Source organism: Mycobacterium sp. 1423905.2, from assembly GCF_001673155.1.
Lineage (GTDB): Bacteria > Actinomycetota > Actinomycetes > Mycobacteriales > Mycobacteriaceae > Mycobacterium.
This window is the reverse complement of record NZ_LZLE01000329.1, coordinates 1-56365: the sequence shown is the minus strand read 5'-3', so window position 1 is coordinate 56365 and position 56365 is coordinate 1. Positions and strand designations below refer to the sequence as shown.

At 66.8% G+C, this 56365-nt stretch carries 55 protein-coding genes, 1 tRNA gene and 1 pseudogene (1 of these 57 cut by a window edge); 39 read left to right on the top strand and 18 right to left on the bottom strand.

Going from position 1 to position 56365, the window contains the following annotated elements; all coding sequences use genetic code 11:
* The 3 genes in view from recC to recD are tightly spaced (each overlapping or abutting the next) and all read left to right on the top strand, a layout consistent with a single transcriptional unit that may run on beyond the window.
* Positions 1-745: the final stretch of an exodeoxyribonuclease V subunit gamma gene (gene recC, locus A9W95_RS22735; protein WP_067418148.1), read on the top strand. It extends 2555 nt beyond the left edge of the window; only the last 745 of its 3300 coding nucleotides appear in the window; the start codon falls outside the window, past its left edge; its stop codon occupies positions 743-745.
* Complete coding sequence (gene recB, locus A9W95_RS22730; protein WP_067418145.1) at positions 745-4050, top strand: exodeoxyribonuclease V subunit beta; 3306 nt, start codon at positions 745-747, stop codon at positions 4048-4050. Before recC ends, recB begins: the two co-directional genes overlap by 1 nt.
* Positions 4047-5783, top strand: a complete 1737-nt coding sequence (recD, locus tag A9W95_RS22725; protein ID WP_082983273.1) for an exodeoxyribonuclease V subunit alpha — start codon at positions 4047-4049, stop codon at positions 5781-5783. Before recB ends, recD begins: the two co-directional genes overlap by 4 nt.
* 11 nt (positions 5784-5794) lie before the next feature.
* Here recD and A9W95_RS22720 read toward each other — a convergent pair whose 3' ends face one another.
* Complete coding sequence (locus A9W95_RS22720) at positions 5795-6742, bottom strand: class I SAM-dependent methyltransferase (protein ID WP_067418143.1); 948 nt, start codon at positions 6740-6742, stop codon at positions 5795-5797.
* Between the two features lie 88 nt (positions 6743-6830).
* Positions 6831-7772: a class I SAM-dependent methyltransferase gene (locus A9W95_RS22715; RefSeq protein ID WP_067418140.1), complete on the bottom strand. Its 942-nt coding sequence runs from the start codon at positions 7770-7772 to the stop codon at positions 6831-6833.
* A gap of 155 nt (positions 7773-7927) precedes the next feature.
* Here A9W95_RS22715 and A9W95_RS22710 point away from each other — a divergent pair, with 155 nt between their 5' ends.
* From A9W95_RS22710 to A9W95_RS22700, 3 genes are all read left to right on the top strand, one after another.
* Positions 7928-10303: a lysylphosphatidylglycerol synthase transmembrane domain-containing protein gene (locus A9W95_RS22710; protein ID WP_067418137.1), complete on the top strand. Its 2376-nt coding sequence runs from the start codon at positions 7928-7930 to the stop codon at positions 10301-10303.
* 99 nt (positions 10304-10402) lie between these two features.
* The gene (locus A9W95_RS22705; RefSeq protein WP_067418134.1) at positions 10403-11092 is read left to right on the top strand and encodes an LpqN/LpqT family lipoprotein; all 690 of its coding nucleotides are present in this window, start codon (positions 10403-10405) and stop codon (positions 11090-11092) included.
* 8 nt (positions 11093-11100) lie between these two features.
* Positions 11101-11583 carry a hypothetical protein gene (locus tag A9W95_RS22700; RefSeq protein ID WP_067418132.1) on the top strand — a complete coding sequence of 161 codons (483 nt, stop codon included), beginning with the start codon at positions 11101-11103 and terminating at the stop codon, positions 11581-11583.
* Positions 11584-11594: 11 nt separating this feature from the next.
* On the opposite strand, the gene A9W95_RS22695 is transcribed toward A9W95_RS22700, so the two are convergent.
* A complete protein-coding gene (locus tag A9W95_RS22695; RefSeq protein ID WP_067418130.1) occupies positions 11595-12347 on the bottom strand; it encodes a Mut7-C RNAse domain-containing protein in 753 nt (250 codons plus the stop codon).
* Positions 12348-12585: 238 nt separating this feature from the next.
* Here A9W95_RS22695 and A9W95_RS22690 point away from each other — a divergent pair, with 238 nt between their 5' ends.
* The 5 genes from A9W95_RS22690 to A9W95_RS22670 all read left to right on the top strand — a co-directional run bounded on the left by A9W95_RS22690 (position 12586) and on the right by A9W95_RS22670 (position 18238).
* Positions 12586-14760 carry an FUSC family protein gene (locus tag A9W95_RS22690; RefSeq protein ID WP_067418182.1) on the top strand — a complete coding sequence of 725 codons (2175 nt, stop codon included), beginning with the start codon at positions 12586-12588 and terminating at the stop codon, positions 14758-14760.
* Between the two features lie 41 nt (positions 14761-14801).
* The gene (locus A9W95_RS22685; RefSeq protein ID WP_067418127.1) at positions 14802-15713 is read left to right on the top strand and encodes a DMT family transporter; all 912 of its coding nucleotides are present in this window, start codon (positions 14802-14804) and stop codon (positions 15711-15713) included.
* A 103-nt stretch (positions 15714-15816) separates the two neighbouring features.
* A complete protein-coding gene (locus A9W95_RS22680) occupies positions 15817-17160 on the top strand; it encodes a hypothetical protein (protein WP_067418123.1) in 1344 nt (447 codons plus the stop codon).
* 9 nt (positions 17161-17169) lie between these two features.
* Positions 17170-17883: an SDR family NAD(P)-dependent oxidoreductase gene (locus A9W95_RS22675; protein WP_067418120.1), complete on the top strand. Its 714-nt coding sequence runs from the start codon at positions 17170-17172 to the stop codon at positions 17881-17883.
* Positions 17870-18238 carry a nuclear transport factor 2 family protein gene (locus A9W95_RS22670; protein WP_067418179.1) on the top strand — a complete coding sequence of 123 codons (369 nt, stop codon included), beginning with the start codon at positions 17870-17872 and terminating at the stop codon, positions 18236-18238. The genes A9W95_RS22675 and A9W95_RS22670 overlap by 14 nt, the downstream gene beginning before the upstream one ends.
* 30 nt (positions 18239-18268) lie before the next feature.
* Here the strand turns inward: A9W95_RS22670 and A9W95_RS22665 are convergent, their stop codons facing one another.
* A complete protein-coding gene (locus A9W95_RS22665) occupies positions 18269-18568 on the bottom strand; it encodes a hypothetical protein (protein WP_067418117.1) in 300 nt (99 codons plus the stop codon).
* A gap of 50 nt (positions 18569-18618) precedes the next feature.
* The gene (gene ligD / locus A9W95_RS22660; RefSeq protein ID WP_067418114.1) at positions 18619-19581 is read right to left on the bottom strand and encodes a non-homologous end-joining DNA ligase; all 963 of its coding nucleotides are present in this window, start codon (positions 19579-19581) and stop codon (positions 18619-18621) included.
* 355 nt (positions 19582-19936) lie between these two features.
* Here ligD and A9W95_RS22655 point away from each other — a divergent pair, with 355 nt between their 5' ends.
* The 4 genes from A9W95_RS22655 to A9W95_RS22640 all read left to right on the top strand — a co-directional run bounded on the left by A9W95_RS22655 (position 19937) and on the right by A9W95_RS22640 (position 24098).
* Positions 19937-20740, top strand: a complete 804-nt coding sequence (locus tag A9W95_RS22655; RefSeq protein ID WP_067418111.1) for a mycofactocin-coupled SDR family oxidoreductase — start codon at positions 19937-19939, stop codon at positions 20738-20740.
* A 123-nt stretch (positions 20741-20863) separates the two neighbouring features.
* A complete protein-coding gene (locus A9W95_RS22650; protein ID WP_067418109.1) occupies positions 20864-22045 on the top strand; it encodes a mechanosensitive ion channel family protein in 1182 nt (393 codons plus the stop codon).
* Between the two features lie 115 nt (positions 22046-22160).
* Positions 22161-23138 (top strand): YihY/virulence factor BrkB family protein, encoded by a 978-nt coding sequence (locus tag A9W95_RS22645; RefSeq protein WP_067418106.1) that lies wholly within the window; start codon positions 22161-22163, stop codon positions 23136-23138.
* A gap of 24 nt (positions 23139-23162) precedes the next feature.
* A complete protein-coding gene (locus A9W95_RS22640) occupies positions 23163-24098 on the top strand; it encodes an LLM class F420-dependent oxidoreductase (RefSeq protein WP_067418103.1) in 936 nt (311 codons plus the stop codon).
* Here A9W95_RS22640 and A9W95_RS22635 read toward each other — a convergent pair.
* Positions 24091-25551 carry a phospholipase D-like domain-containing protein gene (locus tag A9W95_RS22635; RefSeq protein ID WP_067418100.1) on the bottom strand — a complete coding sequence of 487 codons (1461 nt, stop codon included), beginning with the start codon at positions 25549-25551 and terminating at the stop codon, positions 24091-24093. The genes A9W95_RS22640 and A9W95_RS22635 overlap by 8 nt on opposite strands.
* 260 nt (positions 25552-25811) lie before the next feature.
* Between A9W95_RS22635 and A9W95_RS22630 the strand changes: the two genes are divergently transcribed.
* Positions 25812-26018, top strand: a complete 207-nt coding sequence (locus tag A9W95_RS22630) for a hypothetical protein (RefSeq protein WP_067418097.1) — start codon at positions 25812-25814, stop codon at positions 26016-26018.
* A gap of 28 nt (positions 26019-26046) precedes the next feature.
* Positions 26047-26334: a hypothetical protein gene (locus tag A9W95_RS22625; protein ID WP_067418095.1), complete on the top strand. Its 288-nt coding sequence runs from the start codon at positions 26047-26049 to the stop codon at positions 26332-26334.
* Positions 26335-26352: 18 nt separating this feature from the next.
* Here A9W95_RS22625 and A9W95_RS22620 read toward each other — a convergent pair whose 3' ends face one another.
* Positions 26353-27333, bottom strand: a complete 981-nt coding sequence (locus A9W95_RS22620) for a helix-turn-helix transcriptional regulator (RefSeq protein ID WP_253851735.1) — start codon at positions 27331-27333, stop codon at positions 26353-26355.
* 602 nt (positions 27334-27935) lie between these two features.
* Here A9W95_RS22620 and A9W95_RS22615 point away from each other — a divergent pair.
* Positions 27936-28328 carry a nuclear transport factor 2 family protein gene (locus A9W95_RS22615; protein ID WP_067418090.1) on the top strand — a complete coding sequence of 131 codons (393 nt, stop codon included), beginning with the start codon at positions 27936-27938 and terminating at the stop codon, positions 28326-28328.
* Between the two features lie 74 nt (positions 28329-28402).
* On the opposite strand, the gene A9W95_RS22610 is transcribed toward A9W95_RS22615, so the two are convergent.
* Positions 28403-28486 (bottom strand) — tRNA-Tyr (locus A9W95_RS22610).
* 70 nt (positions 28487-28556) lie between these two features.
* Here A9W95_RS22610 and A9W95_RS22605 point away from each other — a divergent pair.
* From A9W95_RS22605 to A9W95_RS22580, 6 genes are all read left to right on the top strand, one after another.
* Positions 28557-29048, top strand: a complete 492-nt coding sequence (locus tag A9W95_RS22605) for a YajQ family cyclic di-GMP-binding protein (RefSeq protein ID WP_067418086.1) — start codon at positions 28557-28559, stop codon at positions 29046-29048.
* Positions 29049-29090: 42 nt separating this feature from the next.
* Positions 29091-29603: a hypothetical protein gene (locus tag A9W95_RS27375; protein WP_067418083.1), complete on the top strand. Its 513-nt coding sequence runs from the start codon at positions 29091-29093 to the stop codon at positions 29601-29603.
* Positions 29600-30214: an RES family NAD+ phosphorylase gene (locus tag A9W95_RS22595; RefSeq protein WP_172826690.1), complete on the top strand. Its 615-nt coding sequence runs from the start codon at positions 29600-29602 to the stop codon at positions 30212-30214. The genes A9W95_RS27375 and A9W95_RS22595 overlap by 4 nt, the downstream gene beginning before the upstream one ends.
* Before the next feature lie 10 nt (positions 30215-30224).
* Positions 30225-31706 (top strand): flavin-containing monooxygenase, encoded by a 1482-nt coding sequence (locus tag A9W95_RS22590; protein ID WP_371328106.1) that lies wholly within the window; start codon positions 30225-30227, stop codon positions 31704-31706.
* Positions 31707-31762: 56 nt separating this feature from the next.
* A complete protein-coding gene (locus A9W95_RS22585; protein ID WP_156746349.1) occupies positions 31763-32788 on the top strand; it encodes an NAD(P)H-dependent glycerol-3-phosphate dehydrogenase in 1026 nt (341 codons plus the stop codon).
* Between the two features lie 206 nt (positions 32789-32994).
* Positions 32995-34515 (top strand): SulP family inorganic anion transporter, encoded by a 1521-nt coding sequence (locus A9W95_RS22580; protein WP_067418071.1) that lies wholly within the window; start codon positions 32995-32997, stop codon positions 34513-34515.
* A gap of 13 nt (positions 34516-34528) precedes the next feature.
* Here A9W95_RS22580 and htpX read toward each other — a convergent pair whose 3' ends face one another.
* Together htpX and grcC1 are read right to left on the bottom strand one after the other, a co-directional pair.
* Positions 34529-35389, bottom strand: coding sequence for a zinc metalloprotease HtpX (gene htpX / locus A9W95_RS22575; protein WP_067418069.1), 861 nt, complete (start codon positions 35387-35389; stop codon positions 34529-34531).
* An 80-nt stretch (positions 35390-35469) separates the two neighbouring features.
* Positions 35470-36477 (bottom strand): nonaprenyl/(2E,6E)-farnesyl/geranylgeranyl diphosphat synthase, encoded by a 1008-nt coding sequence (gene grcC1, locus A9W95_RS22570; protein ID WP_067418066.1) that lies wholly within the window; start codon positions 36475-36477, stop codon positions 35470-35472.
* A 21-nt stretch (positions 36478-36498) separates the two neighbouring features.
* Between grcC1 and menJ the strand changes: the two genes are divergently transcribed.
* Positions 36499-37728, top strand: coding sequence for a menaquinone reductase (gene menJ / locus A9W95_RS22565; RefSeq protein ID WP_067418063.1), 1230 nt, complete (start codon positions 36499-36501; stop codon positions 37726-37728).
* Here the strand turns inward: menJ and A9W95_RS22560 are convergent.
* Positions 37725-39128 carry an aldehyde dehydrogenase gene (locus tag A9W95_RS22560; protein ID WP_067418060.1) on the bottom strand — a complete coding sequence of 468 codons (1404 nt, stop codon included), beginning with the start codon at positions 39126-39128 and terminating at the stop codon, positions 37725-37727. The two genes, menJ and A9W95_RS22560, sit on opposite strands and share 4 nt — an antisense overlap.
* 93 nt (positions 39129-39221) lie before the next feature.
* Here A9W95_RS22560 and A9W95_RS22555 point away from each other — a divergent pair, with 93 nt between their 5' ends.
* From A9W95_RS22555 to A9W95_RS22500, 12 genes and pseudogenes are all read left to right on the top strand, one after another.
* The gene (locus A9W95_RS22555; protein WP_067418057.1) at positions 39222-40490 is read left to right on the top strand and encodes an aromatic ring-hydroxylating dioxygenase subunit alpha; all 1269 of its coding nucleotides are present in this window, start codon (positions 39222-39224) and stop codon (positions 40488-40490) included.
* Positions 40487-40825, top strand: a complete 339-nt coding sequence (locus A9W95_RS22550) for a hypothetical protein (protein ID WP_172826689.1) — start codon at positions 40487-40489, stop codon at positions 40823-40825. The genes A9W95_RS22555 and A9W95_RS22550 overlap by 4 nt, the downstream gene beginning before the upstream one ends.
* Positions 40822-42078, top strand: coding sequence for an amidohydrolase family protein (locus A9W95_RS22545; protein WP_067418054.1), 1257 nt, complete (start codon positions 40822-40824; stop codon positions 42076-42078). The genes A9W95_RS22550 and A9W95_RS22545 overlap by 4 nt, the downstream gene beginning before the upstream one ends.
* Before the next feature lie 2 nt (positions 42079-42080).
* Entirely contained in the window at positions 42081-42533 is a 453-nt protein-coding gene (locus A9W95_RS22540) for a MarR family winged helix-turn-helix transcriptional regulator (RefSeq protein ID WP_067418051.1), read from the top strand.
* Positions 42534-42630: 97 nt separating this feature from the next.
* Positions 42631-42912, top strand: a pseudogene (locus tag A9W95_RS22535) (2Fe-2S iron-sulfur cluster-binding protein); the annotation flags it as partial.
* Positions 42909-43655, top strand: a complete 747-nt coding sequence (locus A9W95_RS22530) for an SDR family NAD(P)-dependent oxidoreductase (RefSeq protein WP_067418046.1) — start codon at positions 42909-42911, stop codon at positions 43653-43655. The pseudogene A9W95_RS22535 and the gene A9W95_RS22530, both read left to right, overlap by 4 nt.
* Positions 43656-43668: 13 nt before the next feature.
* Positions 43669-44937, top strand: coding sequence for an aromatic ring-hydroxylating dioxygenase subunit alpha (locus tag A9W95_RS22525; RefSeq protein ID WP_067418043.1), 1269 nt, complete (start codon positions 43669-43671; stop codon positions 44935-44937).
* A gap of 1 nt (position 44938) precedes the next feature.
* Positions 44939-45274 carry a hypothetical protein gene (locus A9W95_RS22520; protein ID WP_067418040.1) on the top strand — a complete coding sequence of 112 codons (336 nt, stop codon included), beginning with the start codon at positions 44939-44941 and terminating at the stop codon, positions 45272-45274.
* A 29-nt stretch (positions 45275-45303) separates the two neighbouring features.
* Positions 45304-46149 (top strand): TauD/TfdA family dioxygenase, encoded by an 846-nt coding sequence (locus A9W95_RS22515; protein WP_067418037.1) that lies wholly within the window; start codon positions 45304-45306, stop codon positions 46147-46149.
* A 26-nt stretch (positions 46150-46175) separates the two neighbouring features.
* Positions 46176-46493 (top strand): hypothetical protein, encoded by a 318-nt coding sequence (locus A9W95_RS22510; protein ID WP_067418034.1) that lies wholly within the window; start codon positions 46176-46178, stop codon positions 46491-46493.
* Between the two features lie 53 nt (positions 46494-46546).
* Positions 46547-47227, top strand: coding sequence for a class I SAM-dependent methyltransferase (locus A9W95_RS22505; protein ID WP_067418031.1), 681 nt, complete (start codon positions 46547-46549; stop codon positions 47225-47227).
* An 8-nt stretch (positions 47228-47235) separates the two neighbouring features.
* Positions 47236-47574 (top strand): DUF732 domain-containing protein, encoded by a 339-nt coding sequence (locus tag A9W95_RS22500; protein WP_067418028.1) that lies wholly within the window; start codon positions 47236-47238, stop codon positions 47572-47574.
* Between the two features lie 7 nt (positions 47575-47581).
* Here A9W95_RS22500 and A9W95_RS22495 read toward each other — a convergent pair whose 3' ends face one another.
* The gene (locus tag A9W95_RS22495) at positions 47582-48274 is read right to left on the bottom strand and encodes a demethylmenaquinone methyltransferase (RefSeq protein WP_067418024.1); all 693 of its coding nucleotides are present in this window, start codon (positions 48272-48274) and stop codon (positions 47582-47584) included.
* A 55-nt stretch (positions 48275-48329) separates the two neighbouring features.
* Here A9W95_RS22495 and A9W95_RS22490 point away from each other — a divergent pair, with 55 nt between their 5' ends.
* Positions 48330-49157: an SDR family oxidoreductase gene (locus A9W95_RS22490; RefSeq protein WP_067418174.1), complete on the top strand. Its 828-nt coding sequence runs from the start codon at positions 48330-48332 to the stop codon at positions 49155-49157.
* Here A9W95_RS22490 and A9W95_RS22485 read toward each other — a convergent pair.
* From A9W95_RS22485 to A9W95_RS22460, 6 genes are all read right to left on the bottom strand, one after another.
* Positions 49154-50293, bottom strand: a complete 1140-nt coding sequence (locus tag A9W95_RS22485; RefSeq protein ID WP_067418021.1) for a glycosyltransferase family 1 protein — start codon at positions 50291-50293, stop codon at positions 49154-49156. The two genes, A9W95_RS22490 and A9W95_RS22485, sit on opposite strands and share 4 nt — an antisense overlap.
* Positions 50294-50354: 61 nt before the next feature.
* Positions 50355-50843 carry a DUF3592 domain-containing protein gene (locus A9W95_RS22480; RefSeq protein ID WP_156746348.1) on the bottom strand — a complete coding sequence of 163 codons (489 nt, stop codon included), beginning with the start codon at positions 50841-50843 and terminating at the stop codon, positions 50355-50357.
* Positions 50840-52489 (bottom strand): 2-succinyl-5-enolpyruvyl-6-hydroxy-3-cyclohexene-1-carboxylic-acid synthase, encoded by a 1650-nt coding sequence (gene menD / locus A9W95_RS22475; RefSeq protein ID WP_067418019.1) that lies wholly within the window; start codon positions 52487-52489, stop codon positions 50840-50842. Before menD ends, A9W95_RS22480 begins: the two co-directional genes overlap by 4 nt.
* A 45-nt stretch (positions 52490-52534) precedes the next feature.
* Positions 52535-53323, bottom strand: a complete 789-nt coding sequence (locus tag A9W95_RS22470) for an alpha/beta fold hydrolase (RefSeq protein ID WP_067418016.1) — start codon at positions 53321-53323, stop codon at positions 52535-52537.
* The gene (locus A9W95_RS22465; protein ID WP_253851736.1) at positions 53320-54240 is read right to left on the bottom strand and encodes an o-succinylbenzoate synthase; all 921 of its coding nucleotides are present in this window, start codon (positions 54238-54240) and stop codon (positions 53320-53322) included. The genes A9W95_RS22470 and A9W95_RS22465 overlap by 4 nt, the downstream gene beginning before the upstream one ends.
* 50 nt (positions 54241-54290) lie before the next feature.
* Positions 54291-55895, bottom strand: coding sequence for an amidohydrolase (locus tag A9W95_RS22460; RefSeq protein ID WP_067418011.1), 1605 nt, complete (start codon positions 55893-55895; stop codon positions 54291-54293).
* Positions 55896-55973: 78 nt separating this feature from the next.
* Between A9W95_RS22460 and A9W95_RS22455 the strand changes: the two genes are divergently transcribed.
* A partial coding sequence (locus tag A9W95_RS22455; RefSeq protein ID WP_156746347.1) for an AMP-binding protein occupies positions 55974-56365 on the top strand: 392 nt, incomplete at its 3' end.

Genomic DNA, 56365 nt, shown 5'->3' with positions numbered 1-56365 from the left:
CATCCTGGGCGGGATGGCGCCCGATGACGCCCGGCAAGCAGAGTGGCGGCGCGGTACGTTGCCACCAGGTCACCTCGGCTGGCGCAAGGTCACCGAAATTCGTGATCAGGCAGCGCTGTTGGCGACCGCGGCGCGCCGGCACCGGTGCGGCGACGCGACCGCGTACGACGTCGACATCGATCTGGGTCCCCGGCGGCTGACCGGCACGGTGCCGCAGGTGTTCGGTGATCGTCTGGTGTCGGTGACCTATTCCAAACTCGACGGCAAACATCTGCTCGAGTCGTGGATTCCGTTGCTGGCCTTGCATGCTCATGCCCCAGAACGGGACTGGTCGGCCACCGCAATCGGCCGACCCAAGAGGGGCACCACCCCAAGGGAGCGCTGCCTGGGCCCGCCGCCACAGGCGGCGGCCGACCTGCTTGCGGATTTAGTGGCGATCTACGACGCCGGACGCCGCGAACCAATCCCGTTGCCGGTCAAGACTTCCTACGCCTGGGCCGAGGCTCGCCACTGCGGCGACGACCCGGAGAAAGCGGCGCAGTACCGGTGGAGATCCAGCGACCGCTACCCCGGGGAAGACGATGCGCCCGCCCACGTGCGGGCGTGGGGCAGAGGTGCGCGGCTGACCGACCTGATGCAACCGGTGCGGCCGGGCGAGCAGTATGGCGGCGAAAGCAATCGGCTGGGCGCCTTCGCCGCGCGGCTGTGGCTGCCGATGTTGCGTGCCGAGCGGAATCCCGGCTGATGCGACCAGTCGAGCAGGTATTCGATTTGCTGGGTCCACTGCCCGCCGAACGCACCACCACGGTGCTGGAGGCTAGTGCCGGCACCGGCAAGACGTTCGCATTGGCCGGGTTGGTCACCCGATACCTCGCCGAGGGCCGGGCCAGGCTCGACGAAATGCTGCTCATCACCTTCGGCCGGGCCGCCAGTCAAGAGCTTCGGGAGCGGGTTCGCAGCCAAATGGTCGAAGCGGTGCGCGCTTTCGACGACCCGTCGGCCGTCGGTGACAACCAACTGGTCGCGCACCTGATCGACGGCACGACTGCCGAGCGGGACACACGCCGGCAACGGTTGCGCGACGCGCTGGCCGGTTTCGACGCCGCGACCATCGCGACCACACATCAGTTCTGCCAGCTGGTGCTGAAATCACTGGGTGTGGCCGGTGACACCGACTCCGGTGTCACGCTGATCGAGGATCTCGACGAGCTGGTCACCGAAATCGTCGACGACCTCTACCTTTCGCATTTCGGCCGGGACCGTGAGGACCCGGTGCTCAGTTACCGCGACGCGGCACGGATCGCGCGCACGGTGGTGGCCAACCCGTCGACGCAACTGCGCCCATCCGACCCGGAACCCGGATCCCGCGCGGCGGTCTGCATCGGATTCGCCGAAAACGTTGTCGCCGAACTCGAGACGCGCAAACGGCGCCGGGGCATTCTGGGCTACGACGACCTGCTCATCCGGTTGGCCGACGCGTTGGACAGCGAGGACTCGCCGGCCCGGACGCGGATGCATCGGCGCTGGCCCATCGTGATGGTCGACGAGTTCCAAGACACCGATCCTGTGCAATGGCAGGTGATCGACCGCGCGTTCAGCGGCCGATCCACGGTGGTGCTCATCGGTGACCCGAAGCAGGCTATCTATGCGTTCCGCGGTGGGGACATCGTCACCTACCTGCGTGCCGCCGAGACGGCCGGTGACAAGCGGACATTGGCCACCAACTGGCGCACCGACAGCGCTCTGGTCGACCGCCTTCAGGCGGTGTTGCGGGGTGCACAGCTCGGCGATCCGGCGATCGTGGTCCGCGATGTCAACGCCTACCATCGCGGGCACCGCCTGTCAGGCGCGCCGCACAACGACCCATTCCGGCTGCGGGTGGTGCGCCGAGCCACGTTCGGGCGCAAGGCGACACAGAACCTGGCGATCGATGATCTGCGGGAGCACATCGGGGCGGACCTCGCCGCCGACATCGGTCACCTCCTGGCCAGCGGCGCCACCTTCGACGGTAAACCGCTGCAAGCCCGCGACATTGCGATCATCGTGGAAAAGCACAAGGACGCCCGCGCCTGCCACCGGGCATTGACCGACGCAGGCATTCACGCCGTGTATACCGGCGACTCCGATGTGTTCGGATCAGAGGCCGCCGACGACTGGCTGTCCCTGCTGGAAGCCTTCGACCAGCCGCACCGCCCCGGGGTGGTACGCGCCGCCGCGGCGACGATGTTCTTCGGCAAGACTGCCAAAGACCTTGCCGCCGGCGGTGATGCGTTGACCGACCGCATCGCCGAGACATTGCGGGAATGGGCGGGCTATGCCCGTGAGCGGGGGGTGGCGGCCATCTTCGAGGCTGCCCAGTTGAGCGGTATGAGCGACCGCGTGCTGTCCTGGCAGGACGGCGAACGACACATGACCGACCTGGCCCACGTGACGCAGCTGCTGCAGGAGACCGCGCATCGGGAGCGGTACACCTTGCCGGCCCTGCGGGACTGGCTGCGCACCCAGCGCACCGAACGCGGTGGCGCCACCGAACGTAACCGGCGGATGGACAGTGACGCCGCGGCCGTTCAGATCATGACGGTGTGGGTGAGCAAAGGGCTGCAATACCCGGTGGTGTACCTGCCGTTCGCGTTTCACCGCACGGTCCAGGAACGTGATCTGGTGTTGTTTCACGATCAAGGGAAACGCTGCCTGCACATCGGCGGCAAGGACAGCCCCGACTTCGCCGCCGTCGAGAGACTGGGTGCGCAAGAAGCCGCCAACGACGACAGCCGCTTGACGTATGTGGCGATGACCCGCGCCCAAGCGCAGGTGGTGGCCTGGTGGTCACCGGCCTATTACGAACCCAACGGCGGTCTTTCGCGGCTGTTGCGAGGTCGCCGGCCCGGCGACTCGGTCGTACCCGACCGCTGCGTACCCGCCAAAATCACCGATGACGATGCTTGGGCTCGATTCCAGGAATGGCAAGCCGCCGGCGGACCGGTCGTGGAAGAGTCGCTGATCGAGGCGGCTGCCCCAGCGCTCCACCCCGAAGCGCCAAAGGATTTGGGGACTCGGCATTTTCACCGCAGTATCGACACCGACTGGCGACGCACGTCCTACTCCGGCCTGATCCGGGTCGCGGAGACCACCGGTGTCACCAGTGAACCGGAGATCACCGAACTCGACGACGAAGTCGCTGACATTGCATTGACCGAGGCGGCGTCCGGATCGGGGGTGCCCTCTCCGATGGCCGAGCTGCCGTCGGGCGCCAAGTTCGGGTCGCTGGTGCACGCGGTGCTGGAGACGACCGACCCGTTCGCTGCCGATCTCGCCGCCGAGCTGGAGACGCAGATCCGGCGGCACTCAGTGTGGTGGCCGGTGGACGTGCCGACCACCGACCTGGCCGCCGCGATGCTGCCGCTGCACGACACCCCGCTGGGTCCGTTGGCCGAGGGCCTGACGCTGCGCCAGATCGGGCTGCGAGACCGGTTGCGGGAGCTGGACTTCGAGTTTCCCTTGGCGGGTGGGGATGTGCGCGGTGACGCCCCCGACATTCGACTGGCCGACGTCGGGGTGCTGCTGCGGTCGCATCTGCCGCCCGGTGATCCGCTGGCGGCCTATGCCGACCGGTTGACCGGCGACACCCTGGGAGGCCAGTCGCTGCGCGGCTATCTCACCGGTTCGGTCGACGCGGTGTTGCGCACCGCCGATGGGCAGCGCTACCTGGTGGTCGACTACAAGACCAACTGGCTGGGTGACCGCGACCGTCCATTGACCGCCGCCGACTACACCCGGCCGCGCCTGGCCGAGGCGATGCTGCACTCGGATTACCCGTTGCAGGCGCTACTATACAGCGTTGTGCTGCACCGATTTCTGCGTTGGCGGCAGCCGGACTACGATCCGGCGCGCCACCTCGGTGGTGTCCTGTACTTGTTCCTGCGCGGCATGTGCGGACCGCAGACTCCGATCGTCGACGGCCATCCGTGCGGGGTGTTCAGCTGGGCGCCGCCGACTGCCCTGGTCACCGCGGTGTCCGATCTTCTCGATGCGGGCCGGGCGGCGGCGTGAGCATCGAAGTCATCGACCCCGCCGACTGGCGGCAAGCCCATAGCGCGACCGGAATCTTGCGGACCTTCGCCGAAGCCGGTGTGCTCGAGTCGGCGGAGGTGCATGTCGCACAACGGCTCGGCGCCATGGCCGCCGAGTCCGAGCCGGCGGTGCTGCTCGCGGTCGCGTTGGTGGTGCGGGCGCTGCGGGCCGGCTCGGTCTGTATCGATCTGCGGTCGGTCGACCAGCAGGTGGGCGTCGAGGGGTTGCCGTGGCCGGCACCGGAAGACTGGTTGGCGGCGGTGCGGGCCAGTCCGCTGGCGGGGTCGCCGCCGGTGCTGCGGCTGTACGCCGACAGTCTGCTGTACCTGGACCGGTATTGGCGGGAGGAGCAGCAAGTCGCAGACGACCTCGTCGCCCTGCTTCCCTCTCGTTCTATCGGCGACCCTGCCCTTGTCGACCGGTTGTTCCCACACCCTTACGAGGAGCAACGCGCGGCCGCGAAAATCGCGTTGGCGCAGGGACTGACGGTGCTCACCGGCGGGCCCGGAACCGGCAAGACCACCACGGTGGCCCGACTGCTGGCGCTGTTCGCCCACGAGGCGCAGCGCGCCGGCAAACCCCCGATACGCATCGCGTTGGCGGCACCGACCGGCAAGGCGGCCGCGAGGTTGCACGAGGCGGTGCAATTGGAGATAGAGAACCTCGATGTGGTTGACCGGCAACGTGTTTCGGGGCTGCGCGCCACCACTTTGCACCGGTTGTTGGGCAGCCGGCCGGACACGTCGTCGCGGTTTCGTCATCATCGCGGCAACCGGTTGCCGCACGACGTGATCGTGGTCGACGAGACGTCGATGGTGTCCCTGACGATGATGGCCCGACTGCTCGAGGCGGTGCGCCCGCAGACCCGACTGCTGCTGGTCGGTGATCCCGACCAATTGACCTCGGTGGAGGCCGGCGCGGTGTTGGCCGACCTGGTCGACGGCCTCGGGGCGCGCGGGGATACCCGCATCGCCGCGCTGCGGACCTCGCACCGGTTCGGCGCGTCGATCGGCGAGTTGGCCTCGTCGATCCGCGGTGGCGATGCCGACCGGGTCATCGACGTGCTGCGCACCGCTGACGACCATATCGAGTGGATCGAAACCGACGACCCGACCGATCAGTTACGCAACGTGCTTGTGCCACACGCCCTTCGCCTTCGGCAGGCGGCCGTACTCGGAGACGCGTCGGCGGCGCTGGCGACGCTCGACGAGCACCGCCTGCTGTGTGCGCACCGCCGTGGACCATACGGGATACAGCACTGGAACCGCCAGGCGGAGCGCTGGCTGAGCGAGACGACGGGTGAGCCGATCTGGTCGTCGTGGTATGCCGGGCGCCCGATCCTGGTTACCGCCAACGACTATGGACTCGGTGTGTACAACGGCGACACCGGGGTCACCGTCGTGGCTGACGGCGGCCTGCGGGCCGTCATCGCCGGCGCGGACGAACAACACTCGTTCGCGACGAGCCGACTGTCCGACGTGGAGACCGTGCACGCCATGACCATCCACAAGAGTCAGGGCAGTCAGGCCGACGACGTGACGGTGTTACTGCCGTCGGCGGAGTCGCGCTTGCTGACTCGCGAGCTGTTCTACACGGCGGTGACCCGGGCAAAGCGAAAGGTCCGAGTCGTCGGGCCGGAGGTCGATGTGCGAGCGGCGATGGCGCACCGGGCAATTCGGGCCACCGGGCTGCGACGGCGACTGCAGCCGTAGCGCCGTCGGCGCTAGGCCCTCGCCCGCTGCGCGGACACAAACAGATTGCCCGGCAGTTGGTCTTCGACCTCCTTGGCGGCCGCTCGACCGTAGCCGGCCATCAACTCGTCGGTCGGGGTCACCGTCACGTCCCAGCCATGCCGTCGGAACCAGTCGCCGACGTCTTCGCGGTCCTCGAAATACCACAGCTCGTCGATGCGTGGCACCTCCCGCTGCGGGTCCACCCGGGCCATGATCTCGCGGACGCGGTCCATCCGCGCCCGCCGCTTCGCGCGGGCCTGCGCGTCGTGGAACTTCGGGCCCAGCGCCTCGACGGCGACCCGGCTGCCGTCGGCGGTGAGTTCCTGAACACGCTCGAACAACAAATCCTGAGCCGCCGCAGGCAGATAGGGCATCAGCCCCTCGGCCGACCAGACGCTGGGCGCCGACGGGTCAAACCCGGCCTGCCGCAACGCAGTTGGCCAGTCCTGGCGCAAATCCACCGCGACCGGCACGCGCCGGCTGGCCGGCTGGAAGCCGTGCGAGCCCAACGTCTCGGCCTTGAAGTCCAGGACTCGGGTTTGGTCGAGCTCGTAGACCGTGACGCCGTCCGGCCAGGGCAGCCGCCAGGAGCGCGCGTCCAGACCGGCCGCCAGGATCACCGCCTGCTTGATGCCGCTGCGGGTGGCTTCGAGGAAGAAGTGGTCGAAGAATTTGGTCCGCGACGCCATGTAGCTGACCATTGCCTGCATCTGCAAGGGCAGCGTCGGCTCGGCTTCGATCACTTCGGGCGGCAACTGCGGCGCGGAATGCCAGTTCCACACCCCGTCACCCACCGCGTCGAGGAACACCTGGGCGAACGGATCGCTGATCAGTGGGTGATCACTGCGGGTTTCTGCCGCGCGCGCCGAGGCAACTCCCAGCGCGGTTGCCCCCACACTCTCGGTGATCTCCCAGCTGTCGTTGTCGGTCCGCACCATGTCACGTCCTCCCGTCGATCGTCCGCACCGAACATACGTGAGCTGCTTGTGAAGAGCCTGGCAGTCGCGGGCCCTCGGTTATCGCGCGCTAGGCCCGCACCGCGGCGACGAACTGCGAACGCGGCGAGGTGTCTTCGACCCCGTCGGGGACACCGCGGCCGTAAGTCGCCATCAGCGTTGCCGAGGGCGTCGTCGTCACCTCCCAGTCGTGGCGGCGCAACCAATCACCCACGTCTTCGCGTTCTTCGAAGTACCACAGTTCCTCGGTGCGCGGCACCTCGCGCTCCGGTTCTGCCTTGGCCATCAAGGCACGCATCCGTTCCATCCGCTCGCGCTGCTGGGCGCGTACGTCGGGATCCATCCAATCGGATCCGGGGGCTTCGACGGCGATTCTGCTGCCCGGTGCGCTGAGCCCTTGGATGCGTTCGAACAGCAACTCGTGGGCGGCCGCCGGCAGGTAGGGCAGCAGCCCTTCGACCGACCAGGCGCTCGGCCGGGCCGGATCGAACCCGGACTGCCGCAGAGCGGCCGGCCAGTCGTGGCGCAAATCCACCGGCACAGCGACTCGTTGACAAATTGGCTCGTGTCCCCGCTCGGCCAGCGTCGAGGACTTGAAGTCCAGCACTCTGGGCTGGTCGAGCTCGAACACCGTCGTGCCGTCCGGCCAGGGCAGCCGCCACGCCCGCGAGTCGAGTCCGGCGGCCAGGATCACCCCTTGGGTGACCCCGGCTCGTGCGGCGTCGAGGAAGAAGGTGTCGAAGAAGGCCGTCCGCGAGGCCATGTAGCCGACCATCGCTTGCATCTGCACCGGCAGGTCTGGCTCCGCTTCGAGCAGTTCCTGCGGCAGCTGCGGTGCGGCGAACCAGTTCCACACTCCGTCGCCGGCGGCATCCAGGAAGATCCGGGCGAACGGGTCGCGGATCAGTGGGTCGTCGCTCTCGGTTTCCGCGGCGCGGGCCGCCGCCACCCCGAGTGCCGTCGCCCCCACACTCTCGGTTATTTCCCAGCTGTCGTTTTCGGTCCGCGCCACGCTCCTGACCTCCCTGCTCGCCGACACACCAAGTGCCGACCATACGTGAGCCCGATATGAGCGGGTTCGGTGCCGACACGCGGGTAAGTTGTCGGTGAGCCGTCGACACAGCGGCGCGGAATTAGATCCGAAGGACCTCGGAGGATCTCTGCAATATGCAAGTTGACGGGCGCGAAATCGCCGTTGCCGGTAGCTTGCTGCAACCGCTGACCCGGCGCACCAACGACATGATCCGGCTGGCGTTGGCCGCCGCGCTCCTGGTCGCCGTCATCACCAGTTCGGTGATCACCCGCCCGCAGTGGGTGGCACTGGAGAAGTCGGTGTCGGAGATCGTCGGGGTGTTGTCGCCCGGCCAAGCCGACATCGTCTATCTGGCCTATGGCCTGGCGATTCTGGCGTTGCCGTTCATGATTTTGATCGGGTTGATCGTCTCTCGGCAGTGGAAGCTGCTCGGCGCGTACGGCGCCGCCGCGGTCCTGGCCGCGCTGCCGTTGTCGATCAGCAGCAACCGCATCGCGGCGCCGCGGTGGCATTTCGATCTGAACGAGAAGTTGACCACACTGCCGGCGCAATTCCTCGACGACCCGCGTTGGATCGCGATGCTGGCCGCTGTGTTGACCGTGTCCGGACCGTGGCTTCCCGCCCGCTGGCGCCGCTGGTGGTGGGGGTTGCTGCTGGCGTTCGTTCCGATCCACCTCGTGGTCAGCGCCATAGTTCCGGCCCGCTCGTTGGTGGGCTTGGCGGTCGGCTGGTTCGTCGGCGCCTTCGTGGTGTTGGTGGTGGGGACGCCCGCCCTCGAGGTGCCGCTGGAGGCGGCGGTGCGGGCGATGGCCAAGCGCGGTTTTCTGGTCTCCATGCTCACCGTGGTGCGGCCGGGCGGCCCAGGGCCGCTGGTCATCTCCGCGACATCGACCGACCCCGACGTTCGGGCGGCCGTCGAGTTGTACGGGCCACACCAACGCAGCGGTGGCGCGCTGCGCCAACTGTGGTGGAAGCTGCGACTGCGGGGCCCAGAAACCGCGCCGATCCAGGCCTCCATGCGCCGGGCCGTCGAGCATCGCGCCCTGATGGCCATTGCCGTCGGCGAAGCAGGTGTCGCCAACACCTCGGCCATCGCCGTCGCCACCCTCGACCGCGGCTGGACCCTGTACGCGCACAACCCGGTTCAAGGCGACCCGCTCGACGAGTGCGCCGAGCAGACGCCGGTGACCCGCGCGTGGGAATCCTTGCGGATCCTCAACGATCACCAGATCTCGCACGGTGATCTGCGCTGCAACGAGATCACCGTGCGCGACGGCACTGTGCTCTTCGGTGGATTCGGCGAAGCCGAATACGGCGCTACTGAGGCCCAACTGCAATCCGATATCGCCCAACTTCTGGTCACCACCTCGGCGCTGTATGACGCGGAGTCTGCGGTCGCCGCCGCGATCAAGGTGTTCGGCAAGGACACCGTTCTGACGGCAAGTCGGCGGTTGACGAAAACCGCTGTGCCCAAACGGATCCGACGGTCGGTGGCCAATGCCGGTGGCGTCATCTCCGCTGCCCGGGCCGAGGTGAAACGCCAAACCGGCGCCGATCAGATCAAGGCGGCCAACGTCACCCGGTTCAGCCGCAGCCAGTTCATCCAACTGGTGCTGATCGGCGCGTTGGTCTACGTCGCCTACCCGTTCATCAGCACGGTGCCGACGTTCGTCAATCAACTCAAGACCGCGGACTGGTGGTGGGCGCTGCTGGGTCTGGCGGTGTCAGCGCTGACCTATGTCGGTGCGGCGGCGGCGTTGTGGGCGTGCGCCGACGGGCTGGTCAGCTTTTGGCGGTTGTCAATTGTTCAAGTCGCCAACACGTTTGCCGCGACCACCACCCCGGCCGGAGTGGGCGGGCTGGCGCTGAGCACAAGGTTCCTGCAGAAGGCGGGTCTGCCGGCGCTGCGCGCCACCGCAGCCGTGGCGTTGCAGCAATCGGTGCAGGTGATCGTCCACGTCACGCTGCTGATCCTGTTCAGTGCGGTGGCCGGAACCTCGGCCGACTTGTCCCACTTCGTGCCGAATTCCACGGTGCTCTACCTGATCGCCGGCACCACGCTGGGCATCGTCGGAACCTTCCTCTTGGTCCCCAACTTGCGGCGTTGGCTGGCCACGGAGTTGCGCCCGAAACTCGACGAGGTCACCACCGACCTCACCGCGTTAGCCCGCGAACCGCGGCGGCTGGCGCTGATCGTATTGGGCGCTGCAGGAACAACTCTCGGCGCGGCTCTGGCGCTGTGGGCCAGTGTCGAGGCGTTCGGCGGTGGCACGACGTTCGTGACGGTCACCGTGGTCACCATGGTGGGCGGAACGCTGGCCTCCGCGGCCCCCACCCCGGGTGGCGTGGGAGCCGTCGAGGCGGCGCTGATCGGTGGGCTGGCGGCCTTCGGAGTGCCGGCGGCGGTCGGCGTGCCCTCGGTGTTGCTCTACCGCGTGCTGACTTGCTGGCTGCCGGTGTTCGTCGGGTGGCCGGTGATGCGCTGGCTCACCCAGAACGAGCTGGTCTGAGCGCGCTGGTTTGCCGCTGGCAAATCAGCGTTGTTGCACTAGTGTCAGTGCCGACGTCGCGGCGCGGGTCCGGGGCCCAGAAGTTCGGGAGTTGAGTAGATGAAGGACCTCACGGCGGCGGTCGCCGCCGCAGCGCTGAGCGTGACGCTGGTTGCCTGCGGATCCGACACCAAGAGCGACACGAAACCTGCTCCGTCGAGCAGCACGTCGACCTCCGCCTCGGCGTCCGCGACCACCGCCCCGCCGACCAGCGCCACCCCAGGTGCGAAGGCCAACTACACCATCGCCGACTACATCCGGGACAACCACATCCAGGAGACCCCGGTCCATCACGGCGACCCCGGTTCGCCGACCATCAACCTGCCGGTACCGACCGGATGGAACCTCGTTCCCGAGGGGTCCGGCGCGCCCTATGGCGGCATCGTCTACGGCCAACCCGCCGACCCCAACGATCCACCGACTATCGTCGCGATCGTTTCCAAGCTCACCGGTGACGTCGACCCAGCGAAGATCATCCAGTTTGCTCCCGGCGAGTTGAAGAACCTGCCCGGCTACGACGGCCCCGGCGATGGAAGCGCCTCCACCTTGTCGGGCTTTCAGGCCTGGCAGCTCGGCGGGTCCTACAACAAGAACGGCAAGCAGCGGACCGTCGCGCAGAAGACGGTCGTCATCACCAGTCCCAACGGCTTGTTCGTGCTGCAACTCGACGCCGACGCGCTCGACAACGAAGGCCCCACATTGATGGATGCCACCAACATCATCGATGACCAAACCACCATCACGCCCTAGGAAATTCGATGACAGAGCAGTCCTACGCCGTCGATGTCGGCCACCCGCCCTCAGCCCTCCTTCGGGTGGTCAACCCTGTCCTGGGCACCCTGCTGCGCACGCCGTTGGCGGGTCCGCTGCGTCAGCAGTTGATGGTGTTGCACTTCACCGGCCGAAAGTCGGGACGCCACTTCTCGATTCCGGTGAGCGCTCACGTGATCGACGGCGATCTCTATGCCTTGGCCGGCGCCGGTTGGAAGGCGAACTTTCGCGGCGGCGCTCCCGTCGAGGTGGTGTACGGCGGCAGAACCACCCCCATGCGTGGTGAGCTGATCGCCGACCGTACCCGCCTGCCCGAGCTGTACCTGCGGTGCGCGCAGTCGTATGGCCCCAAGCGCGCCCAGCGGATGATGGGATTGAAGTTCCGCGAAGAGCGCATACCGACTCAAGAAGAATTCGCCGAGGTGATCGAGCGGCTCAAACTCGCAGCGGTTCGCTTCACCCCGGCCTAGGCGCGCCGCGGTTACCGGTCAAGCTGGGCGCGCAGCCGTTCCACCACACCCACCATGCGCACGTAATGCGAACCGGGCCAATAGATTTGCCCGCACCCATCGCAGCGGCTGAACTGCTGGTAGTAGCGGCGAGTCAACGGTTGCAGCCGGTCACTCACCTCCGCCTTGGCTACGGCGACCAAGGTCCCGTTACACCGTAGGCACCGAGTGAAGGGCGCCAAACGATGCCGCAGGTCGAGTCGCCGGATGACTTCCAGGGTCTGCTCCTCAGCGTGCCGGGAGTGCACGTACAACCCGTGCGTGATGCACCCGCGCTTCAACAAAGCGCGGTCGCGAGTGAGCAAGATGCGCCGCTGACCCCGGCTGAGGTCGGCCAGCATCGGATCATCGGCGGCACCGCTCCACCACACGTCGAAACCGAGCACACGCAGTAGCCGCGCCAGCCGGCCCAGGTTGACGTCGGCGACGAAGCGCGGGTCGCGCAGCGGACGAGGCCGCAGGCGGGCCGTCGACCCGATGTCGAGCGCTTCGAACATGGGGTAAGCGGTGATGCGGTCACCAGATGCCGGGCGGTGGTCAAACCCGACGGGGTCACCGTTGACCAGGATCAGGTCTACTTCGGTATGGGGAATGCCCATCGCCTCCAGCACATCCTTGACCGTGTGATGGCTGCGGAAGGGGCGGCGCACCGCGACTCCCCGAGCACCCGCCTCGAGGAAGTCGTTCAGCTCGGCATACGCCCTGACCTCCACATAGCCGACCACTTCTCCCGGTTTCCCGCTTCATCGCCGGAGCGAACCCAGCCCTTCCCACCGGGTGGATTGGCCGTTACCGGCAGGCGGCGTCACCATGGATAGGCGGACTAAACACAAGAGAGGCGGTTACCCGGTGCTCGGTCGGTACGGCGTCGCTGGGCGCGACCTTCCGGCCACCGCACCCGAAGCCGGGGACACCGACGCGCCGTCGTCGCTGGTCACCGCGAGTCAGCGGGCGCGGATCTGGCTGGTCGGCTCCGATCCGGGGCTTCTCCGGTTGCGCATGGCGACCCGGACGACGGCCGCGCTGGCCTGTTCGCTGCTGGCGTTGTTCGTGTTGACGCGGGCCACCGGGCAGCCGCTGACCGTCGCCTTGCTCGGCGTCGTCATCACCATGATCGCCGCGCGGTCGGTCAACGAGCCCGACCCGCGCCAGCAACGGATCACCATGGCGCTGCTGCCGCTGCCGGCCAGCTTCTGCATCGCGGCCGCCGCGCTGCTGGCACCGCATCAGATCGCCGCCGACACGATGTTCGTGCTCATCGTGTTCGTCGCTGTCTACATCCGCCGCTTCGGTCCGCGCGGCCGGGCCCTGGGCATGGTCGCGTTTATGGCCTACTTCTTCACGTTGTATCTGCGGGCCGCTCCCTCGGAGTTGCCGTGGATGGTGGGCGCCGTGCTGGTCGGCACGTTGTGCACCTACGTCATGAGCACCTACGTGCTGCCGGATCGACCAGAACGCGTGCTGCGGGCAACCATTCGGTCGTTACGGGCCCGGATGGCAATCGTGGTGGACACCACCGCGGACGGGCTGCGAGCCGGACCGCTCGACGAACGGCGCCGCCGCCGCATGCGGGCGCGCATCGCCCGTCTGAACGAAACCGCGTTGATGGTGCAGAGCCAGATCGAGGACAAGTTCAATCCCGCGACATTGTGGCCGGGTGTGGCCGGGGACCACCTGTCGCCGTGGCTGTTCGACGCGGAACTGGCCGTTGAATGGGTCGCGATCGCCGGCCAGCGGACCGCCGCCCTGGGAGCGGAGATACCGCCGGCGATTCGGGCCGAACTTGCCCAGACGCTCAGCCAGTTGGCCCTGGCGATCCGGGTGCCGCAATCCGGCGGGCTGCAACGCACCGCCGACCGCGCCCAGCGGCTGCTCGAAACCCAGCCGCGGCCGTCGACGGACGACGAAGCCGGCCAAGCCGCCGTGCGTCGCGTCGCCCTGGCGATCATTGCCGCGGCGAAAGCCACCGCAGAAGCTCGCGCGCTGGTCGAACACGCCGCCGCCGAGCGGGCCGAGCAGAGCTCGACCGCCCCGACCCCCGAGCACGACGAGCCCGATACCGAAACGCCGGCCGAACCGTCGCGGCGCGTCCTGCTGCCCACCACTCGGCAGGCGATCCAGGTTTCGGTCGCCGCATCGCTGGCCATCATCACCGGCGAGCTGACCTCTCCGGCGCGTTGGTATTGGGCGGTGATCGCGGCTTTTGTGATCTTCGCCGGCACCAATTCCTGGGGCGAAACCCTGACCAAGGGCTGGCAACGGCTGCTGGGCACGGTGCTCGGGGTGCCCTGCGGTGTGCTGGTCGCCACTTTGTTCTCCGGCGACAAAGTCGGATCGCTCGCAATGATTTTCGTGTGCCTGTTTTGCGCCTTCTACTTCATGCAGGTCACCTACAGCATGATGACGTTCTGGATCACCACCATGCTGGCGCTGATGTACGGGCTGCTCGGTCAATTCACCTTCGGTGTGCTGATGCTGCGCATCGAAGAGACCGCGATCGGCGCTGTCATCGGCGTGGCGTGCGCGATCTTGGTGCTGCCTACCAACAGCCGCACCGTCATCCGCAAGGACACCCGCGCTTTTTTGACCACGCTGGCCGCGCTGATCGAGACGTCCATCGCGGCGATGTTCGATGACGACGACGCCGCGAGCCCCACCGAGCAGGCTCGGCAACTCGACCGGGATCTGCAGCAGTTCCGGACGACCGCCAAGCCGCTGCTGGCCGGCGTCGCCGGGATCACCGCCCGTCGCAGCATTCAGCGTGGCCTGCAATTGTTCACCGCCTGTGACCACTACGGGCGCCACCTGGCCCGCAGCAGCGAGCAGTACGAAGATCCGCAGTGCTCCCCCGAGCTGTCCGACGCCGTCACCGCCGCCGCGGAGCGCACGCGGCATAACGTCATAGCGCTGATCGCAGCCGTGGACGGCGATCGGACGGTGCGGCTCGAGTCCACGGCCGACTTACTGGACGCCGCAGAGGCTTTGGCGCGTCAGCAAGACGAGGAGTGCGAGCCGAGCGAGAACACCCGACGCATGTTGACCGCCCTGCACGCGCTGCGGCGCATCGAACGCGCCGTCGTCGCCGCCGCGGCTCAATTGGGCGTCGACACCGGACTCCCCGCCGCCAGCCACGGCTAGGCTGCAAGTTCGCGACGCCACGAAAGGGGTATGCCCGGACAATGGGGTGGGTCTTCTCGCATGCGGTGGCTATCGGCTCGGCGCTGCTGGCCGCGTTGGCCGCCGCGTTGGGCATAGTCGTTCGGCAGGCCGCTCTGCAGCGCCCCGGCGCTGACGAGTCGGCGGGCGCGGTAGTCACCGATGTCCTTCGCGACGGCTTGTGGTGGGCGGGCACGGCCGCGGCCACCGCCGGGTACGTGTTCCAGGCGATCGCGTTGGCACACGGGTCGCTGCTGCTGGTTCAACCGTTGTTGGTGTCCGCGCTGTTGTTCGTGTTGCCGCTCAGCGCGCGGCGCACCGGTGATCGCGTCACCGGTTCCGAGTGGGCGTGGGCGACGATTCTGACCGCCGCGTTGGCGGTCTTTGTCCTGGTGGGACAGCCACGTGAGGGAAACTATCGGTCTCCGGTGCCCTCGTGGACGCTGGCGCTCAGCGGTGCGGTGCCGATCGTGGTGGCGTGCGTGGTGATCGCGCGTCGCACCGCGGATCGAGTGCGCGCGGCGTCGTTGGGCGTCGCGGTGGCCGTCGGACTCGGCATGATCGCGGTGCTGACCAAAACCTGTACGCATCGGTTCTCGGTCGGTAGCTGGCACGCGCTGCTCACCGTTCCCGCCCCGTACCTGCTCATCGTGCTCGCGGTTGCGGTCATCGTCTTGCAGCAATGGGCTTTCCGGGCGGGGTCGCTGCAGGCGTCGGTACCGATCATGCTGGTCGGCGAGCCGGTCGTGGCGGTGCTGCTCGGCATGGTCGTGCTGGGTGAGCATCTGGTCGTGAGCGGCGTCGGCCTGGTAGCGCTACCGGTGGCGGTCGCGGCGATGGTAGCGGCCACCATCGCGCTCGGCCGCGACGAAGGCGCCCAGACCGAGAGGGCGGCGACGCTATCGGGCGTGTACCCGCTGACGCACGCGGACTGATTCGCCGCGATCGTAGATCGCCGCACCGGCAAACCTCGATTCGCCGTCGCCACCGAATGCCTCTACGCTCGATGCGCCACAAGACTTAGCGGGGGGAACGCTGATGAGTGCGCGTAAGGGGATATCGGTGTCCAGAATCGGACGTGCTGTCGTGCTGGCGGTCGGGTGTCTGACCCTGGCCTCCTGTGCCACTTCAGCAACCGTCGCACCGCCGGCCGCTGCACCCACCACCTCGGCCAAGCGACCCGCGCCCAGTTCTACCGCCCCGCCACCTCCACACGTGAGCCCGCTGGCCAAAGATTGGAAGAGTTACGGCGGGACCGTCTACTTCGGCTGCCCCAACGCGTTCTCGTCCAGCAAATCGGCGCTGGAGGACATCCGGCCCAAAGTGCTCGACACGAAAACCGCGGACCTGGTGGCGCCGGCAGTCCCCGCCATTGCCGCCGGGGAAACGGTCACCGGCGCCATGTGCGCCTTGTCGAACACGGTCGGTGACATCAAGGTGACCTACGTCGTCACCACCGCCGCGACAGGCGGCCCACCCGAAGTCGCCAAGACGACGGCCTACGTGTTCGACCTCAAGAACGGCCAGCCGTTAGTCAGCAAGGAAATCCAGCCGCCCACACCCGAATTGAAGCTAGGCCCGGCCAAGGAATGGCGGATTTCCCCGACGCCGGTCGGAGTGGCCTGGGTCAACGCCTTCGCCGACGCACGGGGCGCCATGTCGGCGCCGCGCACAATCACGCTGTCGAACACCGACCTGACGACCATGTGGGACGATCCGCAGCCCGGGCAGGTCTGGCAGGATGTTCTGTCGTTTCAGCGCAGCACCGTGCCCGCCAACAGCTTCGGGGCCGAGCTGCGCTTGCCGTCAGGCGAGCCGGTGTTTCAGGACAACGACATCTCCACCGTTGACGGCGAGCTGTCCGACGGTCCAGACCGGCTGGTGCAGCTCACCCGCTGGGATTCGCACACTCCCCCGGTGCTCTCGACCATGTTTTTCGACCTGAACTCGCGGTCGGTGATCAAGGTGGGCGACTCGGAGAAAGTGTCCGGCGGTGGCCTGGCCGCGACCCTGTCCGAAGGCAAACTCTTCATCGACGGCCGCGGTTCGACCACCTCCCAGTTCGGCTTCGGGGTGTGGAACCTGCGCACTGGGCAGTGGGATCTGCTGCGCGACCGCGACGAGGCCAAGAAGCTCCCAATCGCCAAATTGGCGTTCTTCGGGGACCACCTCTACGTCACCAACACCGGCAACACTTACTCGGTGATCGCCTTGCCCGCCACCAATCCCATCGCGACCAACTGGTCGGGCCGGCCGTTCGGGCGGATCTCGGGATGGACGCTGGTGTGTCGCGGGGAAACTGAGGCGTCGCAGGCCGGTGACTGCCGCGAGATCCTGTTGGTGCAAGACACGGACGGACACTATCCGGGCCCCTGGTTCTAGACTTCGCCGATGACCAATGACGACCGCGTCGCCATCATCACCGGGGCTTCACAGGGCATCGGTGAAGCGTTGGTCGCCGCCTATCGCAAGTCGGGTCACGCGGTGGTCGCCAACTCACGCCGCATTGAGCAAGGCGAAGACCCGTTGGTGCTGGCGGTCGCCGCTGACGTCGGCCAGACCGGTGCGGGCCGGCAGATCGTCGACGCGGCCATCGAACGCTTCGGTCGCGTCGACGCCGTCGTCAACAATGCCGGCATCTTCGTCCCCAAACCGTTCACCGAATACACCGACGGCGACTACGACGCGGTTACCGGCGTGAATCTACGTGGCTTCTTCGAAGTTTCGCGTGCCGCCATCGCGGCGATGTTGACTCGCGACGGCGGCGGCCATTTGGTCAACATATCCACCAGCCTGGTCGACCAGCCCAACTCCCAGGTGCCGTCGGTGTTGGCGTCCCTGACCAAGGGCGGCCTCAACGCGGCGACGCGAGCGCTGGCCATCGAGTACGCGGCCCGCGGGATACGGGTCAATGCGGTTGCCCTGGGCAACATCCCGACCCCCATGCACGACGCGTCTTCCCTTGACTTCCTGGCCAAGATGCATCCGCTGGGCCGGTTAGGCGAGATCGACGACGTCGTCGACGCGGTCCTCTACCTGGAGCACTCGTCGTTCATCACCGGTGAGATCCTGCACGTCGACGGTGGCCAAAGTGCCGGACACTGAACCCGGCGCGGTCCTGCGCGACGTTCTGGACCAATGGCAAGCCGGCATCGACGCCCACGAACCGCAGCGGGTGGCCGCACTGTTCACCGATGACGGCATCTTCCAGGGGCTGCGCCCGTATAGTGTTGGGCCGCAAGGGGTTCACGACTACTACGACGCTCAGCCGCACGGCATGACGGTGGCCTACCGCGTGTTGGAAAGCCGCGAGATCTCCGCAGATGCCGTGCTCGGTTACCTGCGTGCCGACTTCTCTTATCTCGACGGGCGGGTGACTCGGGTGCATATCGGCGTGCTGGTCAGGCAGACCGGCGCGGGCTGGCGCATCGCGTATTACCAGGCGTCACGCGCCGATTAACGTCGGTTAGTCCGACTCGGCTAATCCGACCTAGTCCGACGACGTGTAATTCAGAAAGTCCAGCCCCGAACCACGCCGGCCCTGCATGCGCTTGGCCGCCGCTACGGCCAGGCGCACATCGGCCGGGCCTTTGGTGTCGTCGCCGGTCGCCTTGGTCACGGCCAACGCGATAACGATGTCGGCGTAGGTGATGAACAGCCCGGCCCAATACGCCCATCGGACGTTCGGATCCGGTTGCGAGGCAAAGAACATCACCAGAAATATCGGGCCGACGATGCCGAAGATGAACATCATCAGCTGGATAACGAGGTAGCGCTTGAAGGTCGACACTCTTTACTCCATCACAGGGTTGCGCGACAGCAGCATATCGCGCACGCCGCTCAGCTGTTCTGGCCTGTCCGTCGCGCCCGGGCACGCCGCTTACCTTCGTGCATGGCGGCAACGCGGGCGACGGGGATGGCGCGTCCCTCTTCGACCAGATCGCTCGGCAGAGGTTGCGGCCCCACCATCGACTCCGCCCAGGGGTCGCGACCGGCAAGAGCGGCGATTGCCGTGTGTACGGTGAAGTCGGCGGGGTTCACCCGGTCGAGGTCCGACCAATCCAACGGGAACGAAACCGGGGTGCCTGGGCGTAATCGAGGGCTGTAGGCGGCGGCGACCGTCGCGCCCCCGGCGCGGGTGGAATCGACGTACACCTTGCCCGCCCGGTCCTCCACGATGAAAGCCGTTGTCGCCGCGGCGGGGTCGAGCTTTTCGGCGCGAGCGGCCAGCGCGCGGGTGGCCGCAGCCACGTCGTCCACGGGCGCGGTGTCGTCGATCGGTACGAACACGTGAATGCCTTTGGCGCCACTGGTTTTGACCGCGCCGGCCAGGCCGCACTCCGCCAGGGCCTGGCGTACCAAGTGCGCCACGTTGACCACCGCGGTGAAGTCGTCGCCGGTGGGTGGGTCGAGGTCGAGCACCAGATGCGTGGGCCGGTAGATGTCGCGGGCGAAGCCCAACGCCGGATGAAATTCGACGGCGCGCTGATTCGCCAGCCACATCAAGGTGCGCCGGTCGTCGCAGACCGGGTAATGGACCTCCCGGTGCGAGGCCTCAGCCCAAATCGCAACCGTCCGCACCCAGTCCGGGGTGTACTTGGGCACGTTCTTCTGCATGAACGGTGCGCGCCCGCGCAGCACCCGCAGCACGGTGAGCGGCCGGTCGGCCAGTCCGGGCAGCATCCTGTCGGCGACCGCGTCGAGGTATTCGACCAAGTCGCGTTTGGTGGCTTTGGCATCGGGACTCAACGGCTGATCCAGGTTGGTCAGATCGACTCCCGCGCGCTGCTCACCGGCGCTCATCTGCCCAGCCTATGCGGGAACCGGCGAACCAACGCCGAAGCGTTGCGCGCGCTATCGTTGAGGCGGCATTGCCGCTTATGCGAGGAGGCGCTCGAGTGATCGCGCTCAAGGTCCTGTGTGCCGGAGCGGTGGCGGCGTGTTCAGTGGCGCTGGTCGGGGCGCCAGCGGCACAAGCCGATCCCCCGATTCCTGACCCCTGCCAAGCCGCTGCCTGTCAGCAGCCGCCCAAAGTCGCGCCGCCGCCGCCCATTCGCGGGGTCTTGGGGTGCGTGCGTGGCGTATGCATCCCCAAGCCCAACCCTCCGCACTACCAGCGCTGAGGCGTGGATTGGGGAAGGCGCTACCGTAGCCGGCTATGGGTGCTTTGGATGGACGCGTCGCACTGATCACCGGCGGGGGCCGCGGGCAGGGACGCTCGCACGCGCTGGCATTGGACGCCGAAGGTGCTGACATCGCGGTGGCGGACGCGCCGGGGCCGATGAAGGACTTGACTTATCCGTTGGGCACTGAGGACGACTTACAACACACCGCCAAACTGGTCGAGGAGCTGGGTCGGCGCTGCCTGCCGCTGACGGTCGACGTGCGCGACCCCGCCCAAGTCGACGCGGCGGTGCAGCAGACACACCGGGAGTTGGGCAGCCTCGACATCGTGGTGGCCAACGCCGGCATCGTCAGCACCGGGTTGCTCGAAGAAGTCAGCGACCATGTCTGGCAACAGTTGATCGACACCAATCTCAGCGGCGCCTTCCACACGCTGCGCGCGGCACTTCCGGTGATGCGAAAGCAACGCTTCGGCCGCATCGTGGTGACCTCCTCGATGGGCGGTCGAATGGGCATTCCCGAACTCGCGGCCTACAACGCCACCAAGTGGGGGGTCATCGGGCTGGCCAAGTCCGCGGCCCTGGAGGTCGCCAAGGAAGGCATCACCATCAACGTCGTCTGCCCGACGACGACACAGACGCCGATGGTGCAACCGGCTGGCGGTGACGACATCCCCGACGACTTGGTACGCCGCATGATGAAGGCCAATCCGATTCCGCAGCCGTGGCTGCAACCCGAAGACGTCAGCCGGGGAGTCGTGTACCTGGTCACCGATCCCGGTGTGATTACCGGCAGCGTGCTCGAAATCGGGTTGGGCGGAAGCGCCCGAATTCACTGACGCCCCGCGTTGTGACGTCAGTCTCAAATCGAAATAGCTTGCCGTATCGGTTTTTTCGCCCGTCGTCGGGGGAAGGCATAGAGACGACGTTCTTGCCCCCGATCTTGAGGAGCAAACTCCTTTATGGCTTCAGCGATTTCGCTCGAACCCGCAACCCACGCCGTACTCAATGTCGCCTGGGTGGTTATCGCCGTGTTGATCGCCTACCTGTTCGGTGTGGCGCTGTCCTGGCTGCTGCAGCGGATGAAGCGCCGTAGCGCGATCCTCGACGACATCGAAGTGCTCACTCGCGGCGCGGTGCGCGCGACTTTGATGGTGATCGCGGCCAGTACCGCCGTGCACCACACGTCCAACTCGGATGCTCCATGGCGCGGCTGGGTGGACCATGTACTGGTCATCGCGGGGATGGCCACCAGCACCTGGCTGGTCGCCAGCCTGGTGTCGGTCGCCGAACGGCGCGCCATCGCGCACTTCGCCGGCACGGAGATGACCGACGCCGACCGGCACCGCCGCAAGATCCGCACCCAGATCACCCTGGTCCGCCGCCTGGTGGTGGCCGTCGTGGTGGTGTTCGGTTTGGCCGCGATCCTGATGACCTTCCCGGCGTTCAGCAACGTCGGCAAGACCCTGTTCGCCTCGGCCGGTGTGCTGTCGGTCGTGGCCGGTCTGGCCGCCCAGACCTCGCTCGGCGCGGTATTCGCCGGCATCCAGATCGCCTTCTCCGACGCCATCCGCGTTGGCGACGTCGTCGTCGTGGAAGACGAATGGGGCCGCATCGAGGAGATCACGCTGACCTACGTCGTCGTGCATCTGTGGGACGAACGGCGGCTGGTGCTGCCCTGCACATACTTCACCAAGACGCCGTTCCAGAACTGGACACGCAACGCCACCGCCCTGCTGGGAACCGTCGAGCTCGACGTCGACTTCACAGTGTCGTTGGATGGCATGCGCGACGAGTTGAATCGACTACTGCAGACCAACGAGCTCTGGGACGGCCGCGTCGGCGTGCTGCAGGTAACGGACGCGGTCAGCGGCTATGTGCGGGTGCGCATGTTGGTCAGCGCCTCGAACGCCGGCGCCCTGTTCGACCTACGCTGCGACGTGCGCGAAGGCATGGTCGAGTGGCTGCAGAGCACCCAAGCCGGCGCCTTGCCGCGGCGCCGGATCGAACCCGCCCTGACCGACCCGGCCAACGGTGCCCACCGGCCCGATGACGGGCAACGACGTGCGGATTCCGGGCTGTTCAGCGGCAGTCCCGGCGCCGAACAGCGCGGGCGAGAGTTCGCCCGCACCTCCGGACGGTAGGTCCCAACCCGCGGCAGCGCATCTACCAGCAAGGTTGGCCGTCGACGATTTCGGGTAGACCGTCGGCAGCCCTTGACTAGGGTGTCGGCTTCTGGTGGGGATGAAGTGATCGGCAATGGTCGGCTGGCTGGACAGGCTGCAGCGACGTAACCGCGCCGTGGGCCTGGTAATCGCTGTCATCTACAAGTACCTCGATGACCAGGGCGGTTATCTGGCCGCACTGATCACCTATTACGCGTTCGTCTCCCTGTTTCCGCTATTGCTGTTGCTGACCACGGGCCTCGGGGTGCTGTTGGCCGGACGGCCCGATCTGCAGGCCCAGGTGATGCAGAGCACGCTGAGCCAATTCCCGGTCATCGGCAGCCAGCTTCATCAGCCCGAGGGGCTCAGCGGCGGGACGGGTGCGGTCATCATCGGTGTTCTCGGCGCCCTCTACGGCGGACTGGGCGTCGGGCAGGCGGTGCAGAACGCGATGAACTCGGTTTGGGACGTACCGCGAAACAACCGTCCCGATCCATTTCGGTCCCGCAGGCGCAGCTTGATGCTGCTGTTGGTACTCGGTTCGGCCGCCATCACGGCCACCGTCTTGTCCGCGGTTGGTCACGTGACCGGAGCACTAGGACCGTTCGGCAAGATCGGTGTCTCCCTGGTCGCGGTGGGCATCAACGCGTTGATCTGTCTGGTCGCCTTCCGCGTCACCACCACCCGGGAGCTGACCTACCGGCAGGTGTTGCCGGGAGCCCTTGCCGCGGCGTTCATTTGGCAGATCCTGCAATGGTTCGGCGCCGGCTACATAGGCCACGTGGTCAAGTCGGCCAGCGCCACCAACAGTGTCTTCGCGCTGGTGCTGGGCATGCTCGCGTTTCTTTTCCTAGTGTCCTCGACGCTGGTGTTGTGCGCCGAGATCAACGTCGTCTTGGTCGAGCAGCTGTACCCGCGAGCATTGCTCACCCCATTCACCGACGAAGCGGAATTGACAACGGCGGATCGCAAGACGTACACCAGGAAGGCCAAAGCCGAACGCGTCAAGCGCTTTCAGCGGGTCAGCGTCAAGTTCAACGATCTGGACCGCAAGACCACCAACGTGCCCTGACCGGGCCGTGTCCCGGAAGGAACTATGGACTTTCGCGCCTTCGTCGAGCCGCAGCAAGGAGCTACTTACGCCACCCAGCTCGCCGTCGCCCAGGCCGCCGAAGAGTGTGGCTTCTCGGCCTTCTTCAGGTCCGATCACTATTTGGCGATGAGCGGCGACGGCGCCCCGGGGCCCACCGATTCCTGGGTGACGCTGGGGGCGATCGCTCGCGAGACGTCGCATATCCGGCTGGGCACTCTGGTGACGTCGGCGACGTTCCGCTACCCGGGGCCGCTGGCCATCACCGTCGCGCAGGTGGACGAAATGAGCGGCGGCAGAGTCGAATTCGGATTGGGTAGCGGCTGGTTTGAAGCCGAGCACCAGGCCTACGGGATTGCGTTTCCCTCGGTGCGGGAGCGGTTCGACCGGCTCACCGAACAGCTGGCCGTGATCACCGGACTGTGGACCACGCCGCCCGGCGAGACGTTCGACTACCGCGGTGAGTACTACACCATCTCCGAGTCACCGGCGCTGCCCAAACCGACCCAGAGCCCGCACCCGCCGATCGTCATCGGCGGCACGGGCGCCAAGCGGACTCCCGCGTTGGCGGCTCAGTACGCTACGGAATTCAATGTTCCGTTCGCATCGATGGACGTGACCAAGACGCAGTTCGCGCGCGTGGCCGACGCGGTGTCCGCGGCCGATCGGCCGGCCGAATCCATGGTCTACTCCTGCGCTTTCGTGCTCTGCGCCGGCCGCGACGACGCTGAGGTGGCGCGCCGCGCAGCGGCGATCGGTCGCGAGGTCGACGAGTTGCGTTCCAACAGTCCGCTGGTCGGCACGCCGGGTGAGATCGTCGACAAGCTGGGACCGTGGGGTGAGCTGGGCGTGCAGCGGGTGTACGCCCAGCTGCTGGACATGTCCGATGTGGCGCACTTGGAGCTGTTCGCCGGCGAGGTCATGCCACAACTGATCAGTTAGGCCACCGCCTGAGGCCCGTCAGGAACCGCTGCACGCTTCGGGTCAGCGATGGCGGGACATGGTCGGGATCCATGAGATCGTTCTCGGCCAGCGGACCGGCCTCATCCGATACCTCCCGCTCGGTCAACGGCTGCAACGTCTTGCCGTGCCCGCGCAGTTCCTCGATCGCTCGCAGCAACGATTGACGTTGCGCCATTACGTTTGTGAATTGTTCGACGGAGACGCCGAGGTGTTCGGCTACCAGTTGAGCCCGAACGGATGTCACCTGGTCGCGAATGTGGTCGTGTTGCGAGTTGTCGCCTTCGATCGCCACGTCACACTCGCTGTCGAAGCCCATCGACCTGTTGTTGAGATTCGAGGACCCGACCCGCAGCAGCCGGTCGTCGATGACCATGACCTTGGAGTGGATGTAGATCGGTGTGCCACCGTCGGTCACTGGAAAGTAGACGCCCAGTCGCTGGTGATCGTCTGCTGCCCAAAGCAATTGGAGAAGCCGGTGGCGCGCGCTGTCCATCGCTTCGCGCTCCAAGCGATTGTTGCCTCGACGCGGCAGGACGACGACGACTTCGGGGCCGTCGTCTTCGGCGAGCCGCGCGGCCAGCGCCTCGGCGATGCGGCGCGCAGCCAGGTATTGGTTCTCCAGATAAATGCTGTGGCGTGCCGCCGCGATCGCCGCCAGGTTGAGTTCCTCCACCTCGCGAACCTCGCGTTGCTTGTCCAACTCGGGCAAGGTGCGCGCGATGGCGACGTCGACCTCGCGCAGCGTCGGCGTCAGGCCGCTCGGCCAGGCGACGTGTCTGGCCGTGACGGGAGCCAGCGATTGTCCCGTTGCGCCTTCCCAACGCGCGCGGGCCAGTTCGCCGAGCGCGCGGGCCGCCGCGCCGTCCACCGCTACCGCCACGTCGTGGCGCGGGCCGTAGCTGCGTCCGACCGACCGGCGGCGACGACTTTCGTGCCGATGGGCGCGGGTGTCCCATCGTTCGATGGTCAGGTCCATCCCACCGCAGAACGCCACCGCGTCGTCGACCACCACGATCTTCTGGTGATGCACCGCACCGGTGGGATGGGCGCCGTCCACGGCGAAATGCATTCGTCTGCTGCTGATTTGATTGACCACCGCCACCGGGGTGAGACCGAACCAGATGTCGTCGAAGACCGGGAGCAGGCGCAGATTTGACCTGAGCAGATAAACCTGCAGTCGCGTTCGTTTCCACAGCAGCCAATACAGAAAGGCGCCAAGCTGATTCGGGCCAGGCAGCGTCTTGGCACCCCGCTCGAAGGTCATCCGGGCGTCGATATCCCAACCGATCAGCATGATCCGGTGCTGGGCGCGCAGCATCGCCGCCTTGACATGCCTGAAGTAGTCGGCCCCATCGATGATGCAGGTGAACTGGTCGGCGCCCTCCACCCGCCAGCACGTCTGGCCGGGAGTCAGCAGGCGATCGTCGGACATGACGGGTCGCTATTGACGTCGAGTGCTCAGCGCGGGCATAGCGCTGTATCTACCACAGTGCGAGGCGGGCCGCCGCTGGCCATACCGATCGCAGATACTTACTGGTATCTTGCCTACGGGTGAGTTAACTTGTAGTCGAAGGAGACGCTGGTGAGCAGTCCGTCGAGCAAGCTGCACACGCCGTCCGTCGACGAGCCGCTCGGCGCAACCGGTGAACTAGGCGTGCCAGCTCAGCCATCGGTGCGGCGCAATGGTTCGGGATGCATGCCGACCCCTGGCCGGACGACGTGGCGCGGCGGTCCTATTTCATCGGTGGCATCTGCGGGGAGGGAGCCGAACAACCGTGTCCCACTCCTGTTCTGCCGCTTCCCACCAAGAGATCCGGCTACGTCGACGTGCACGGTCATCTGGTCCTGCCCAAGGGCGTGCAACTGCCGCAGCCGGTGCCGCTCGAGCGAGGCAAGTGAAGCGGTGGCCAGCGCGTTAGCGTGAACTATGACCAGAACCGGATTCTGGCTGAATGTCGCGCTTGCCACGCTGGGCGTCGTCGCCTTCGCCGCACTGGCCGGTTTGTTCGGTTACAAGTGGTTGGCGCACGACGAACCGGACCGCTCGCATGCGTGCGGCACCGGCAGTAGGGGCGGCGTGTGTTTGGAGGGAGAGACGACCAACATGGTGCTCACCTTCGTGTTCGGGGGCGTTGCGTTGACTGGAATTGTGTTGTGCGCCAGGGTCGCTCGATCGGCCAGAACCGCTGATCGCGTGACGCGTGGTAGCCGGTAGCGCCGCCGCACGCGGTGCTCAAGGACAAAGCACCAGGAGGAGCCGGACGAGCTCGGCCTGGCGGTGGGTGTCGGTTTTGTCGAAGACGCGTTGCAAGTGGGTACGCACCGTGGGCAACGAGACTGACAACTCTTCCGAAATTTGCCTCAGGTCCGCGCCCTGCAATACGTGCAGCGCGACCTCGGCTTCGGCTTTGGTGAGGTGATAGAGCCGCCGCAGCAACGCCGGGCCGGGTACCGGTTCGTCCTCAGGGTCGATGATGAGCACGAGTGCCATTGCGTGACTGCGTGTCTCATCGGCATCCGGGCGGCAGGAGGGCAGGACGTGGAGGACATAGGGCCGCTTGCCCGAAGGGCGTGCGCAGATGAGTGACCATCCGCTGCGAACACAGCTGCGTTCGCCGGTGATGGCATTGTCGATGGCGCAACACAACTCTTGTTCGACGTGCGTGCTGATTGCGGCCATGCGTCCGGACCGCAGGCACAGTCCATCGTTGGCGCGAAAGATCCGTTCGGCAGCGGAATTGGCGTTGATCAGTCGGTTTCCTCTTGAGACGATGACCACTCCATGCGAGACGACCTCCAGCGCGCCGGCCATCTCGACGGCGCTGTTGCCTAATCCCGCGAGTTTGTCCTGGGTGCGCAGCGCCTGTTGCAAATGAGAGACCAAACCACTCATCAGCTTCACCCGCTCGGAGGTGTCGAACGACTCGGACCGTTTCGGCGCCGCGACGAGAAAACAGGTGGGCATGGTGCCGTCGGTTAGCCGCACGAAAAGTCCGTCGTCAATCCGATGGGGCCGCATCCAGTCTGCGTCGAATTCCGAATTCGCTTTCAGGGCCACGAGTTCCGATCCGCTGCGCACCAGTCCTACTGGTCCGGTCTCGACCGCGGCGAGTACGTAGTCGATATGGCGGTAGTACTCGACATAGCTGGCAGTGACCTCAGCCGGAACCGTGGCATTGATCACCGAGCGAGTGGTTCCGTCGGCGAGCAGCATTCCGCCGCCCGTGGCACCGATGGCGTGGCTGACTTCGGCGATTGCCACTAGCCAATGCGCTGGGTCGGTCGCCGAGGTGTAGATGGCAGCGACTAGGCGCGAGAAATCCTCGAGCGTGACCATCTCGCCTGGGCCTTCGTTGCACAGGTTGGTACCCGCATCGGAAATTTCCTCGCTGTGAGCCCCTGGAAACTTCTGAAGATTCTATCCGGATCTCATCCATATGGATGACGTTGTGCCTACCTCAAGAGTGCTTGTCTTTGTGTGTTCGCAAGCCTGACTCCCGACTGGAGCCACCAAGATGGGAAGGCATTCGCACATGTTGCACTTACATTCCAGACCCGCGGTACCCGATCTCAGCGTCCCGGCGGCTGTATCGGTTCCGCCCGCTCCCCACCACTGGTCGGACGCCGCGTTGGTGCGGGCCGTCGGCCATATGCACCTGCATCTTCCCGAGCCGCGACCCAGTTACCCCCGGCGTGAAGGCAGCTACTTCGACAGCGGACGGATGTCTCGGGCGATGGAGCACCTATAACGCGCGTCCCTGATCCCGCGGCCTGAACGGCCCGAAATGAATGGCCACTCACGAAAGGAACCGGACAATGTCAGTGCAACAGGAGAACGTGGAACTCATCAAGAAGGGTTACCAAGCCTTCAACGCCGGTGATGTCGACACGGTGATGAGTCTCTTCGACGAAGATATCGAGTGGACCCAACCGGGCGAGAGCGCCATCAGTGGCGTCTACCACGGCAAACGGGAAATCGCAGAACTCATGGCCAAGATGGCCGAGAAGCAGACCTCGGTCACCGGCGACCACATCCTCGCCGACGGCGACCTGGTGGTCATGCTGGGCCAGACCACCGTTGCCGGCGAAACGACCGATGCGGCAACCGTTTTCACGGTCCGCGACGGCAAGACGGTGCGAGTGCAGGCATACGGCGACACAGCCTCGCTGGAGCGCATCTTCGGCAAGAAGGAGGCTGTCGCCCACTAGGCGGCGAAGTTACCAAGCACCTGACGACACAGTCGGCCCGCGCTGGCGGCGGGCCGACTGTGGTATTTGGCGTGTGGTGGCAGGTACAGGATTCGAACCTGTGAAGCTTTCGCGACGGATTTACAGTCCGCTCCCATTGGCCGCTCGGGCAACCTGCCGCCTAGCAGGGTACAACGACCGGGTAGACAGTTCACAAACGGCTATCACCGATCGGGAAGGACGGATCGAATGGCGGACTCATCGTTCGACATCGTCAGCAAAGTGGACCGGCAGGAAGTCGACAACGCGCTGAACCAAGCCGCCAAGGAGCTGTCCACGCGCTTCGACTTCCGCGGCACCGACACCACAATCGCCTGGAAGGGCGAGGAAGCCATCGAGTTAACCTCCTCCACCGAGGAACGCGTCAAGGCCGCCGTGGACGTGTTCAAGGAGAAGTTGATCCGCCGCGACATCTCGATGAAGGCCTTCGACGCCGGTGACCCGCAGGCCTCCGGCAAGACCTACAAGGTCAACGGCACCCTCAAACAGGGCATCAGCAGCGAGAACGCCAAAAAGATCACCAAGCTCATCCGCGACGAGGGACCCAAGACCGTCAAGACCCAGATCCAGGGTGACGAGATCCGCGTCACCAGCAAGAAGCGCGACGACCTGCAAGCCGTCCAAGCGCTGCTGAAAAACGCCGACCTGGACGTGGCGGTGCAGTTTGTGAACTACCGCTGAGCCACCTCAGCGTGCACTTCGTGCAGTAAACTGGACTGCACGATGACTCCGACCAATGTTGCCGAACTGGCCGCGGCGCACGAACGCCTGCGCGAGAGCGCGCGCGCCGTCGGTGCAGCGCTGGCCTCGGTCGAGGTCTACACCGAACCCGCCGTAGCGCGCGCAGTGCAGGCCGAACACAACCTGTATGCCCGCATCGACGCCGAGTTCGGCCTGCTGACCAGCAGTGAAGCCGGCACGCGGATGGGCTCGCGGTCCAGCGCACCCCGCAACCTGGCCACCACCGCCCACCGCAACGGCGCCCTAGTCGCCATCCGCCAAGGCAACTATCCCGCCTATCCCGGATTCCAATTCGGCGCCGACGGCAAGCCGCTGGCCGTCATTGCCCGGCTGCGCGAGTTGGCCGACGCCAACGGCTGGTCGGAAGCGGGCCTGGTGCAGTGGTTGTGCTCGCCCACCACCTATCTCGACGGCGATCGGCCGGTAGACCACCTCCGTACCGACCCCGAGCGCGTCGTCGCGGTGGCAGCGGAGGCCATGGCCATTTCGTGGTGAAGCCCCCTCCGTCCCCCTTCGACCCGGCAACCGCGACGCTGCCGACGGGACACCTGCTTTACCGAGTGCTCACCGCCACCCGCACCGCCACCGATTTCAATCCGGGTTTCGGCGCTCCGACCCGGTTCGGCTTCTTCGGTGATCCCGTCGTTCCGATCCTGTACGCCGCCGAAACTGAAGACGCCGCGATCGCCGAGACGCTGTTGCACGACATCCCGGTGGAGGGCGGCACCCTGCCCTACGACCAGTACGCCAACAAGGTGCTGGTGCGGCTGACGGTGACCCGCAAGGTGCGCGTGGCGGTGCTGCACGGCACCGGCTTGCGCCGCCTCAGGGTCAGCGCGGCCGACCTCACCGGGGGCCCCGCGTCCAGCTATCGCAGCACCGTCCGGTGGGCCGAGGCCGCACACCACGCGGGGCTGGACGGTTTGGTGTGGATGTCGCGAATGTGCAACGACGCCAAGGCCTACGTCTTCTTCGGCGACCGTTGCGCTGACTCGTTCGCCCAGGACCCGAGCCACGCGCGCATCTTCGCCAGCCCGGCCGACCAGATCTGGCTCATCGACCGATGCGCGCCCCTGCACGTCGACGTGCTTATCGAGCCTGCCTAATCTGGTGACCGTGACTTCCCATGCGGCCGATTACGTCGACGTCGTCATCGTCGGCGCCGGCATCTCCGGCCTGGGCGCGGCCTACCGGCTCACCGAGCGCAACCCGCACTTGACCTACGCGATCTTGGAGCGCCGCGCACAGATCGGCGGCACCTGGGACCTGTTCCGCTACCCCGGGGTGCGCTCCGACAGCAGCATCTTCACGCTGAGCTTCCCGTTCGAGCCGTGGACCCGCGCGGAGGGTGTGGCCGACGGCGCCCACATCCGCGAGTACCTAGAAAACACCGCCCGCAAGTACGGCATCGACCGGCACATCCGGTTCAACAGCCAGGTGCGGAGCGCGGATTGGGATTCGTCCACCGACACCTGGACCGTCACGGTCGACCACCAGGGTGACGTGCAGCGGTACCGCAGCCGGTTCCTGTTCTTCGGCACCGGCTACTACAACTACGACGCCGGTTACACCCCGGACATCCCCGGCCTCGAGCAGTTCGCCGGCACCGTCATCCACCCGCAGCACTGGCCGGAAGACCTCGACTACACCGGCAAGACGATCGTGGTGATCGGCAGCGGTGCCACGGCCATCACCCTGATCCCGTCCCTGGCGCAGCGAGCCGGGAAAGTCGTCATGCTGCAGCGCTCGCCGACGTACGTCGTCTCCGCCTCCAAGTACGGCAAGGTCGCGGCGGTGGCCCGGAAAACGTTGCCGCGCAAGCCTGCTCATCTGGCCGTCCGGACCTACAGCGCGCTGACCGAGGCGGTGCTGTGGTTTTTCGCCCGCAAGACACCGGGTTTCATCAAGTGGATACTGCGGCGCAAGGCGATCCAGAGCCTGCCCGCAGGCTACGACGTCGACACCCACTTCAAGCCGTACTACCAGCCGTGGGACCAGCGGCTGTGCCTGATTCCCGACGCCGATCTGTTCAACGCGATCGCCGACGGCCGCGCTCAGGTGGTCACCGACCACATCGACCACGTCGACGCCACCGGAATCGCACTCAGATCCGGCGCACACCTCGAGGCGGACATCATCGTCACCGCCACCGGGCTGCAATTGCAGGCCCTGGGTGGAACGGCGCTGAGCCTCGACGGCACCCCGATCAACCACCGCGACCGCTTCGTCTACAAAGCGCACATGCTCGAAGACGTGCCCAACCTGTTCTGGTGCGTGGGCTATACCAACGCCTCGTGGACGCTGCGCGCCGACATGACCGCGCGTGCCACCGCGAAACTGTTGGCGTACATGGCTTCTCACGGCTACACCCGAGCGTGCCCGCATCGCGGCGACGAGCCGATGGCTGAGAAGCCGTCCTGGGACATCCAAGCCGGCTATGTGCGGCGGTCGGTCCACGAGTTGCCCAAATCCGGCACCAAGCGGCCCTGGAACGTTCGGCAGAACTACTTGGCCGACGCCATCGACTACCGGTTCGACCGCATCGAGGAAGCCATGGTCTTCGGGCGCGCCGGAGACCGGGCCGCCTTGGCCGGCTAGGTGTCGCCGCGTCAAACACCTACTAAATGGCCGGCGACGGCAATAATCTAATGCTCATGGCAGCCGAGAAGCGCGAACCGAATGTCGTTGTCCTGGGTGGGGGTTCCTGGGGAACCACCGTGGCGTCCATCTGCGCGCGCCGCGCCCCGACACTGCAGTGGGTGCGCTCGGAGGACACCGCCAACGACATCAACGAACAGCACCGCAACAGCCGCTACCTCGGCAACGACGTGGTGCTCAGCGAGACGCTGCGTGCCACCACAGACTTCACCGAGGCCGCCCACAGCGCCGACGTGGTGGTCATGGGCGTCCCCTCGCACGGCTTCCGGGGCGTGCTGACCGAGCTGAGCAAAGAATTGCGGCCCTGGGTGCCGGTGGTATCTCTGGTCAAGGGCCTCGAGCAGGGCACCAACATGCGGATGTCGCAGATCATCGAGGAGATCCTGCCGGGCCATCCGGCGGGCATCCTGGCCGGCCCCAACATCGCCCGCGAGGTCGCCGAGGGCTACGCCGCCGCGGCGGTGCTGGCGATGCCCGACCAGCACCTGTCGACTCGGCTGGCCGCACTGTTTCGCACCCGGCGCTTCCGCGTCTACACCACCGACGACGTCATCGGCGTGGAGATGGCCGGCGCGCTGAAGAACGTCTTCGCGATCGCCGTCGGCATGGGTTATTCGCTGGGTATCGGCGAGAACACACGTGCCCTGGTGATCGCTCGCGCGTTGCGCGAGATGACCAAACTCGGCGTGGCCGTGGGCGGAAAGAGCGAGACCTTCCCGGGCCTGGCCGGCCTGGGCGACCTGATCGTCACGTGCACCAGCCAGCGCAGCCGCAACCGCCACGTCGGTGAGCAACTCGGCGCGGGTAAGCCCATCGACGAGATCATCGCGTCGATGAACCAGGTCGCCGAGGGAGTCAAGGCGGCCAGCGTCATCATGGAGTTCGCCAACGAGTTCGGACTGAACATGCCGATCGCCCGCGAGGTCGACGCCGTCATCAATCACGGTTCCAGCGTCGAGCAGGCCTACAGCGGCCTGATCGCCGAAACCCCAGGACACGAGGTGCACGGATCGGGGTTCTAGTCCCGGTTTCGCCGCGCAATTCGGTAACACACTGAACATTTGTCTTCGCTATGCACCTGGCGCGTCAGGTTGCCCCCAAATGGCCGCGCACCTACCGTCGGACGCAGTCGTCAGGCGTCTGCGTCCGTAACGTCGGGGTTCGGGGTGAGCGGATTCGCTTGTGTACCAGTCGGTTACGACTAAGTCACAATACGAGGGAGCCTCCGATGCAACATGTGCAGCAGGCCGAATCGGCGTCACGGACTCAGCGAATCATCCGTCATGACCTGCCGGCCTCACTGGTGGTTTTCCTAGTCGCACTGCCGCTTTCGCTGGGCATCGCCATCGCCTCGGACGCGCCCGTGCTGGCCGGGTTGATCGCGGCGATCGTAGGCGGCATCGTCGCGGGGGCCGTCGGCGGATCACCGCTGCAGGTCAGCGGACCCGCGGCCGGACTGACCGTCGTCGTCGCCGAGCTGATCGCGCAATTTGGCTGGGGATTGACGTGTTTCATCACCGCGGTCGCGGGCGTGATGCAGGTTCTGTTGGGGCTCAGCCGCGTTGCGCGTGCCGCGCTCGCGATTTCGCCGGTGGTGGTGCACGCCATGCTCGCCGGCATCGGCATCACGATCGCGTTGCAACAAACGCACGTGTTGCTCGGCGGTCAGTCCAACAGCTCGGCCTGGGACAACGTCGTCGAGCTGCCCGCTCAGATCGTCGGCGCGCACCGGCCGGGGGTGCTGCTGGGGGTGCTGGTCATCGCGATCATGGTGGCGTGGCGATGGGTGCCGCCCAAGGTGGCCGCCGTCCCCGGTCCGCTCGTCGCCATCGTGGTGGTGACGGTTCTCTCGGTGGCGTTTCCGTTCCACGTCTCACGGATCACGCTCGAGGGGTCGGTCATCGACGCCTTGCAGCTGCCCACGCTGCCCGACGGCAACTGGGGCGCGGTCGTGGTCGGGGTGATCACCGTCACGCTCATCACCAGCGTGCAGAGCCTGCTGACCGCGGTGGCGACCGACCGGATGCACACCGGCCCGCGCACCGACCTGGACCGGGAGCTGATCGGGCAGGGCGCGGCCAACATCGTCTCGGGAGGCATCGGCGGCCTGCCCATCGCCGGCGTGATCGTGCGCAGCTCGGCGAACATCAAGGCGGGCGCCAAGACCAGCGCCTCGACCATCCTGCACGGCTTCTGGGTGCTGCTGTTCGCCCTGCCCTTCGCCGGGTTGATCGAGCAAATCCCCAGCGCTGCCCTGGCCGGCCTGCTCATCGTAATCGGGATTCAGCTGCTGCAGCCGGCCCATATCGAAACGGCGGTGAAGACCGGCGATTTCGCCATCTATCTGGTGACCATTGTCGCGGTTGTGTTCCTCAACCTGCTGCACGGCGTCATGATTGGACTGGCGCTGGCGATCGCGATGACCGGATGGCGAGTGGTGCGGGCCAAGATCGACGCTCACCCGGTCGGCGACGAGTGGCGCGTGGTGATCGAAGGCGCCTGCACGTTCTTGTCGCTGCCCCGACTGACCCGGGTGCTGGCCTCCATTCCCGAGCGGGCCACCGTCACCCTGCACATCGCGGTCAACTATCTGGATCACGCCGCACACCAAGCGATTACCGATTGGCAGCTGCAGCACCACGCCAAGGGCGGACACGTCACGGTGGACGGCGTGCTCGAGCGGGGCCATTCGCCGCGCGTGCACACCCTGGCACTCGTCGAGCCAACCACCCCGGAGGCCGCAGCCTAATTCGTGCGCGAACCTAGCCGCGCGCCATTTCCTCGAGGCGCCGGATCCGGTCCTCGATCGGCGGGTGCGTCGAAAACAGCGAGCCAATCCGCTCGCCGGCGCGAAATGGGTTGGCAATCATCAGGTGCGCCTGGCTGGCCAGCTGCGGCTCGGGCGGCAACGGAGCCAACTGCACCCCACCGGAGATCTTGCGCAACGCCGACGCCAGCGCCAGCGGGTCACCGGTCAGCACCGCCCCCGACTCATCGGCCTGGTACTCGCGCGAGCGCGACACCGCCAGCTTCACCACGGTCGCAGCGATCGGTCCGAGCAACGAAACCAGCAGCAGCGCAAACGGATTGCCGCCCTCGCGGTTGCCGCCGAAAGCGCCGAACCACAACGCCATGTTGGCCAGCGCGGTGATCACCGACGCCAACGCGCCGGCCACACAGGAAATCAGGATGTCGCGGTTGTACACGTGCGACAGCTCGTGGCCGAGCACCGCGCGCAGTTCCCGCTCGTTGAGGATCTGCAAGATGCCCGTCGTGCAGCACACCGCGGCATTGCGCGGATTGCGCCCGGTCGCAAACGCGTTGGGTGCACTGGTGTCGCTGATGTACAGGCGCGGCATGGGCTGATGCGCCGAGGTCGCCAGCTCGCGCACGATCCGGTACATCACCGGCGCCTGCACCTCGGAAACCGGCACGGCGTGCATCGCCCGCAACGCCAGCTTGTCGCTGTTGAAGTAGGTGTAGACGTTGATTCCGACCGCGAACAGCGTCGCCAAGAGCAGCGCGGTTCTGCCGAACAGCGCGCCGACGAACACGATCATCGCGGACATACCGACCAACAGCAGGAAAGTCTTCAGCCTGTTGGCATGCGGATGCCAGGTCATCAGTGTGCGTCCTCCTACGAGCGCCTGAGCGTGTCTTGCGCCCTGTCAACGCCCGGAATCACCGCTGAGGTTCCCCGGCGCTATCCGTGCCGGCTCACGGTGTAGTCGACCAGCGCCTCCAACGCCCGGCGACCGGCGACGTCGGGCAACAGGGCCAGCTCGTGGCGCGCTTGAGCGGCATACTGGGCCAGCACCTCCTTGGCCTTGTCCATTCCGGGCGACACCCGCAACAACCCCAGCGCTTCGGTCACCTGCGCGTCGTCGTGCACCGGACCGGCCAGGAGGGTGCGCAGCCGGTCGCCCTCGGGACCGGTTTCACGCAGCGCATAGAGCATCGGCAGGGTGTGCACGCCTTCGCGGATGTCGGTGCCGGGCAGCTTGCCCGACTCTTCGGATTCGCTGCCGATGTCGATGATGTCGTCGGCGATCTGAAACGCAGTGCCGACGATGCCACCGAGCCGGGCCAACCGCTCGATCTGCTCGTCGTCGGCGCCGGAGAACATTCCGCCGAAGCGGCCGGCCGCGCCGATCAAGCAGCCGGTCTTCTCGTCGACGACCTTCAGGTACTGCTCGATCAAGTCCGCACCTTCGGGCGCTCCGCGAGTTTCGCGCATCTGGCCGGTCACCAGCTGAGCGAAGGTGTCGGCGACGATGCGCACCGCCTCGGGTCCCAGCCGCGACACCAGCCGCGACGCCGTGGCCAGGAGGTAGTCACCGGCCAGGATCGCCACGTTGTTGCCCCAGCGGGCGTTGGCGCTGGGCGCGCCGCGGCGCACCTGCGCCTCGTCCATCACGTCGTCGTGGTACAGCGTCGCCAGGTGGATGAGCTCGACCACCGCCCCGGCGACGGTCACCTCGTCGGCATCCGGGTTGGGCCCGGTCTGGGCGGCCAGCACGGTGAAAAGCGGCCGGAACCGCTTGCCGCCGGCCAGGAAAAGGTGCAGCAGCGACTCGGTCATCACCTCGTCGGCACCGCGCAGTTCGGCGTCCATGAGCTGCTCGATCCGGGCGACACCGGCGCGCACAGTGGCAGCGAAATCCGCGTCACCGAAGTCAACGCCCGCCACCACGGTCGCAGGAGTCCTCATTCGACCAACATACTGGTCAACGTGGAGACCAAGGCGGACGTGGTAGTCGTTGGCGGCGGACCGGCCGGGTCGGCGGCGGCCGCCTGGGCCGCCCGAGCCGGCCGCGACGTGCTGGTCATCGACTCGGCCAGCTTTCCTCGCGACAAGGCCTGCGGTGACGGGCTCACCCCGCGGGCGGTCGCCGAGATGGAGCAGCTGGGTCTGGGCGAGTGGCTGGCCGGGCGCATCCGGCACCACGGGTTGCGGATGAGCGGCTTCGGCGGCGAGGTGCAGGTGCGGTGGCCGGGGCCAGGGTTTCCCGCCTACAGCAGCGCCGTGGCGCGACTGGAGCTTGACGACCGGATCCGCAAAGTCGCCGAGGATGCCGGCGCCCGAATGCTGCTGGGCGTCAAAGTCGTTGGCGTGCATCATGATTCGTCCCGGCGGGTGACCTCGGTGACGTTGACCGACCGCAGCGAGGTGCGGTGCCGTCAGTTGATCGTCGCCGACGGCGCCCGCTCCTCGCTGGGCCGCAAGCTGGGCCGGCGCTGGCATCAGGAGACCGTCTACGGAGTGGCCGCCCGCGGTTATCTGGCCACCGCCCGCGGGGACGACCCGTGGCTGACCTCCCACCTGGAATTGCGTGGACCCGACGGCTCCAAGGACAAAGTGCTACCGGGTTACGGCTGGATTTTCCCGCTGGGCAACGGCGAGGTGAACATCGGTGTCGGCGCGCTGTCGACCACCAAACGACCGGCCGATCTGGCGCTGCGGCCGCTGATCAACTACTACACCGACCTACGCCGCGACGAATGGGGCTTCACCGGCCAGCCGCGCGCCGTGTCGTCGGCGCTGCTGCCCATGGGCGGCGCGGTTTCCGGTGTGGCCGGACCGAATTGGATGCTGATCGGCGATGCCGCCGCCTGCGTCAATCCGCTCAACGGTGAAGGCATCGACTACGGATTGGAAACCGGGCGCCTGGCCGCCGAATTGCTCGACCAGCACGACTTCTCCCAGGTGTGGCCGTCGCTGCTGGCCGACCATTACGCCCGTGGATTTTCCGTCGCGCGGCGCTTGGCGTTGTTGCTCACCTTCCAACGATTCCTGCCCACCACCGGGCCGGTGGCGATGCGCTCGACCCGGCTGATGACCATCGCGGTGCGGGTGATGGCCAACCTGGTCACCGAGGACGACGCCGACTGGGTGGCGCGCGCCTGGCGCGGCGGGGGCCGGGTGTCGCGGCTGATCGATCGCCGCCCGCCGTTCAGTTAGGTCCCGGGTGCGACGGCGACCGATTTGGTGTCGAGGTAGCCGTCCAGCCCTTCGGGCCCCAGATCGCGGCCGTAGCCGCTGCCTTTGACGCCGCCGAACGGCGCGAACGGGTCCATCGTGTATCCCTGGTTGATCCCGAGCGTGCCGGTGCGCACCCGTCGGGCGATGCCCAGTGCCCGCTCGGTGTCGCCGGTCCACACCGCCCCCGCCAGCCCGTAGTCGGAGTCGTTCGCCATGGACACCGCCTCGTTCTCGTCGCCATACGGAATGACGGTGACGACCGGGCCGAAGATCTCTTCGCGCGCAATGCGCATGGCGTTATGGGCGTTGGCGAACAGGGTAGGCCGCACGTACCACCCCGAATCGAGGCCCTCGGGCATGTCTGCGCCGCCGACGACCAGCTGTGCGCCTTCGCGTTGACCGACCTCGATGTAGTCGCGCACTCGGCTCTGCTGGCGCTGCGAGACCAGCGGCCCGAGCTGAGTTTTCGGGTCGGTCGGATCGCCGACCCGGAGTTTCGTCATCTCGGACGCCAGCGCATCGACGTACTCGTCGTGGCGCTGCTGCGGCACCAGCACCCGAGTCAACGCATTGCAGATCTGGCCGCTGTTGGTCAGGCTGGCCGATCGCACCCCCGCCGCGACTTTGGCCGGCTCGGCATCGTCGAGGACGATGGCCGCCGACTTTCCGCCCAATTCCAGGCTGACCTTGGTGAGATTGCCCGCGCACGCCGCCGCGACCGCCCGGCCCGCCGCGGTAGACCCAGTGAACGAAACCTTGTCCACGCCGGGGTGTTTGACCAGGTACTCCCCCACGGCGCCGTCACCGGGGAGCACACTGACCAGTCCAGGCGGCAGATCGAGCTGATCGATCAGCTCACGCAGCAGCAACGCGTCCAGCGGCGATTCCGGAGCCGGCTTGAGCACTACCGGACAACCGGCCAGCAGCGCCGGCACCAGCTTGCCGATGATCAGGAACTGCGGCATGTTCCACGGCACGATGGCCGCGACCACGCCCACCGGTTCCTTGTAAACCTGGACGTCGGCGCCGAAGAATCCCCGGCGCGTCTCCTGCCACGGGTGCCGCTCGGCCAGGTCGCAGAACGCGCGCATCATCATCGCCGGCAGACCGACCTGCGCGCGCTGGGCGAAGGTGATCGGAGCCCCGATCTCCGCGGTGATCGTTTCGGCCATCTTGGCTCGGCACGCGTCGTAGCTGTCGGCGAGCCGGCGAACCGTCGCGATGCGGTCGGCCGGGTCGACGCCGGCCCAGGACTCGAAGGCCGCGCGCGTGGCGCTGACGGCGGCGTCGATGTCGGCCGGTGTCGCGGCAGTGACCTCGGCGATGGCCTGTTCGGTGTGCGGTGAGATGACCTCGAAGACCCCTGTTTCCTGGCCCATCCCGTTCCTCCCACTCCGTAATATCAACTACTTGCGATCGATGAGTCGAGCATATACGGTCGCCCACGAGAGCTGGAACGGACAGGAGCGGTCATGCCCCGATTTCCCAAGCCGCCGGAGGGTAGCTGGACGCAGCACTATCCCGAACTGGGTACCGAACCGGTGTCCTACGAGGACTCGATCAGCCCCCAGATCTACGACCTGGAGCGCGACGCCATCTTCCGGCGCGCCTGGCTCAACGTCGGTCGCGCCGAACAACTTCCCCGCAAGGGCAGCTACTTCACCAAAGAACTCAAGGTCGTCAACACGTCGATCATCTTGGCGCGCAACCCAACCGGCGACATAAAGGCCTACCACAACGTCTGCCGGCACCGCGGCAACAAACTGGTGTGGAACGACATGCCGCTGGAGGAAACCAGCGGAGTATGTCGGCAATTCACCTGTAAGTACCACGCCTGGCGGTACGACCTGGACGGCAATCTGACCTTCGTCCAGCAGGAGAACGAATTCTTCGATCTCGACAAGAGCCGCTACGGGTTGGTGCCGGTGCACTGCGAGGTGTGGGAAGGCTTCATCTTCGTCAACTTCGCGAAGACGCCCGAACAGTCGTTGCGTGAGTTCCTCGGGCCGATGGTCACTGCACTGGAGGGCTATCCGTTCGGGAATATGACGTCCCGGTGGTGCTACCGGTCGGAAGTCAAAGCCAACTGGAAGCTGTACATGGACGCGTTCCAGGAGTTCTACCACGCGCCGGTACTGCACGCGAACCAGTCACCGACGGCGTATTCCAAGGCGGCCGCCGAAGCGGGATTCGAAGCGCCGCACTACCGCCTGGACGGCCCGCACCGACTGGTCAGCACGTCGGGGGTACGGGCCTGGGAGATGGCGGCGGAGATGCGCAAGCCGATCGAAGACATCTGTCAGAGCGGGCTTTTCGGGCCGTGGGACAAACCCGACCTGGGTCAGATGCCGGAGGGGCTGAACCCCGCCAAGTGTGATCCGTGGGGTCTGGACTCCTTCCAGTTGTTCCCCAACTTCGTCATCCTGTTCTGGGGGCAGGGCTGGTATCTGACCTACCACTACTGGCCGACGTCCTATAACAGTCACATCTTCGAGGGGACGCTGTACTTCCCGCAGCCCCGCACCCCTCGTGAGCGGGTCGCTCAGGAACTGGCGGCGGTGTCGTTCAAGGAATATGGATTGCAGGACGCCAACACGCTGGAAGCCACCCAGAGCATGATCGAGTCGCGGGTGATCGACACGTTCCTGCTCAACGATCAGGAGATTCTGCTGCGTCACCTGCACAAAGAGACCGCGGCCTGGATCGACGAGTACCGGCGGATGACCGCGGCGGGAGTGTGAACGCGATGTCTGCCGTGCTGCCAACCGAATTCGCCGACCTAGAGCCGTTCGTCGAGTGGTGTCTGCCGACCGAGCCGCAGCGGTATGCCAAGCGGCTGGCCAGCACGATGGCACAGATGAAGGCCTTCTACGACGCGATCACGCCGCGGGCCGAGGAAGCCCTCGCCTATTGCGACAAGTTCGCCCTCGACGACCTGCCCGAGGATGTCCTCAATCTGATGCACCTGCTGTACTCCATGATCATGGTCTCGTTTCCGGTGGAGTGCTGGAAGCAGCCACGGGTGCCGGACTCCGGCGCTTCGACCCTGGACTGCGTCTCCGAGCCCTACCCGTGACCACCGTCCTGCGGGCGGCCCGCTGGGCCGACGTCGATGCCCGTGAGGTTCGCTCGCCGGCGGTGGTGGTGGTCGACGGTCAGCGCATCGTGGCGGTGAATCCCGAAGCGCCGGTGCCGGATTCGGCCGACGTCATCGAACTCGGGGACGTCACGCTGTTGCCGGGGCTGATGGACATGGAGCTCAACTTGTTCATCGGCGGCCCGGGCGGGCCCGAGGGCTTGCCGGCGCCGATGCACGGGGTGCAAGACGATCCGGCGTACCGCACCCTGCGGGCCGCGGTCAATGCTCGCACCACGCTGGAGGCCGGCTTCACCACGGTGCGCAACCTTGGCCTGATGGTCAAGACCGGCGGCTACCTCTTGGACGTGGCGCTACAGCGGGCCATCGAACAGGGCTGGCATCACGGACCACGCATCTACCCCGCCGGGCACGCGGTGACTCCGTATGGCGGACATCTGGATCCGACGGTGTTCCAACGACTGGCACCGGGCATCATGCCGCTGTCGATTGCCGAGGGGATCGCCAACGGCGTCCCCGACGTAATCGCCTGTGTCCGCTACCAGATTCGCCACGGCGCCAAGCTCATTAAGGTTTCGGCATCGGGTGGAGTCATGTCCCACAGCACCGCCCCGGGCGCCCAGCAGTATTCCGATGCTGAGTTCGCCGCGATCGCCGACGAGGCGCACCGCGCCGGGGTCCGGGTGGCCGCACACGCCGTCGGCGACTCCGCCATCCGGGCCTGCATCCGCGCCGGCATCGACTGCATCGAGCACGGCTTCCTGGCCTCCGACGAGACGATTCAGATGATGGTCGACCACGGCACCTTCCTGGTCTCGACCACCTACCTCACCGAAGCAATGGCGATCGACCGAATCGCGCCGGAGTTGCGCAAGAAGGCACTCGAGGTCTTTCCCCGGGCAAAAGACATGCTGCCCAAAGCGATCGCGGCCGGGGTGCGGATCGCGTGCGGTACCGACGCACCGGCCATCCCGCACGGACAGAACGCCAAAGAACTCAAGGCGCTGGTGGCGCGCGGCATGAGTCCCATGCAAGCAATACACGCCGCGACCGTGGTGGCCGCCGAACTGATCGAGGCCGACCACGAACTCGGCCGCCTTGCCCCGGGCTACCTCGCCGACATCATCGCCGTGCCCGGTGATCCCGCCCGTGACATCGACACCACACTGAATGTGTCGTTTGTCATGCGGGACGGGCAGATCCACCGGTCGCCGAGTCGGACAGGGAGATAGCCATGGAGCTCACCGAGAACCTGCTGTGGCTGCTTAAGCAGGCCTTCTACTTCTCCCTGACCACGGTCAACGACGCCATTAGCGCCCACGGGGTCAGTACCGCGCAGATCGGTGTGCTGCGCCAACTTTCCAACGAGCCGGGCCTGTCCGGGGCCGAACTGGCCCGGCGCTTGCTGATCAGCCCACAGGGGGTCCAGTTGGCTCTTACCGCCCTGGAACGCCAAGGCCTGGTGGAGCGCAAGCAAGACCCGCAACACAAACGCATCCTGCAGGCCTACTTGACCGACCAAGGGCGGAATGTGGTCGCCACCGTGCTCGCCGAGGCCGTCGCGGCCCACGAGCAGGTGTTCGGGGTGCTGACTCCCGACGAGCAGGAGACCTTGCGCGAGTTACTGGCGCGTGTGGTGGAGAAGGGCACCGGCCATGAGCTTTTCAAAGACAACCCGGAGAACTGACGGCGCCCGCACGCCCGTGTCTCTAGTACTTGATATCAATCGCAAGTAGTTGATAACCTAGTCGGCGATGCATGAGTCCTCGCGTACCGCCGCCAAAGACGTCGTCACCGAGGAGGTGGCCATTGAACTGGACCGGCGCTCGATCACGGTGCCCTACTGCGCGGGTGACACCTTGCTGCAAACCGCCCGGATGGCCGGGTTGCAGCCCCCGTCGTCCTGCGAAACCGGTTCCTGCGGAACATGTATGGCCCGGCTGATCGAAGGTTGCGCCCGAATGATCAACAACGACGCGCTCGACGATGACGAGCTGGCCGAAGGATGGGTGCTTACCTGCCAGGCCCTGCCGACCAGCCGCACGGTCCGGGTGGTCTACGAATGAGCGCCCGGGTTGCCGTGGTGACCGGCGGCGCCTCCGGTATCGGCGAGGCCACGTGCCACGAACTCGGCCGACTCGGCCACCAGATCGCCGTGCTGGACCTCAACGAGCAAGCGGCGCAACGAGTCGCGGAAAATCTTCGCGCACAGGGCGTCCCGGCCATCGGGATCGCGACCGATGTCGCCGACCGAGCCGGTGTGGAGCAGGCATTCGCCAAGGTGCGCAGCGAATTAGGACCGGCCCTGGTGTTGGTGACCTGCGCCGGAATGTTCGGTTTCGCGCCGTTCACCGAGATCACCGTCGACTCGTGGACGAAGATCATCGACGTCAACTTGACCGGCACGTTCCACTGTTGTCAGGTGGCGTTGCCCGACATGGTCGCCGCGAACTGGGGACGCATCGTGATGATCTCCTCGTCCAGCGCGCAACGCGGTTCCCCGTTCGCCGCCCACTATGCGGCCTCGAAAGGCGCGGTGATCACCCTCACCAAATCCCTGGCCCGCGAATACGCCGCCGCGGGAATCACCGTCAACAACATTCCGCCGTCGGGCATCGAGACGCCGATGCAGCATCACGCGCAGGCGGCCGGATACCTCAAGTCCAACGAAGAGATCGCCAGCAACATCCCGATCGGCCACCTGGGCACCGGCGCCGACATCGCCGCAGCGGTCGGGTTTTTGTGCTCGGATCAAGCGGCTTTCATCACCGGCCAAGTGCTGGGCGTCAACGGCGGAGCGGTGATGTGAAAGGAGCGAACTGATGACACGATCGGGCCGTCCGGCGGAAGGATCCTGGACCGAGCACTACCCGGAATTGGGCACCGGCCCAGTCTCTTTCCGGGACTCCACCTCACCGGAGTTCTACGAGTTGGAACGCGAGGCGGTGTTCAAGCGCGCGTGGCTCAACGTGGCGCGAGTCGAAGAGCTGCCCCGCGTCGGAAGTTATGTCACCAAGGAGATCGAGGTCGCGCGCGTCTCGGTCATCCTGGTCAAGGGCCGCGACGAAGTGATACGCGCCTTCTACAACGTCTGCCGTCACCGCGGAAACAAGTTGGTGTGGAACGACTTTCCCGATCAACAGACGCGCGGCACCTGCCGACAGTTCACCTGCAAGTACCACGGCTGGCGCTACGGCCTCGACGGTGCGTTGACCTTTGTGCAGCAAGAGTCGGAATTCTTCGACCTGGACGCGGGCGCCTACGGCCTCAAACCGGTGCACTGCGACATCTGGAATGGGTTCGTATTCATCAACTTCGACCCCGAGCCGCGGCAAACGCTGCGGGAATTCCTCGGTCCGATGATCACCGGCCTGGACGGCTACCCGTTCGAAAAGCTGACCGAACGCTACGAGTGGGTCGCGCACAACAACAGCAATTGGAAGATCTTCGCCGACGCCTTCCAGGAGTACTACCACGTTCCCGCACTGCACCCTCAGCAGGTGCCCCCGGAGGTTCGTGACCCCAACGCCGGATTCACTTGTGGGCATTTCCAATTGGACGGCCCGCACCGGCTGGTGTCGACCGCGGGGCGGCGTCGCTGGCTGCTGCCCGAGGAGTTCATGTACCCAATCGAGCGGGCTACTCGCAGCGGGCTGGTCGGCCCGTGGCGCACCCCGGACCTCGGCGAGCTCCCCGGGGGCCTCAACCCGGGCGGCGTCGAGCCCTGGGGAATCAGCAACTTCCAGATCTTCCCCAACACCGAGATCTTGATCTACGGGGGCTGGTACCTGCTCTACCGGTATTGGCCCACTTCCTACAACACCCACCGTTTCGAGGCGTACACGTACTTCCAACCGGCCCGCACCGTGCGGGAACGCATCGAACACGAAGTGGCCGCCGTCGTGCTCAAAGAGTTCGCTCTGCAGGACGCCGGCATGCTCGGCGGCACCCAAGCCGCGTTGGAATACGGCATCGTCGAAGACTTTCCGCTCAACGACCAGGAAATCCTGGTGCGCCATCTGCACAACGTCGTCGTCGATTGGGTGACGGCCTACCAGCGGCACACCGCCCCGGCATCGGTGGGCGTGTGACATGCCGGAAACGTTGCTACCCAGCGCCTTCGCCGAACTGGAGGATTACGCGCAGATCTGGTGCTTGGCCACCGAGACCGAGCGCTGGAACAGACGGCTGTCGAGCACCATGCCGCAGATGCACGAGTTCTACGACGCGTTCTTTCCGCGCCTGGAAGAGGCCATCGAGTACTGCGACAAGTTCCCGCTTGATGACCTTCCCGACGAGGTGACCAACCTGCTGCACCTGATCTATTCGCTGATCATGGTCGCCATGGCGGTGGAGATCATGCACCAGACCACCCCGACCGACGCCGCCGACGCGGTCATGATCCGCACCGACGAACCGGTGCCCTGAGCGCGCATGCTTCTGCAGGAAGGACAATCATGGGTCTGCTGACCATCACCAAGCTCAGCGAGTCCGTCGGCGCCGAAGTCGGCGGCCTGGATCCGCAACATCTGGAAGCCGAGGACACCGTCGCGGCCGCCATTCTGGACGCTCTGGAAGACAACGGTGTTCTAGTCTTTCGCGGTCTGCACCTCGAGCCCGAAGCCCAGGTGGCCTTCTGTCGCCACCTCGGTGAGATCGACCACTCCTCCGACGGGCATCACCCGGTGGCCGGCATCTATCCGATCACGCTGGACAAATCCAAGAACTCCTCCGCGGACTACCTGAAGGCAACCTTCGACTGGCACATCGACGGATGCACCCCGACCGGCAACGAATACCCGCAGAAGGCCACCGCCCTGACGGCCGTACAGGTCGCCGAATCGGGTGGCGAGACCGAATTCGCCAACTCCTACGCCGCCTACGACGCCCTGACCGATGAGGAGAAGGACCGGTTCGCCACCTTGCGCGTGGTGCACTCGCTGGAAGCGTCGCAGCGGCGGGTCACCCCCGACCCGACGCCGGAAGTGTTGGCCCGCTGGCGTTCTCGGCGCACGCATGAACATCCGTTGGTCTGGACCCACGGCAGCGGCCGCAAGTCCCTGGTGCTGGGCGCCTCGGCCGACTACGTGGTGGGCATGGACCTCGAGCAGGGCCGTGCACTGCTCGACGAGCTGCTCCAACGCGCCACCGTGCCCGACCGGGTGTACAGCCATTCCTGGTCGGTGGGTGACATGGTGATCTGGGACAACCGCGGCGTGCTGCACCGCGCGGCCCCCTACGACGCCAACTCGGCGCGCGAAATGTTGCGCACCACCGTGCTGGGCGACGAGCCGATCCAGTAGACCGACGCGAAGACAGGAAGCACGTTATGACCAAGTCGCTGTTGTTCGTCGAAACCAGACCCGAATCACCCGATCTGGTCGACGAGTATCACCGGTGGCACGACGAAGTCCACCTGCCCGAGATGCTCGCGGTGGATGGCTTCGTGTCGGCCCGCCGCTTCGACACCGACGGGGACTCGTTCATCACGCTGTATGAGATCGACACCGATGTTCAGACCGCCCAGGCCAACTTGCGAGCGGCGGTTGCCGAGGGCCGCATGTCCAAACCCGTTGCCGTCCAGACCCAGCCGCCCGCGGTGATGCGGTACCTGACGTTGCGGACCAGCCAGGACCAGAACGGCTAGCAATATATCAACCTCTTTGACATGTAATCCGCGGGCTTGTTATACCTGACTACATGACTGAGTCACCGGATTTCGAATCGGCCTACCGCGGCGAGTCCGCCGATCTCGGCGAGGGGGTGCGGCCGCCGTGGAGCATCGGCGAACCGCAGCCGGAGCTGGCCGCGTTGATCGAGCAGGGCAAGATTCGCGGGGTGGTGCTGGACGCCGGGTGCGGGGAGGCCGCCCTGTCGCTGGCGCTGGCTGAGCGTGGTCACATCACGGTCGGGCTCGACTCCTCGCCCACTGCCATCGAACTGGCCCGCAAGGAGGCGCAGCGCCGGGGATTGACCGACGCCAAGTTCGAGGTCGCCGACATCAGCGACTTCGACGGGTACGACGGGATATTCGACACCGTCGTGGACAGCACACTGTTCCACTCCATGCCGGTCGAGTTGCGCGAGGGATATCTCCGGTCGATCTCCCGAGCGGCCAACACCGCCGCGTCCTACTTCGTGCTGGTGTTCGACAAGGCCGCGGTGCCCGAAGGGCCGATCAACGCGGTCACCGAGGAGGAACTGCGCGAGACCGTCTCCAAGTATTGGGTGGTCGAGGAGATTCGCCCCGCCCGCCTCTACGCCAGGGGCTCCAAGGACTTCTTCGCGCAGATGGGCATGACCGAGGTCCGCGAGGAGCGCGACGGGCTGGTCTCGATGGGCGGTTGGCTGCTATCCGCCCACCTCGACGCGGGAGTATAGTCAGGCTAATGAAGGGGACGAGCTTCGCTGCCGGCGTCGCCTTGGCAGCCGCCACCATTGCATTAGCCGCTCCGGCGCAAGCCGACGATTACGACCAGGTCTTCAACAGGACCCTCAACGGCTACGGCATCTACGGTCCGCAGGACTACAACGCCTGGCTGGCCAAGATCAGCTGCGAACGGGTAGGCCGTGGAGTGGATGGCGACGCCTACAAGTCGGCGACGTTCATCCAGCACAACCTGCCGCGCGGCACCACACAGGGGCAGGCCTTCCAATTCCTCGGCGCCGCGATCGACCACTACTGCCCGGAGGCGGCCGGCTTCCTGCAGCGCGCGGGCACGTCGTAATCCGTCTTCAGCGCAGGGGTTTGTACCCCGCGTGCAGTGCCACGATGCCTCCGCTCAGGTTGCGCCACCGCACCGCCGCCCAGCCAGCCCTCGAGATCTCGTGTGCCAGCGTCGCCTGGTCCGGCCAGGCCCGAATCGACTCGGCGAGATAGACGTAGGCCTCGGGGTTGCTGGACACCGCTTGCGCCATCCGCGGCAACGCCTGCATCAGATACTCCTTGTAAGCGGTGGCGAACAATTTGCTTGTCGGAGTTGAGAATTCGCACACCACCAGCCGCCCGCCGGGCCGGGTGACGCGGGCCATCTCGCGCAGCGCCGCCTGCTGATCGGCGACATTGCGCAACCCGAAGCTGATGGTGACGGCGTCGAACACCTCGTCGGCGAACGGCAGCTTGGTGGCGTCACCGGCGACCTTGGGCACCTGCCGCGCGGCTCCGGCGGCGAGCATCCCCACGGAGAAGTCGGTGGCCACACACCAGGCACCGGATTTCTGCAACTCCACGGTGGACACAGCGGTACCGGCGGCCAGATCGAGCACCTTGTGTCCCGCCCGGACCTGTAATGCGGCCCGGGTGGCCTGTCGCCAGCGCCGGTCGCGCCCCAGCGAGAGCACGGTATTGGTCAGGTCGTAGCGTCGGGCGACGCCGTCGAACATGGACGCGACGTCGCGGGGGTCCTTGTCGAGGGCGGCGCGGCTCATCTTGTCGACGCTACCGCGCGGGAATGCCGCGCCGGTCGATGCGTTGCAAGAAACCGTGAGCGAAAAAGTTTGGTTCATCACCGGTACATCACGCGGTTTCGGGCGCCAGTGGGCGATCGCCGCGTTGGAGCGAGGCGACAAGGTCGCCGCCACGGCGCGTAACACCGCGACACTGGACGACGTGGTGCAGCGCTTCGGCGACGCGCTGCTGCCCATTGGCCTGGACGTGACCGACCGCGAGGCGGACTTCGCGGCGGTCAAGCAGGCCCACGACCATTTCGGGCGGCTGGACATCGTGGTCAACAACGCCGGCTACGGCCAATTCGGGTTCATCGAAGAGGTCTCCGAGCAGGAGGCGCGCGATCAGATCGAAACCAACGTGTTCGGGGCGCTGTGGGTCACCCAGGCCGCGCTGCCCTACCTGCGCGCCCAGCGCAGCGGGCACATCATTCAGGTGTCCTCGATCGGCGGCATCACGGCCTTTCCCGATGTCGGCATCTACCACGCGTCGAAGTGGGCGCTGGAGGGCTTCTCTCAGGCGCTGGCCCAAGAGGTCGCGTCGTTCGGGGTGCACGTCACGTTGATCGAGCCGGGCGGTTTCGACACCGACTGGTCCGGGTCGTCGTCCAAGCGCGCCGAACGGCTGCCCGACTATGCCGAGGTGCACGCCCAGCAGGACGAATGGCGCAGTCAGCGCTGGGCTAAGCCGGGAGACCCGTCGGCGTCGGCGGCCGCCGTACTCAAGGTGGTCGACGCCGAGGAGCCGCCGTTGCGGGTGTTCTTCGGCTCCGGGCCGCTGCAGCTGGCTCGGGAAGACTACGAAAGCCGGCTGCGCACCTGGGAGCAGTGGCAGCCCGTTGCCGAGTTGGCGCAGGGAGACTAGGCGTAACGCCGCAGCATGCCGGCGCGTCGCGGCTCGGCCACCACGGCGTCGTAGTGGCCGAGTAGTTCCTCGCAGATAGCGGGCCAGCTGCGGCCCAGCACGCTGCGCCGCGCCGCCAGCGCGTAACGGTGGCGTTCGGCGAGCAAGTGGTCGACCGCGGCGGGCAGCCGCGCTTCGAAGTCGGCGACCGGCAGCAACAGACCGGTGCGTGGGGTGACCAGGTCGCGCGGGCCGCCGGCGTCGGGCGCGATCACCGGCAACCCCGACGCCAGCGCTTCCTGCACGACCTGACAGAACGTCTCGTGTTCACCGGGATGCACGAAAACGTCCATGCTGGCATAGGCGGTGGCGAGTTCCTGGCCGTACAGCGCGCCGGTGAAAACGGCATTGGGCATTGCCTTTTCGAGTTTGCGGCGGTCCACCCCGTCACCGACGATGACCAGTTGCACGCCGTCTCGGGCGGCGAGCACCGCCAGCCGCTCCACGTGCTTTTCCGGCGCCAGTCGCCCGACGAAGCCGACGATCGGCTTGCCGTGCGGCGACCACTGCTGACGCAGCGCCTCGTCGCGCGCCGAGGGCACATACCGGATCAGGTCGACACCGCGGGCCCATCGGTGCAGCCGCGGGATACGTTGCGCGGCAAGGGCTTCCATCGTCGGTGTGGAGGGTGCCAGGTTGCGGTCGGCAAGGTTGTGCAGATGGCGGAACCACGCCCACGCCGCTCGTGTCGTCACGCCGATGCCGTAACTGGCCGCGAATCCCGGTACGTCGGTTTGATAGACGGCCACCGTCGGCACGCCCAGCCGGCGCGCGGCCCGCACCCCGCCGTAGCCGAGCAGGGCCGGGGAGGCCAGATGGATGACGTCGGGGTCGAATCCGCGCAGCACGCCGACCATGCGCGGGGTGGGCACACCCAGCGGCAGCGTGGTGACCTTGGGGAACATCCGCGACGGGGTGCGGTGCACCCGTACGCCGTCGTGCAACCGGTCGGCGCGGGGCTCCCCCGGCGGCGCGTCCGGCGCGATGACCAGGGCCTCATGCCCGGTGCGTCGCAAGTGCTCGAGCACCCGGACCACCGAGTTACTGACGCCGTTGACCTGGGGCAGGAAGGATTCGGCGACAATCGCAACGCGCACGCCACCACGGTTTCAGCGCCGCCTGTCGCGGAGGTTGCCGACTGGCGTACGCGGCGCGAAATTAACGCGTCAGCCGCTTATCCAGCAGCGCCAGCGCCACCAGCGCGATCGCGGCGGTCACCCAGGCCACCACCGCGATGGACCCGGCGGGAATGATCGACAGGCCGGCGTTGCGGTGCTGCACGCGGACCAGGTTGGGATCCCTCTTGTTGTATTCGACGTAGATCCGCATCCCGGTGGCCAGCTCAGAGGGATACAGCACCCCCAGTTCGGGCCGGTAGGTGACGCGGTCAGGGGTGACGAACTCGATGGTGGAGCGCCGCGGGCCGGCGCTGAGCACCTCGGCTTGGGCGACACCCATGTTGCGGTCGATGGCCAGGTCATTGCGCCAGGCCCCGGCCACCAGCAGCACCGACTGCAAGGTGACCAGGACCGTCACGATCAGCACCGCGATGCGCACCCAGCGCACCACGATCCGGGACCGGGTGTCTGGCATATCCTCGCTGGTGCCGTGAATCAGGATGCGCCACAAGGCTTTCGGCGACTTCACAAAGCTGCCTTGATGGAGGCGTGCAACTGGCGCAGGGAAGACCGGTCGGCCTTGACCTCCAGCACCCGCAGCCCCGCCCCGCGCTCGTCCAGGGCCTCGTGCAGTTGCTCGGCCTCGATCTGCCGGCTCTCCACGTGATAGGCGCGGCATAGCGCGCCGACATCCACGTCGTGCGGGGTGCCGAAGATGCGCTGGGACACATCGGAGAACCGCGGGTCGCCCTGCTCGAGCAGCTCGAAGATGCCGCCGCCGTTGTCGTTGGAGACCACGATGGTCAAGTCGCGCGGGGTGGGTTCGGTGGGACCGATCAACAGCCCCGAACTGTCGTGGACGAAGGTCAGGTCCCCGATCAGCGCGACGGTGCGCGGCGGCCGGTCCGGGTCACCGGCGCGTTCGTGGGCCAGGGCCGCGCCGATGGCGGTGGAGACGGTGCCGTCGATGCCGGCCACGCCGCGGTTGGACCTGACCTTGATGCCGTGGTTGTTCAGGCCGACCAGCGCCGCGTCGCGCACCGGGTTGGAGGCACCGAGCACCAGCTGGTCGCCGGGGGTCAGTGCGTCGGCGACGGCCGCGGCCACATGCAGTCCGGTGGTCAGCGGATGCGCGGCGAGCTGGCCGCGTACCGCGGTCACCGCGTGCCGGTTGAGTTCGGCGCAGCGCTGCAGCCACGCCGGGTTGGGCGCACCGGAGGTGACGGCACGGGTGCCGGTGGCCTGGGAGTTGCCCGAGACGTCCGGCCAGCGCGGCCCGGTGGTCAACGCGAACACCGGCACCTCGGCGTCTGCAAGCAATTTGGAGACCGGTCGGTGCAGCGTCGGACGGCCCAACATGATCACTTGCTGGGGCCGTAGCAACGGCAGCGCCAGCGGGTGCAGCGGGTTTTGCGGGGCCGGCGCCGTCGGTTCGGCGACGGTCGGTAACTCGGCCAGGTTGGGGTGTACGCCGGCGCCATGCCCGGCGATGACGACGGTGTCGGGTGTGACGTCGATGTCCAGCGGCTGGTCGAAGGTGACCGGCGGGGTGTAGGTCCACGGCCTGCCGTCGGGGCGTCCCGGCGGGATGGCGGCGCCGGGCGGTTCCGGGTCGGGCACCAGCGGTTCGCGCAGCGGGATGTCGAACTGCACCGGGCCGGCGTTGGCGGTGCGCGCCCCGGTGGCGGCCACCAGGACGCGGCAGGTGGCCGACCGCCAGGTCGCGTTGAGCGCCGCCAAGCGTTCGGAGGCGTCCTCGGCCAGGCCGAGGCTGATGGTGGCGCGGACTTGGGAGCCGAAGTAGCCCAGCTGCTCCATGGTCTGGTTGGCGCCGGTGCCCAGCAATTCGTAGGGCCGATTGGCCGAGAGCACGATCAGCGGCACGCGGGCGTAGTTGGCCTCGATCACGGCCGGACCGAGGTTCGCCACGGCGGTGCCCGAGGTCATCGCGACGCACACCGGCGCGCCGGCCCCGACGGCCAATCCGATGGCCAGATAGCCGGCGGTGCGTTCGTCGATGCGCACGTGCAGCCTCAACCGGCCGGCCCGGTCGGCGTCCTGCAAGGCGAAGGCCAGCGGCGCGTTACGCGAACCCGGGCAGAGCACGACGTCGCGGACTCCGCCGCGAATCAATTCGTCGACGACGACGCGGGCCTGTGTCGTCGAGGGGTTCATCTGTCCAGAGTGGCACAACCGGCCAAGGAGCCCATATCGCCGGCCTCAGCCCTTGACTCCCGCGAAGAACTTGAGCACCGCGGCGTTGACCGCGTGCGGCCGCTCCAAGAACCCGAGATGGCCGGCGTCCGGTATCTGCAGGAACCGCCCGTTGGGCAACGCTTCGGCCACTTCCCGGCCCAGGTACGGCGGCGTCACGACGTCGTCGGAGAAACCCATCACCAGCACCGGCGCGGCGATGTTGCGGTAGGCCGGCAGGCGGTTGGTCTGCGGGGAGACGTCGAGCTGGGCGCGGAAACCCGGGGTGAGCTTGGTGGGCCACATGCTGAACATGGCGATCCAGTCGGCCACGGCGGCGTCGTCGTTGAGGGTTTTGCGGGAGAAGTTCTCCAGCAACCGGTTCTTCGCGTCGTAGGTGGCCGGCAGCTGCACTCGGGCCGCGTCGAGGTCGGCCTCGGCCTGGTGGAAGAACTGCCGCGAGCGGTCCAGCCGGCCGCGGGTGGCCATCAGCACCGCGGAGCTGACCAGTTCGGGGCGCACCACCATGAGTTCCTGGGCGATGAACGAGCCCATCGACACCCCGACCACCCGCGCGGGCGCGATGTCGAGAGCTTCGATGAGCGCCGCGGTGTCGTTCACCATTGTCTGGGTGGTGAATCCCTCGGCGTTTTCGGTGGCGCCGATGCCGCGGTTGTCGAAGGTGATGCAGCGATATCCGGCGTCCAGAAAGGCGGGCACTTGGTGTAACTGCCAGGTGCGTCCGGCACCGCCGCGGCCGGCGATAAAGACAACCGGCTCACCGGTTCCCTTGTCGTCATAAGCCAGGTTGATCACCCGGACGACGGTACAAGCAGCGGGTAGCAGTCCTTGACCCGGTCGATCCACCACTGTCGCCGCCGCGGGGGCGCCGCCAGGGCCTGCAACCGGGCGGCCTCGGGCACGACGGGACCCACCGCAAGGGTGCCGTCGACCGGGACGACGGGCGCGGTGACGTCGTCGACGAACAGGCCTGCGGTGCCCAAGCCGCAGGCGTGGTGCAGGTGCGGCAGCGCCGCGGCGGCCAGCAATCCGCGGCCAATCCCAACGGCGGAGTCCAGCGCGCTGGAGATGACGACCGGGATGTCGATCTGTTCGGCGATGGCGAGCAGGGCCGAAACACCGCCCAGCGGGGCGACTTTGAGCACCGCGATGTCGGCGGCGCCGGCGCGGACCACGGCCAGCGGATCCTGCGCCTTACGGATACTTTCGTCGGCCGCGATCGGCGGCAGGTCCGGGCGTCGACGCAGTTCGGCGAGTTCAGCGACGCTGGCGCAGGGTTGTTCGAGGTATTCCAGCGGCCCGTCGGCGCTCAGCGCGGCCGCGGCCCGTACCGCTTGGTCGACGGTCCAGCCGCCGTTGGCGTCCACCCGCACGGTCGGGACCAGCCGCCGCACGGCGTTGACCCGCGCGACGTCGTCGGCCAGCGTCTGTCCCGGTTCGGCGACCTTGACCTTGGCGGTGCCGGCGCCGGGAAAGCGGGCCAGCACGTCGGGCACCTGGGCGGGGGTCACGGCGGGCACGGTGGCGTTGATCGGGATGCGCTCGCGCAGCACCGGCGGCGCCGGGCGGTAGGCGGATTCGATGCCCGCGGCCAGCCAGTGGGTGGCCTCGGCCGGACCGTATTCCGGGAAGGCGCCGAACTCGCCCCAGCCGGCCGGCCCGTCGATCAGCGCTACTTCACGAGTGGTGATGCCCCGGAAGCGCACCCGCATCGGCAGGGCGACGACGTGCAGGCGCTCCAGTAGGTCGTCCAGCGCGGGGGTCACGGCGCGTACACCTGGCGACCCGCCAGATAGGTGGCGCGCACCTGCAGGTCGGCGATCTGGTCGGCCGGCACGGTCCGCGGATCGGCCGACAGCACCACCAGGTCGGCGTACTTGCCGACCTCTAGCGAGCCGATCACCTCGTCGGCCTGCAGTTGCCAGGCGGCGTCGATGGTCTGGGCGCGGATCGCTTGCTCGACGGTCAGTCGCTCCTCGGGGGCGAGCACCCGTCCGCTGGGCGCGGTCCGGGTGGCCGCCACGCTGATGTTGCGCAGCGGCTCCTCGGGGGTGACCGGTGGGTCGTTGTGCAGGGAGATGCGCATGCCGGCGGCCACCGCCGATCCAGCGGGCATCCAACGCGAGCCGCGTTCCGGTCCGAACAGGCCGTCGACGATGACGTCGCCCCAGTAGTGGATCTGGTCGACGAAGATGCTGCAGGTGACACCGAGTTCGACGGCTCGGCGGAGTTGCTCGGGGCGGATGGCGCCGACATGTTCCAGCCGCAACCGGTGATCGGCGCGCGGGTGTCGGCGCAGCGCCTGTTCGTAGACGTCGAGGATGGTGTCGACGCCGGCGTCGCCCTGGACATGGCACGCCATCTGCCAGCCCCCCGGGAAGTACGCCTCGACGATCTCGGTCAACTGTTCGGCGGTGTAGTTGGCGCAGCCGCAGGAGCCGGGCGGCACCCCGATGGTGCGGGTGGCCTCGGTGTCCAGGTACGGAAACGACAGGGCGATGTTGCCGATCCACGGCGAGCCGTCGACCCAGATCTTGATGCCGACCTGGCGCAGCATGTCGTCGCCCTGACCGGGGGTGGCGTCGGTGGCCAGCTGAGTGTTGGAGATCTCGTAGGTGCGCAGCCGCACCGTCAACCGGTCACGCAACTGCTCGACCAGCGGCCGAAACGACGGGTCGAACGCCATCTCCGAGCACGTGGTCAGCCCCGCCTGGTTGAGGCGCGCGCATTCGGCCAGCAGCATCGCCGGGTAGTCGCTGAGCTGGATGGCGCCGCTGAGCAGCGGGAAAACCGCACCGGTCTCCTCGGCGGTGCCGTCGAGCTCCCCGTCGGCGTCGCGGCCGTATCTGGCGCCCTTCGGATCGGGGGTGTCGCGGGTCAGACCAGCGCGGCGCGCGGCGTGGGAATTGAAGAAGGCCTTGTGCCCGGAGTTGTGCATGATCACCAGCGGCCCGTCAGGGGCGATGTCGTCGAGCCAGCCCAGCGTCGGATCGGGAAGTCCGAGCTGCAGCAACGGGTCCCAGCCGTTCAGGTAGGCCCCCGACGCACCGCGAAGCGCGGCCTCCCGGCGGACCGCTTGCACCACCTGCCCGGCGTCGCGCAGGGTGACCGGTCGGATGTCGACCAGGCGGTCCGACAGCGCAATCGCCTCCATCAGCGGATGCCCATGTGCCTCAACGAAACCCGGCATGACGCACCCGTTCCCGACGTCGACGGTCTGGGTGTCGGGACCGATCAGACCGGCCACGTCGGAGCGGTCACCGACGGCGAGGATCCGGCCGTCCGCCACGGCCAGCGCCTCGGCGGTCGGGCGTGCGTCGTCGACGGTCAGGATGGTTCCGGTGATGACGACGTCTGCGGCGGCCATGAGCAGTAAGGCTAGTGGTGATGGGCGTGTTTGGAGGGTAGGGCTGACCGGAATTGCAACACGTTCTAGTCTTTGCACATGAGTGACGATCTGCTCCGCAACCCGACCCATAACGGACATCTGCTGGTGGGCGCGCTCAAGCGCCACAAGAACAGGCCGGTGCTGTTCCTCGGCGACACCACGCTGACCGGCGGTCAGCTCGCCGAGCGGATCAGCCAGTACATCCAGGCATTCGAGGCGCTGGGCGCCGGCACCGGCGTCACCGTCGGCCTGCTCTCGCTCAACCGACCCGAAGTGCTGATGATCTTGGGCGCCAGCCAGACCCAGGGATACCGGCGCACCGCCCTGCACCCGCTCGGCTCGCTGGACGACCACGCTTACGTGCTTTCCGACGCCGGCGCCACCGCGCTGATCATCGACCCCAACCCGATGTTCGTCGAACGCGCGCTGGGGTTGCTGGAAAAGGTGGA

What these genes read in the sequence shown, in the direction of transcription:
- recB (WP_067418145.1), top strand. Translation starts at nt 745, where the DNA reads ATGCGACCAGTCGAGCAGGTATTCGATTTGCTGGGTCCACTGCCCGCC.
- A9W95_RS22720 (WP_067418143.1), bottom strand. Translation starts at nt 6,742, where the DNA reads ATGGTGCGGACCGACAACGACAGCTGGGAGATCACCGAGAGTGTGGGG.
- A9W95_RS22710 (WP_067418137.1), top strand. Translation starts at nt 7,928, where the DNA reads ATGCAAGTTGACGGGCGCGAAATCGCCGTTGCCGGTAGCTTGCTGCAA.
- A9W95_RS22705 (WP_067418134.1), top strand. Translation starts at nt 10,403, where the DNA reads ATGAAGGACCTCACGGCGGCGGTCGCCGCCGCAGCGCTGAGCGTGACG.
- A9W95_RS22700 (WP_067418132.1), top strand. Translation starts at nt 11,101, where the DNA reads ATGACAGAGCAGTCCTACGCCGTCGATGTCGGCCACCCGCCCTCAGCC.
- A9W95_RS22685 (WP_067418127.1), top strand. Translation starts at nt 14,802, where the DNA reads ATGGGGTGGGTCTTCTCGCATGCGGTGGCTATCGGCTCGGCGCTGCTG.
- A9W95_RS22680 (WP_067418123.1), top strand. Translation starts at nt 15,817, where the DNA reads ATGAGTGCGCGTAAGGGGATATCGGTGTCCAGAATCGGACGTGCTGTC.
- A9W95_RS22675 (WP_067418120.1), top strand. Translation starts at nt 17,170, where the DNA reads ATGACCAATGACGACCGCGTCGCCATCATCACCGGGGCTTCACAGGGC.
- ligD (WP_067418114.1), bottom strand. Translation starts at nt 19,581, where the DNA reads ATGAGCGCCGGTGAGCAGCGCGCGGGAGTCGATCTGACCAACCTGGAT.
- A9W95_RS22655 (WP_067418111.1), top strand. Translation starts at nt 19,937, where the DNA reads ATGGGTGCTTTGGATGGACGCGTCGCACTGATCACCGGCGGGGGCCGC.
- A9W95_RS22650 (WP_067418109.1), top strand. Translation starts at nt 20,864, where the DNA reads ATGGCTTCAGCGATTTCGCTCGAACCCGCAACCCACGCCGTACTCAAT.
- A9W95_RS22645 (WP_067418106.1), top strand. Translation starts at nt 22,161, where the DNA reads ATGGTCGGCTGGCTGGACAGGCTGCAGCGACGTAACCGCGCCGTGGGC.
- A9W95_RS22640 (WP_067418103.1), top strand. Translation starts at nt 23,163, where the DNA reads ATGGACTTTCGCGCCTTCGTCGAGCCGCAGCAAGGAGCTACTTACGCC.
- A9W95_RS22635 (WP_067418100.1), bottom strand. Translation starts at nt 25,551, where the DNA reads ATGTCCGACGATCGCCTGCTGACTCCCGGCCAGACGTGCTGGCGGGTG.
- A9W95_RS22630 (WP_067418097.1), top strand. Translation starts at nt 25,812, where the DNA reads ATGCATGCCGACCCCTGGCCGGACGACGTGGCGCGGCGGTCCTATTTC.
- A9W95_RS22625 (WP_067418095.1), top strand. Translation starts at nt 26,047, where the DNA reads ATGACCAGAACCGGATTCTGGCTGAATGTCGCGCTTGCCACGCTGGGC.
- A9W95_RS22620 (WP_253851735.1), bottom strand. Translation starts at nt 27,333, where the DNA reads ATGCTGCTCGCCGACGGAACCACTCGCTCGGTGATCAATGCCACGGTT.
- A9W95_RS22615 (WP_067418090.1), top strand. Translation starts at nt 27,936, where the DNA reads ATGTCAGTGCAACAGGAGAACGTGGAACTCATCAAGAAGGGTTACCAA.
- A9W95_RS22605 (WP_067418086.1), top strand. Translation starts at nt 28,557, where the DNA reads ATGGCGGACTCATCGTTCGACATCGTCAGCAAAGTGGACCGGCAGGAA.
- A9W95_RS27375 (WP_067418083.1), top strand. Translation starts at nt 29,091, where the DNA reads ATGACTCCGACCAATGTTGCCGAACTGGCCGCGGCGCACGAACGCCTG.
- A9W95_RS22585 (WP_156746349.1), top strand. Translation starts at nt 31,763, where the DNA reads ATGGCAGCCGAGAAGCGCGAACCGAATGTCGTTGTCCTGGGTGGGGGT.
- A9W95_RS22580 (WP_067418071.1), top strand. Translation starts at nt 32,995, where the DNA reads ATGCAACATGTGCAGCAGGCCGAATCGGCGTCACGGACTCAGCGAATC.
- htpX (WP_067418069.1), bottom strand. Translation starts at nt 35,389, where the DNA reads ATGACCTGGCATCCGCATGCCAACAGGCTGAAGACTTTCCTGCTGTTG.
- grcC1 (WP_067418066.1), bottom strand. Translation starts at nt 36,477, where the DNA reads ATGAGGACTCCTGCGACCGTGGTGGCGGGCGTTGACTTCGGTGACGCG.
- A9W95_RS22560 (WP_067418060.1), bottom strand. Translation starts at nt 39,128, where the DNA reads ATGGGCCAGGAAACAGGGGTCTTCGAGGTCATCTCACCGCACACCGAA.
- A9W95_RS22555 (WP_067418057.1), top strand. Translation starts at nt 39,222, where the DNA reads ATGCCCCGATTTCCCAAGCCGCCGGAGGGTAGCTGGACGCAGCACTAT.
- A9W95_RS22540 (WP_067418051.1), top strand. Translation starts at nt 42,081, where the DNA reads ATGGAGCTCACCGAGAACCTGCTGTGGCTGCTTAAGCAGGCCTTCTAC.
- A9W95_RS22530 (WP_067418046.1), top strand. Translation starts at nt 42,909, where the DNA reads ATGAGCGCCCGGGTTGCCGTGGTGACCGGCGGCGCCTCCGGTATCGGC.
- A9W95_RS22525 (WP_067418043.1), top strand. Translation starts at nt 43,669, where the DNA reads ATGACACGATCGGGCCGTCCGGCGGAAGGATCCTGGACCGAGCACTAC.
- A9W95_RS22520 (WP_067418040.1), top strand. Translation starts at nt 44,939, where the DNA reads ATGCCGGAAACGTTGCTACCCAGCGCCTTCGCCGAACTGGAGGATTAC.
- A9W95_RS22515 (WP_067418037.1), top strand. Translation starts at nt 45,304, where the DNA reads ATGGGTCTGCTGACCATCACCAAGCTCAGCGAGTCCGTCGGCGCCGAA.
- A9W95_RS22510 (WP_067418034.1), top strand. Translation starts at nt 46,176, where the DNA reads ATGACCAAGTCGCTGTTGTTCGTCGAAACCAGACCCGAATCACCCGAT.
- A9W95_RS22505 (WP_067418031.1), top strand. Translation starts at nt 46,547, where the DNA reads ATGACTGAGTCACCGGATTTCGAATCGGCCTACCGCGGCGAGTCCGCC.
- A9W95_RS22500 (WP_067418028.1), top strand. Translation starts at nt 47,236, where the DNA reads ATGAAGGGGACGAGCTTCGCTGCCGGCGTCGCCTTGGCAGCCGCCACC.
- A9W95_RS22495 (WP_067418024.1), bottom strand. Translation starts at nt 48,274, where the DNA reads ATGAGCCGCGCCGCCCTCGACAAGGACCCCCGCGACGTCGCGTCCATG.
- menD (WP_067418019.1), bottom strand. Translation starts at nt 52,489, where the DNA reads ATGAACCCCTCGACGACACAGGCCCGCGTCGTCGTCGACGAATTGATT.
- A9W95_RS22465 (WP_253851736.1), bottom strand. Translation starts at nt 54,240, where the DNA reads ATGCGGGTGCGCTTCCGGGGCATCACCACTCGTGAAGTAGCGCTGATC.
- A9W95_RS22460 (WP_067418011.1), bottom strand. Translation starts at nt 55,895, where the DNA reads ATGGCCGCCGCAGACGTCGTCATCACCGGAACCATCCTGACCGTCGAC.